The 55,019-nt window shown below is 71.9% G+C and carries 53 protein-coding genes, 2 pseudogenes and 1 riboswitch (2 of these 56 running past the window's edge); of the genes and pseudogenes, 31 read left to right on the top strand and 24 right to left on the bottom strand.

The annotated features are described in order from the left end of the window. Both AB0G17_RS11425 and AB0G17_RS11420 read left to right on the top strand, forming a co-directional pair. Positions 1 to 240 carry the 3' portion of a PadR family transcriptional regulator gene (locus AB0G17_RS11425; protein ID WP_361379252.1) on the top strand. Its footprint begins 342 nt before the window's first position, so the window shows 240 of its 582 coding nt (coding positions 343-582); its start codon lies beyond the left edge, outside the window; it ends in the stop codon at positions 238 to 240. A gap of 74 nt (positions 241 to 314) precedes the next feature. Beyond that, the gene (locus AB0G17_RS11420) at positions 315 to 2,033 is read left to right on the top strand and encodes an acyl-CoA dehydrogenase family protein (protein ID WP_361379249.1); all 1,719 of its coding nucleotides are present in this window, start codon (positions 315 to 317) and stop codon (positions 2,031 to 2,033) included. A gap of 99 nt (positions 2,034 to 2,132) precedes the next feature. Here AB0G17_RS11420 and AB0G17_RS11415 read toward each other — a convergent pair whose 3' ends face one another. Then, a complete protein-coding gene (locus AB0G17_RS11415; RefSeq protein WP_361379246.1) occupies positions 2,133 to 2,579 on the bottom strand; it encodes a MarR family winged helix-turn-helix transcriptional regulator in 447 nt (148 codons plus the stop codon). Between the two features lie 107 nt (positions 2,580 to 2,686). Here AB0G17_RS11415 and AB0G17_RS11410 point away from each other — a divergent pair, with 107 nt between their 5' ends. Both AB0G17_RS11410 and phzG read left to right on the top strand, forming a co-directional pair. Beyond that, positions 2,687 to 3,079, top strand: a complete 393-nt coding sequence (locus AB0G17_RS11410) for a nuclear transport factor 2 family protein (RefSeq protein WP_361379243.1) — start codon at positions 2,687 to 2,689, stop codon at positions 3,077 to 3,079. A 94-nt stretch (positions 3,080 to 3,173) separates the two neighbouring features. Further along, positions 3,174 to 3,875 (top strand): phenazine biosynthesis FMN-dependent oxidase PhzG, encoded by a 702-nt coding sequence (gene phzG, locus AB0G17_RS11405; RefSeq protein WP_361379240.1) that lies wholly within the window; start codon positions 3,174 to 3,176, stop codon positions 3,873 to 3,875. 87 nt (positions 3,876 to 3,962) lie between these two features. Here phzG and AB0G17_RS11400 read toward each other — a convergent pair whose 3' ends face one another. The 5 genes from AB0G17_RS11400 to AB0G17_RS11380 form a co-directional block, all read right to left on the bottom strand. Further along, the gene (locus AB0G17_RS11400) at positions 3,963 to 5,084 is read right to left on the bottom strand and encodes a methyltransferase (protein ID WP_361379237.1); all 1,122 of its coding nucleotides are present in this window, start codon (positions 5,082 to 5,084) and stop codon (positions 3,963 to 3,965) included. 157 nt (positions 5,085 to 5,241) lie between these two features. Then, positions 5,242 to 6,207: a phosphotransferase gene (locus AB0G17_RS11395; protein ID WP_361379234.1), complete on the bottom strand. Its 966-nt coding sequence runs from the start codon at positions 6,205 to 6,207 to the stop codon at positions 5,242 to 5,244. A 123-nt stretch (positions 6,208 to 6,330) separates the two neighbouring features. After that, positions 6,331 to 8,499, bottom strand: coding sequence for an RNA polymerase recycling motor ATPase HelR (gene helR / locus AB0G17_RS11390; RefSeq protein WP_361379818.1), 2,169 nt, complete (start codon positions 8,497 to 8,499; stop codon positions 6,331 to 6,333). 194 nt (positions 8,500 to 8,693) lie between these two features. Next, on the bottom strand, positions 8,694 to 9,518 hold the full coding sequence (locus tag AB0G17_RS11385; RefSeq protein WP_361379231.1) for a methyltransferase domain-containing protein: 825 nt from the start codon (positions 9,516 to 9,518) through the stop codon (positions 8,694 to 8,696). Between the two features lie 52 nt (positions 9,519 to 9,570). Further along, the gene (locus AB0G17_RS11380; RefSeq protein WP_361379228.1) at positions 9,571 to 10,485 is read right to left on the bottom strand and encodes a LysR family transcriptional regulator; all 915 of its coding nucleotides are present in this window, start codon (positions 10,483 to 10,485) and stop codon (positions 9,571 to 9,573) included. Positions 10,486 to 10,591: 106 nt separating this feature from the next. Here AB0G17_RS11380 and AB0G17_RS11375 point away from each other — a divergent pair, with 106 nt between their 5' ends. Then, complete coding sequence (locus AB0G17_RS11375; RefSeq protein WP_361379225.1) at positions 10,592 to 11,437, top strand: oxidoreductase; 846 nt, start codon at positions 10,592 to 10,594, stop codon at positions 11,435 to 11,437. A gap of 42 nt (positions 11,438 to 11,479) precedes the next feature. Here AB0G17_RS11375 and AB0G17_RS11370 read toward each other — a convergent pair whose 3' ends face one another. Beyond that, positions 11,480 to 12,022 (bottom strand): GNAT family N-acetyltransferase, encoded by a 543-nt coding sequence (locus AB0G17_RS11370; protein ID WP_361379222.1) that lies wholly within the window; start codon positions 12,020 to 12,022, stop codon positions 11,480 to 11,482. Between the two features lie 128 nt (positions 12,023 to 12,150). Continuing rightward, positions 12,151 to 12,621: a flavin reductase family protein gene (locus AB0G17_RS11365; protein ID WP_361379219.1), complete on the bottom strand. Its 471-nt coding sequence runs from the start codon at positions 12,619 to 12,621 to the stop codon at positions 12,151 to 12,153. Positions 12,622 to 12,832: 211 nt separating this feature from the next. On the opposite strand from AB0G17_RS11365, the gene AB0G17_RS11360 reads away from it, so the two are divergent. Together AB0G17_RS11360 and AB0G17_RS11355 are read left to right on the top strand one after the other, a co-directional pair. Next, positions 12,833 to 13,066: a hypothetical protein gene (locus tag AB0G17_RS11360; protein WP_361379216.1), complete on the top strand. Its 234-nt coding sequence runs from the start codon at positions 12,833 to 12,835 to the stop codon at positions 13,064 to 13,066. Between the two features lie 231 nt (positions 13,067 to 13,297). Then, complete coding sequence (locus AB0G17_RS11355) at positions 13,298 to 15,115, top strand: ABC transporter ATP-binding protein (protein WP_361379213.1); 1,818 nt, start codon at positions 13,298 to 13,300, stop codon at positions 15,113 to 15,115. A 114-nt stretch (positions 15,116 to 15,229) separates the two neighbouring features. Here the strand turns inward: AB0G17_RS11355 and AB0G17_RS11350 are convergent, their stop codons facing one another. From AB0G17_RS11350 to AB0G17_RS11335, 4 genes are all read right to left on the bottom strand, one after another. Beyond that, positions 15,230 to 15,604 (bottom strand): hypothetical protein, encoded by a 375-nt coding sequence (locus tag AB0G17_RS11350; protein WP_361379210.1) that lies wholly within the window; start codon positions 15,602 to 15,604, stop codon positions 15,230 to 15,232. A gap of 74 nt (positions 15,605 to 15,678) precedes the next feature. Continuing rightward, a complete protein-coding gene (locus tag AB0G17_RS11345) occupies positions 15,679 to 16,068 on the bottom strand; it encodes a roadblock/LC7 domain-containing protein (protein WP_361379207.1) in 390 nt (129 codons plus the stop codon). Between the two features lie 38 nt (positions 16,069 to 16,106). Then, positions 16,107 to 16,901, bottom strand: a complete 795-nt coding sequence (locus AB0G17_RS11340) for a transcriptional regulator (protein WP_361379204.1) — start codon at positions 16,899 to 16,901, stop codon at positions 16,107 to 16,109. Then, positions 16,898 to 17,317: a hypothetical protein gene (locus AB0G17_RS11335; RefSeq protein ID WP_361379201.1), complete on the bottom strand. Its 420-nt coding sequence runs from the start codon at positions 17,315 to 17,317 to the stop codon at positions 16,898 to 16,900. Before AB0G17_RS11335 ends, AB0G17_RS11340 begins: the two co-directional genes overlap by 4 nt. Positions 17,318 to 17,587: 270 nt before the next feature. On the opposite strand from AB0G17_RS11335, the gene AB0G17_RS11330 reads away from it, so the two are divergent. Continuing rightward, positions 17,588 to 18,166 carry a GNAT family protein gene (locus AB0G17_RS11330; protein ID WP_361379198.1) on the top strand — a complete coding sequence of 193 codons (579 nt, stop codon included), beginning with the start codon at positions 17,588 to 17,590 and terminating at the stop codon, positions 18,164 to 18,166. Between the two features lie 85 nt (positions 18,167 to 18,251). Here the strand turns inward: AB0G17_RS11330 and AB0G17_RS11325 are convergent, their stop codons facing one another. Further along, positions 18,252 to 19,340 carry an amidohydrolase family protein gene (locus tag AB0G17_RS11325; RefSeq protein WP_361379195.1) on the bottom strand — a complete coding sequence of 363 codons (1,089 nt, stop codon included), beginning with the start codon at positions 19,338 to 19,340 and terminating at the stop codon, positions 18,252 to 18,254. Positions 19,341 to 19,664: 324 nt separating this feature from the next. Between AB0G17_RS11325 and AB0G17_RS11320 the strand changes: the two genes are divergently transcribed. From AB0G17_RS11320 to AB0G17_RS11305, 4 genes and pseudogenes are all read left to right on the top strand, one after another. Next, on the top strand, positions 19,665 to 19,871 hold the full coding sequence (locus tag AB0G17_RS11320; RefSeq protein ID WP_361379192.1) for a DUF5988 family protein: 207 nt from the start codon (positions 19,665 to 19,667) through the stop codon (positions 19,869 to 19,871). 104 nt (positions 19,872 to 19,975) lie between these two features. Then, a riboswitch (cobalamin riboswitch) is annotated at positions 19,976 to 20,108 on the top strand. Between the two features lie 109 nt (positions 20,109 to 20,217). Then, positions 20,218 to 21,273 carry an iron ABC transporter permease gene (locus AB0G17_RS11315; protein WP_361379189.1) on the top strand — a complete coding sequence of 352 codons (1,056 nt, stop codon included), beginning with the start codon at positions 20,218 to 20,220 and terminating at the stop codon, positions 21,271 to 21,273. A 2-nt stretch (positions 21,274 to 21,275) separates the two neighbouring features. After that, entirely contained in the window at positions 21,276 to 22,043 is a 768-nt protein-coding gene (locus tag AB0G17_RS11310) for an ABC transporter ATP-binding protein (RefSeq protein WP_361379186.1), read from the top strand. Positions 22,044 to 22,051: 8 nt separating this feature from the next. Continuing rightward, positions 22,052 to 23,041 (top strand): annotated as a pseudogene (locus AB0G17_RS11305) (ABC transporter substrate-binding protein); the annotation flags it as partial. A 565-nt stretch (positions 23,042 to 23,606) separates the two neighbouring features. On the opposite strand, the gene AB0G17_RS11300 reads toward AB0G17_RS11305, so the two are convergent. Continuing rightward, positions 23,607 to 23,828 (bottom strand): hypothetical protein, encoded by a 222-nt coding sequence (locus AB0G17_RS11300; protein WP_361379183.1) that lies wholly within the window; start codon positions 23,826 to 23,828, stop codon positions 23,607 to 23,609. Between the two features lie 958 nt (positions 23,829 to 24,786). On the opposite strand from AB0G17_RS11300, the gene AB0G17_RS11295 reads away from it, so the two are divergent. Then, positions 24,787 to 27,288: a SpoIIE family protein phosphatase gene (locus AB0G17_RS11295; RefSeq protein ID WP_361379180.1), complete on the top strand. Its 2,502-nt coding sequence runs from the start codon at positions 24,787 to 24,789 to the stop codon at positions 27,286 to 27,288. Positions 27,289 to 27,348: 60 nt separating this feature from the next. Further along, entirely contained in the window at positions 27,349 to 28,407 is a 1,059-nt protein-coding gene (locus AB0G17_RS11290; RefSeq protein ID WP_361379177.1) for an SDR family NAD(P)-dependent oxidoreductase, read from the top strand. Between the two features lie 71 nt (positions 28,408 to 28,478). Here AB0G17_RS11290 and AB0G17_RS11285 read toward each other — a convergent pair whose 3' ends face one another. Then, complete coding sequence (locus AB0G17_RS11285) at positions 28,479 to 29,663, bottom strand: alcohol dehydrogenase catalytic domain-containing protein (RefSeq protein WP_361379174.1); 1,185 nt, start codon at positions 29,661 to 29,663, stop codon at positions 28,479 to 28,481. Between the two features lie 233 nt (positions 29,664 to 29,896). Here AB0G17_RS11285 and AB0G17_RS11280 point away from each other — a divergent pair, with 233 nt between their 5' ends. Together AB0G17_RS11280 and AB0G17_RS11275 are read left to right on the top strand one after the other, a co-directional pair. Next, positions 29,897 to 30,328, top strand: a complete 432-nt coding sequence (locus tag AB0G17_RS11280) for a DUF2795 domain-containing protein (protein WP_361379171.1) — start codon at positions 29,897 to 29,899, stop codon at positions 30,326 to 30,328. 258 nt (positions 30,329 to 30,586) lie between these two features. After that, complete coding sequence (locus AB0G17_RS11275; protein WP_361379168.1) at positions 30,587 to 30,931, top strand: hypothetical protein; 345 nt, start codon at positions 30,587 to 30,589, stop codon at positions 30,929 to 30,931. Positions 30,932 to 31,003: 72 nt separating this feature from the next. Here AB0G17_RS11275 and AB0G17_RS11270 read toward each other — a convergent pair. Next, positions 31,004 to 31,132 (bottom strand): annotated as a pseudogene (locus AB0G17_RS11270) (MBL fold metallo-hydrolase); the annotation flags it as partial. Positions 31,133 to 31,378: 246 nt separating this feature from the next. On the opposite strand from AB0G17_RS11270, the gene AB0G17_RS11265 reads away from it, so the two are divergent. The 3 genes from AB0G17_RS11265 to AB0G17_RS11255 all read left to right on the top strand — a co-directional run bounded on the left by AB0G17_RS11265 (position 31,379) and on the right by AB0G17_RS11255 (position 33,194). Next, positions 31,379 to 31,729: a hypothetical protein gene (locus AB0G17_RS11265; protein WP_361379165.1), complete on the top strand. Its 351-nt coding sequence runs from the start codon at positions 31,379 to 31,381 to the stop codon at positions 31,727 to 31,729. Between the two features lie 134 nt (positions 31,730 to 31,863). Further along, a complete protein-coding gene (locus AB0G17_RS11260; protein WP_361379162.1) occupies positions 31,864 to 32,517 on the top strand; it encodes a phosphoribosyltransferase family protein in 654 nt (217 codons plus the stop codon). A gap of 41 nt (positions 32,518 to 32,558) precedes the next feature. Continuing rightward, on the top strand, positions 32,559 to 33,194 hold the full coding sequence (locus tag AB0G17_RS11255) for a DNA polymerase ligase N-terminal domain-containing protein (RefSeq protein ID WP_361379159.1): 636 nt from the start codon (positions 32,559 to 32,561) through the stop codon (positions 33,192 to 33,194). Here the strand turns inward: AB0G17_RS11255 and AB0G17_RS11250 are convergent, their stop codons facing one another. Continuing rightward, positions 33,195 to 34,103, bottom strand: a complete 909-nt coding sequence (locus tag AB0G17_RS11250) for a DUF72 domain-containing protein (RefSeq protein WP_361379156.1) — start codon at positions 34,101 to 34,103, stop codon at positions 33,195 to 33,197. A gap of 245 nt (positions 34,104 to 34,348) precedes the next feature. On the opposite strand from AB0G17_RS11250, the gene AB0G17_RS11245 reads away from it, so the two are divergent. After that, complete coding sequence (locus AB0G17_RS11245; protein WP_361379153.1) at positions 34,349 to 34,609, top strand: hypothetical protein; 261 nt, start codon at positions 34,349 to 34,351, stop codon at positions 34,607 to 34,609. A 117-nt stretch (positions 34,610 to 34,726) separates the two neighbouring features. Here the strand turns inward: AB0G17_RS11245 and AB0G17_RS11240 are convergent, their stop codons facing one another. Continuing rightward, entirely contained in the window at positions 34,727 to 35,707 is a 981-nt protein-coding gene (locus tag AB0G17_RS11240) for a Rieske (2Fe-2S) protein (RefSeq protein WP_361379150.1), read from the bottom strand. Between the two features lie 93 nt (positions 35,708 to 35,800). Further along, entirely contained in the window at positions 35,801 to 36,256 is a 456-nt protein-coding gene (locus tag AB0G17_RS11235) for an Lrp/AsnC family transcriptional regulator (RefSeq protein WP_361379147.1), read from the bottom strand. A 107-nt stretch (positions 36,257 to 36,363) separates the two neighbouring features. Here AB0G17_RS11235 and AB0G17_RS11230 point away from each other — a divergent pair, with 107 nt between their 5' ends. Continuing rightward, positions 36,364 to 37,323 carry an SMP-30/gluconolactonase/LRE family protein gene (locus tag AB0G17_RS11230; protein WP_361379144.1) on the top strand — a complete coding sequence of 320 codons (960 nt, stop codon included), beginning with the start codon at positions 36,364 to 36,366 and terminating at the stop codon, positions 37,321 to 37,323. Between the two features lie 141 nt (positions 37,324 to 37,464). Here AB0G17_RS11230 and AB0G17_RS11225 read toward each other — a convergent pair whose 3' ends face one another. Continuing rightward, positions 37,465 to 38,049, bottom strand: a complete 585-nt coding sequence (locus AB0G17_RS11225) for a TerD family protein (RefSeq protein ID WP_361379141.1) — start codon at positions 38,047 to 38,049, stop codon at positions 37,465 to 37,467. Between the two features lie 135 nt (positions 38,050 to 38,184). Beyond that, positions 38,185 to 38,592: a DUF1992 domain-containing protein gene (locus tag AB0G17_RS11220; protein WP_361379138.1), complete on the bottom strand. Its 408-nt coding sequence runs from the start codon at positions 38,590 to 38,592 to the stop codon at positions 38,185 to 38,187. A gap of 223 nt (positions 38,593 to 38,815) precedes the next feature. On the opposite strand from AB0G17_RS11220, the gene AB0G17_RS11215 reads away from it, so the two are divergent. After that, positions 38,816 to 39,976 carry a winged helix DNA-binding domain-containing protein gene (locus AB0G17_RS11215; protein ID WP_361379135.1) on the top strand — a complete coding sequence of 387 codons (1,161 nt, stop codon included), beginning with the start codon at positions 38,816 to 38,818 and terminating at the stop codon, positions 39,974 to 39,976. Positions 39,977 to 40,193: 217 nt separating this feature from the next. Beyond that, positions 40,194 to 40,553 (top strand): peptidase inhibitor family I36 protein, encoded by a 360-nt coding sequence (locus AB0G17_RS11210; RefSeq protein WP_361379132.1) that lies wholly within the window; start codon positions 40,194 to 40,196, stop codon positions 40,551 to 40,553. Here the strand turns inward: AB0G17_RS11210 and AB0G17_RS11205 are convergent. Further along, positions 40,502 to 43,408: an AAA family ATPase gene (locus tag AB0G17_RS11205; RefSeq protein WP_361379129.1), complete on the bottom strand. Its 2,907-nt coding sequence runs from the start codon at positions 43,406 to 43,408 to the stop codon at positions 40,502 to 40,504. The genes AB0G17_RS11210 and AB0G17_RS11205 overlap by 52 nt on opposite strands. Positions 43,409 to 43,698: 290 nt before the next feature. Between AB0G17_RS11205 and AB0G17_RS11200 the strand changes: the two genes are divergently transcribed. The 3 genes from AB0G17_RS11200 (at position 43,699) to AB0G17_RS11190 (ending at position 47,295) form a co-directional block, all read left to right on the top strand. Next, positions 43,699 to 44,349 (top strand): response regulator transcription factor, encoded by a 651-nt coding sequence (locus AB0G17_RS11200; protein WP_361379126.1) that lies wholly within the window; start codon positions 43,699 to 43,701, stop codon positions 44,347 to 44,349. A gap of 238 nt (positions 44,350 to 44,587) precedes the next feature. After that, positions 44,588 to 45,256 (top strand): DUF4255 domain-containing protein, encoded by a 669-nt coding sequence (locus tag AB0G17_RS11195; RefSeq protein WP_361379123.1) that lies wholly within the window; start codon positions 44,588 to 44,590, stop codon positions 45,254 to 45,256. Positions 45,257 to 45,285: 29 nt separating this feature from the next. Further along, positions 45,286 to 47,295 (top strand): ATP-binding protein, encoded by a 2,010-nt coding sequence (locus AB0G17_RS11190; RefSeq protein ID WP_361379815.1) that lies wholly within the window; start codon positions 45,286 to 45,288, stop codon positions 47,293 to 47,295. Between the two features lies 1 nt (position 47,296). Here the strand turns inward: AB0G17_RS11190 and AB0G17_RS11185 are convergent, their stop codons facing one another. Beyond that, positions 47,297 to 48,706: an RICIN domain-containing protein gene (locus AB0G17_RS11185; RefSeq protein WP_361379120.1), complete on the bottom strand. Its 1,410-nt coding sequence runs from the start codon at positions 48,704 to 48,706 to the stop codon at positions 47,297 to 47,299. A 482-nt stretch (positions 48,707 to 49,188) separates the two neighbouring features. Between AB0G17_RS11185 and AB0G17_RS11180 the strand changes: the two genes are divergently transcribed. From AB0G17_RS11180 to AB0G17_RS11165, 4 genes are all read left to right on the top strand, one after another. After that, positions 49,189 to 50,802 carry a phage tail sheath subtilisin-like domain-containing protein gene (locus AB0G17_RS11180; protein ID WP_361379117.1) on the top strand — a complete coding sequence of 538 codons (1,614 nt, stop codon included), beginning with the start codon at positions 49,189 to 49,191 and terminating at the stop codon, positions 50,800 to 50,802. Between the two features lie 80 nt (positions 50,803 to 50,882). Beyond that, positions 50,883 to 51,329, top strand: coding sequence for a phage tail protein (locus AB0G17_RS11175; RefSeq protein WP_361379113.1), 447 nt, complete (start codon positions 50,883 to 50,885; stop codon positions 51,327 to 51,329). Then, positions 51,329 to 51,835: a hypothetical protein gene (locus AB0G17_RS11170; protein ID WP_361379110.1), complete on the top strand. Its 507-nt coding sequence runs from the start codon at positions 51,329 to 51,331 to the stop codon at positions 51,833 to 51,835. Before AB0G17_RS11175 ends, AB0G17_RS11170 begins: the two co-directional genes overlap by 1 nt. After that, positions 51,832 to 51,990 (top strand): DUF6760 family protein, encoded by a 159-nt coding sequence (locus AB0G17_RS11165; RefSeq protein WP_361379107.1) that lies wholly within the window; start codon positions 51,832 to 51,834, stop codon positions 51,988 to 51,990. The genes AB0G17_RS11170 and AB0G17_RS11165 overlap by 4 nt, the downstream gene beginning before the upstream one ends. Positions 51,991 to 53,747: 1,757 nt before the next feature. On the opposite strand, the gene AB0G17_RS11160 is transcribed toward AB0G17_RS11165, so the two are convergent. Then, positions 53,748 to 54,479: a hypothetical protein gene (locus tag AB0G17_RS11160; RefSeq protein ID WP_361379104.1), complete on the bottom strand. Its 732-nt coding sequence runs from the start codon at positions 54,477 to 54,479 to the stop codon at positions 53,748 to 53,750. Positions 54,480 to 55,008: 529 nt separating this feature from the next. On the opposite strand from AB0G17_RS11160, the gene AB0G17_RS11155 reads away from it, so the two are divergent. Continuing rightward, positions 55,009 to 55,019, top strand: the 5' end (the start) of a protein-coding gene (locus AB0G17_RS11155) for a hypothetical protein (RefSeq protein WP_361379102.1). The gene runs 574 nt beyond the window's last position; the window shows 11 of its 585 coding nt (coding positions 1-11); its start codon is at positions 55,009 to 55,011; its stop codon lies beyond the right edge, outside the window.

Genomic DNA, 55,019 nt, shown 5'->3' with positions numbered 1-55,019 from the left:
GTCGAGCGGCATCGCCAGGTGCACAGCGACCGGCTCGCCCACTACCTCGCCGGCGAGCTGCGCGACTTCACCGGGCCGTGCGCCCCCGCGCCGCTCGACACCGGCCAGGAGCTCCAGCACGTCGTGCTGCGGGGCGGCATCGCGTACGAGCGGATGACGATCGCCTGGCTCGACGACGTCCTCGCCACCATCCAGCGGCTGACCACCGGCTCACCGACCACCGATGACCAGTGCCAGTGATCGATGACGGATGACCGATGACCGCTGATTTTCGTTCCCGACTCCTCCCGACCCCTTTCGAAAGGCGACCCCTCATGGCCGACGCCCTCCTGTTCAACCCGCGTACCTACGACCCGGCGCACTTCGACCCCGAGACCCGCAGGCTGCTGCGCGCCACCGTCGACTGGTTCGAGGCGCGCGGCAAGCGCAAGCTGATCGAGGACTACCGCTCCCGCGCCTGGCTGGCGGACTTCCTGGCGTTCTCCGCCAAGGAAGGCCTCTTCGCGACCTTCCTCACCCCGGCCTCGGACGCCGGCAACGAGGACCAGCGGTGGGACACCGCCCGGATCGCGGCCCTCAACGAGATCTTCGGGTTCTACGGCCTCGACTACTGGTACGCCTGGCAGGTCACCATCCTCGGCCTCGGCCCCGTCTGGCAGAGCGACAACGCCGCCGCCCGAGCCCGTGCCGCCGAACTCCTCACCCAGGGCGAGGTGTTCGCGTTCGGCCTGTCCGAGAAGACGCACGGCGCCGACATCTACTCCACCGACATGCTCCTGGAGCCCGACGGAAACGGCGGCTTCCGGGCCACCGGTTCCAAGTACTACATCGGCAACGGCAACGCCGCCGGACTCGTCTCCGTCTTCGGCCGGCGCACCGACATCGAGGGCCCGGACGGCTACGTCTTCTTCGCGGCCGACAGCCGCCACCCCGCGTACCACCTCGTCAAGAACGTCGTGGACTCCTCCAAGTACGTCAGTGAGTTCCGTCTGGAGGACTACCCGGTCGGCCCGGACGACGTCCTGCACACCGGCCGTGCCGCCTTCGACGCCGCCCTCAACACCGTCAACGTCGGCAAGTTCAACCTGTGCACCGCCTCGATCGGCATCTGCGAGCACGCGATGTACGAGGCCGTCACCCACGCGCACAACCGCATCCTCTACGGCCGCCCCGTCACCGCCTTCCCGCACGTGCGCCGCGAGCTGACCGACGCGTACGTCCGTCTCGTCGGCATGAAGCTGTTCAGCGACCGTGCCGTCGACTACTTCCGCTCGGCCGGGCCCGACGACCGCCGCTACCTCCTCTTCAACCCGATGACGAAGATGAAGGTGACCACCGAGGGCGAGAAGGTCATCGACCTCATGTGGGACGTCATCGCCGCCAAGGGCTTCGAGAAGGACAACTACTTCGCCCAGGCGGCGATCGAGATCCGTGGACTGCCCAAGCTTGAGGGCACGGTCCACGTCAACCTGGCGCTGATCCTCAAGTTCATGCGCAACCACCTGCTGGCCCCGGCCGAGTACGCGCCCGTCCCCACCCGCCTCGACGCGGCCGACGACGCGTTCCTCTTCCAGCAGGGCCCGGCCCGCGGGCTGGGCTCGGTCCGCTTCCACGACTGGCGCGCGGCCTACGACGCGTACGCCTCGCTGCCCAACGTCGCCCGCTTCCGCGAGCAGGCCGACGCGCTGTGCGCGTTCGTCACGACCGCCGCCCCCGACGAGGAGCAGAGCCGCGACCTCGACCTCCTGCTCGCCGTCGGCCAGCTGTTCGCACTCGTCGTGCACGGCCAGCTGATCCTGGAGCAGGCCCGCCTGACCGGCCTGGACGAGGACGTGCTGGACGAGCTGTTCGCCGTTCTCGTACGGGACTTCTCCGCGCACGCGGTGGAGCTGCACGGCAAGGACTCCGCCACCGAGCAGCAGCAGACCTGGGCGCTCGGCGCGGTGCGGCGTCCGGTCGTGGACGAGGGCCGCTCGGCGCGGGTCTGGGAGCGCGTCGAGGCGCTGTCCGGCGCCTACGAGATGGCACAGTGACGTACTGACCCCCCCTGCACCCCGCATGGCCCACCGGCGTGTCCGCCGCGGTGGGCCATGCGCGTTTCCGGGGTGGCCATGGCAGAAGGGCCACCCCGCTCACTGGACGAACGGCCCCTCCGCCGTGAAGCGGCGCAGCTGGCGGGCGAACGCCTCGGCCTCGCCCGGCGGCCAGGAGGCCAGGCTCGCCGTGATGTGGGCGGCCAGGCGCTTACGGAGCTCCGTCACCGCGAGCCGTCCCTCCTCGGTGAGGACGAGCAGGTGTGCCCGCCGGTCGTGGGGGTCGGGCTCGCGCCGGACGAGTCCTGCGGCCTCCAGCCGGGAGGCGCGGCGGGTGACGCCGGAGCGATCGATTCCGACGTCGGGAGCCAGGTCCGCCGCGCTGCGCGGCCCGGTCCGTGCCAGTGCGCTGAGCACCGGGTACGTCACCTCGTCCACCGCCTCGCCCATGCCGGTCGTGAGCTGCTTGTGCAGCTGTGCGCGTGTGGTGCGGCGCAGCAGAATGCCCAGCGCGTCCGCGATCTCATGCCCTACTTCGTTGTCCACCCCCAAAGAATAGCGTGCGCGGCGCACGCGGTTGGTGTTACGGTGTCAGTGTTGCGTGCGCGACGCACGCACAACGTCCTTGTGTGGCCCGTAGGAAAGGAACCACCATGAACCGCACCGGCATCAGCGCCGCCCTGAACGACCTGCTCCTCAACCGCGACATCACCGTCGAGGAGGCGGCCGACCGGCACTTCACCCCGCAGTACCGCCAGCGCACCGACGGGGAGTGGGCCGACCGCGCCGAGTTCATCGAGCACATCTCCCATCTGCGCACCGTCGTCGCCGACGGCCGCGTCACGGTGCACGAGGAGCTGTACGACGGCGCCAAGTACGCCGACCGGCACACCGTCGACATCACGAAGACGGACGGCTCGACGGTGAGCATGGAGGTGTACGTGTTCGCGGACCTCGCGCCCGACGGGCGTTTCCAGCGCATCGAGGAGACCACCTTGATGCTGCGGGGCTCCGACGCCGACCGCGACCTCGGCAGCGCCCGCTGAGATCCCGCTCGGGGCGGGGGTGCGGCCGGAACGGGCCGGGTCGACGGAGCCGGGGTCGCGGGACATGATGTTTCGACGATCGAAAGGATTCCTCATGTCTGACCTTTCCCCGTCGACCGCGACCCCCGCCATCACCCCCAACGGCCGTGCGGGCGCCCCTCGTTCAGAGACCCTCACCGGCAGTATCCAGGTGGACTTCCCTGAGTTCCGCACGCCGCCCCCCGGCCCGATGGGGCTGCTGTCCTCATGGCTGGAGCGCAGCATCGCGCACGGCGTGCGCGAGCCGCGCGCGCTGGCCCTGGCCACCGCCGACACCCAGGGACGTACGTCCTCCCGGATCGTGGTGCTCAGCTCGATGACGGACACCGGAATCGTCTTCCTCACCCACGCCGACAGCCAGAAGGGCCGGGAACTGGCCGGGAATCCCTGGGCGTCCGGCGTCCTTTACTGGAGGGAGACGAGTCAGCAGATCACGCTGGCGGGTCCGGTGGGCCGCCTCTCCGACGCCGAGGCGGACAGTATGTGGTTCGCGCGCCCCGTCTTCACGCACGCCATGAGCACCGCATCCCGGCAGAGCAGTCCGCTGGACGACCTCGACCGCGTAGCGCAACTGCGCTCCAGGGCACGTGAGTTGGGCGAACCGCAGCAGCCGTTACCGCGCCCCGTCACCTTCACGGCCTACCACCTCGTGCCCGACGTCGTGGAGTTCTGGGCCACCGGCACCGACCGGCTGCACGAGAGGCTGCGGTACGACCGCACCGAGAGCGGCTGGGAGGTCAGCAGGCTCCAGCCGTGAGGGCCCGCGCGCGCCCGTGACTTCGGGGCCGGGCCGGGGAGCCTCACACGGCATGCTCCGGCCCGGCTCCTCACGTCGGGCGGTGCCTCAGTCGGCCACGACCGCCTCGATGACGGACGCGTGCGGCGAGGGTTCCAGTACGCGTACGACCGTGAATCCCGCCGTGGCGAGCAGCGCCTCGTACTCCGCGCGGGTGCGGCCCTTCCCGTTCAGGACCGTCATCATCAGCACATCGATGGTCTTGCCCGGGTGCGGGTCGTTGCCCGCCGGGATCATCGCGTTGATGACCAGCAGCCGGGCACGCGCCGGCATGGCCTCGCGACACGTCCGCAGGATGCGTACGCACTCGTCGTCCGGCCAGCTGGCCAGCACGTGCTTGAGCAGGTAGACGTCGGCGCCGGACGGCACGGAGGCGAAGAAGTCCCCGGCCTGGGCCTTCCAGCGTCCGGTCAGCTCCGGCGTGTCGAGGACGTGCCCGGCCACCACGGTCTCCAGGTCGACCAGGGTGCCCGTCATGTGCGGGTTGCGCCGCAGGACCGCGCGCAGCAGCCCGCCGCGCCCACCGCCCACATCGACCGCGCTCGTGGCCCCGGAGAAGTCGACGGCCTCGACGACGTCGTTGCTGAGCGTCTCGGAGAACGCCGCCATGCTGGAGTTGAAGGCCCTGCCGAGCTCCGGGACGTCGGCGATGTGGTCGTAGAAGGGGACGCCGTACACGTTCTCGAAGGCGGTGCCGCCGGTGCGGACCGCCTCGTGGAGCTGGGCCGCCGACTGCCAGAAGACGGGCTCGCCACGCACCATGATGTAGTCGCGCAGCGAGCGCTCCACGTCCGTGCGCAGCGGCTGCGCGAGCGGTGTGAGGTGGAAGCGACCCTCCTCGTCCTCGCGGAAGACACCCTTGGTGGCGAGGAACCGCAGGAGCCGGTAGAGGTGCGCGCCGTCGACTCCGGCGGCCTTGGCGAGCTCCTCGGCGCCGCGCGGTCCGTCCGCCAGGTGGTCGGCGATGCCGAAGCGCGCGGCGGTGTGCAGGGCCGCCGAGTACAGGTATCCCAGGGAGAGTTCGAGTAACTCGCCCGTCACCTGGTCAGGTGCGCCGTCCGCTGCGCCGTCCGGTGCGGCGGCGGAGCCGAGGGGCGGTCCGGCCTCCGTGCCGTGCGGGGTGCCGGACGTCTGCGGAGTTCCTGTGGCTTCGGGGTGAGCGCCTGCCATCGGTGAGGTCCCCTCTCTCATCCCCTGTGCGGCACAAGGGTGCATGGAATATACGTACGACACAGCAGCGGCGCTCCAGCCTACGTCCGGCACTCGCCTTTCGCTTGAGTGCCGGGGGAGTCGCGTCGGGTCGTTGTCGAGGGTGTGTCGCCGGGCGCTACGGGAGCCGCGAGCCCAGGCGGGCCCTGAGCCACTCGATCGCGGCGGCGCCCTGCGCGGCCTGGAAGGCGCGCAGCGTGGGCAGTCCGGGCGGCGCGCCGCGCAGCGACTGGCGTACGAAGTACCCGGCCAGCGCGGCGAGGGTGGCGGTCACACCCTCGGGCTCGGCGTCCCGTCCCACTGGGTGCGCGGTGAACACCGCGTCCGGCTCGGGGCCTCCCTGGGAACGCACACAGGGCAGCATCAGCAGCAGGTCGAACCAGGGCGCGGCTCGTACCGCGTGCGGCCAGTCGACGAAGACCACGCGACCGTCGGCGGTCAGCAGGAGGTTGTCGGCGCGCAGGTCTCCGTGCGCCAGGGTGTCGCCCGAGGCGAACTGGCCCCAGGGCGCGGCGAGATCGGCCAGCGCGGCCAGGTTCCGGCGGACCCAGGGATCGAGCCGGTCCCGGCAGCTTCCGTCCTCGTCAAGGAGCTGCTCCCACCCCCGGAAGGACTCGGCCTCGCTCTCCGCGACGGCCGGGACGTCGAGGGGCGCGGGGGTCAGGGTGTGCGCGAGCTCGCCCACCGCGTCCAGGACGCGCGACAACTCGTCCGCCTGCCACGGCACCTGGGGCTGACGGCCGTCGACGTCCTCGAAGGCGAGTGCCACCCAGGTCGCGTCGTCGTGGGCGGCCAGCAGCCGTGGTGCGGGAACATCGAGCGGCAGGGCGGCGGAGACGCGGGCCTCGGCGCGGTGGAGCACCGGGCTACCGGTGTTGACCTCGGCGCTCACCGCCTTCACGAAAGCACGCCGCCCGTCCGCCAGCCGCACGCGCGCGGCGACCCCGGGCGAGAATCCACCGCGCTGGGTCACCGCTTCGGTGACCGGTGCGCCCAGGCGCGCCTCCAGCCCGCAGCGGACGTGCTCGGGGACCTGGCCCCAGTCGGTGCGGACTCCGGTGGCGGACGGCGCGGTGATGTTCATGCGGCCATGGTCAACGACGCGGGACGGGGAAGCGAGAGTTTTTCCGCGCCGCCGCCCTCGTACGTGGGTGGGCGGCGCACCCCCCCGCCGCACTTCTGCTGCATGGCGGGGGGAGCGGTGCCGTCAGGCGCTCGTGAGGATGACGAGCTGCCGGGTCGCGCGGGTCATCGCGACATAGCGGTCCACGGCTCCTTCGATGCCGTGGCCGTACGTCTGCGGATCGATGAGGACGACCAGGTCGAACTCAAGACCCTTCGACAGCGTCGGCGTCAGCGACCGCACGCGGGGCCTCTCCCGGAACGCCGGATCGCCGATGACGCAGGCCACCCCCTCGTCATGGTCCGCGAGCCAGCCGTCCAGGACCGCCTCCAGCTCCGTCACCGATCCGTGGACGACGGGGATGCCGCTGCTGCGGATCGAGATCGGCACGTTGGCGTCCGGGAGCGCGGCCCGGATGACCGGCGCGGCCTCCGCCATGACCTCCTCCGGCGTCCGGTAGTTGACGCTCAAGGAAGCCACCTCGATCCGGTCGAGTCCGATCCGCTCCAGCCGGTCCCGCCACGACTCCGTGAACCCGTGCCGGGCCTGGGCGCGGTCGCCCACGATGGTGAAGCTCCGCGACGGGCAGCGCAGCAGCAGCATCTGCCACTCGGCGTCGGTCAGCTCCTGGGCCTCGTCCACAATGATGTGGGCGAACGGGCCGGCCAGCAGGTCCGGTTCGGCGGCCGGCAGGGCGCTCTCGTCGATCAGGGTGTCCTGCAAATCCCGGCCGTGCAGCATCCCCAACGCGCCCTCGCTCTCGTCGATCTCGACGTTCTGCAGCAGGCTGTCCATGACGTCGGCCCGGCGTGCGCGTTCGGTGGCGGCGGCCGCCTCATGCCGGCGCTTGCGCGCGGACGCCTCCGGGTCGCCGAGCCGCTGCCGTGCGGCGTCCAGGAGCGGCAGGTCGGACACCGTCCAGGCGTGGGCTTCGGCGCGCTGGAGCTTGCGTACGTCGTCAGGGCTGAGCCAGGGAGCGCACTTGCGCAGGTAGGCGGGCACCGACCACAGGTCGCCCACGAGGTCGGCCGCCCCCAGCATCGGCCACGCGCGGTTCAGGGTCCCGATCAGCTCCCGGTTCTGCAGCAGCGACCTGCGGAGCAACTGGGGCGCGACCTCTTCGTCGTCCTCGTACTCGTCCGCGTGCTTGTCCATCAGGATCGTGAGCAGCTCCTCACGGATCTGCTCGCGCGCCTCGTTGTGCGGAGTGCCGGGCTCCACGGCCGCGAACGCCGCCGCCCAGTCGTCGGCGCTCAGCCAGACGTCGGACCAGTGGGTGGAGACCGTCATCCCCTCGGTGGGCGGCTCCTCGTAGATGCCGACGGCCGGCTCGATCGCCTTCACCATGTCGGCGGACGACTTCAGCCGGGCCACGTCCGGGTCGGTCTCGGTCGCCGCCGCGGCTCCCTCGGCGACGAGGTCCCGCACGATGCAGGTCCGCACGCCCTCCTCACCGAGGCTGGGCAGGACGTCGGCCACGTAGTCCAGGTAGGGCCGGTGCGGGCCGACGAAGAGCACGCCGCCGCGGCGGTGACCGAGGCGGGGGTCGGAGTAGAGCAGGTGGGCGGCGCGGTGCAGGGCGACGACGGTCTTGCCCGTACCGGGACCGCCGTCGACGACGAGCGCGCCACGGGATCCCGCCCGGATGATGGCGTCCTGATCGGACTGGATGGTGGAGAGCACGTCACGCATCCGGGCCGACCGGTTGCCGCCCAGGCTGGCGATGAACGCGGACTGGTCGTCGAGCGCGGCGCGCCCCTCCAGCCCCTCGGCGGTGAACACCTCGTCCCAGTAGTCGTTGATCCGGCCGCGCGTCCAGCGGTACCTGCGGCGGCTGGTCAGACCCATCGGGTTGGCGTGGGTCGCCGCGAAGAACGGCTCGGCCGCGGGGGAGCGCCAGTCGACGAGCAGTCGGCGGCCGGTGCTGTCGGTGAGACCGAGGCGGCCGATGTACACCGGCTCGGCGTCGTCCTCACGGACGAAGTGCCCCAGGCACAGGTCCAGGCCGAAGCGGCGCAAGGTGCGCAGGCGCCCGGTCAGCCGATGGATCTCCAGGTCCCGGTCCATGGCCTCGCGGCCGATGCCGCCGGGCGCCCTGCGCGCCTCCTCCAGGCGGTCGGAGAGTTCGGCGATCGTCTGCGCGAGGCTCTCCGCGATCGCCGCGAAGTGCTGCTCGTCGCCGTCGATCAGCGCCGGGTCGGCCTTGAGTGCGAGGCGCTCGGGAAGGTCGAAAGCGCTGGTGGTCAGGTAAATGGTGAATCCCCCTCTGTGCTTCGAGCTCTGACTTCGTACGTCACGCTCTGAGCTCGGTGCGCGATTCTGCCCCACCTCCGGGGCCTTGCGGCAAGCCCCCCAGTGCGCTATAAGTTGAGAGTGGCAAGGAGTGAGTACAACTCCTTGCTTTTTTTGTTTTCGGCGGCCCGCACAAGCAGGGGGGCGGGGGCAGGTTACGGACGGCGTCCCCACGCGGAGACCATCGGGGCGGTGGCCAGGTCGAGGCGTCCGGCGGCGACGTTCGCCAGGTGACGGTCGATCTCCTCGTCGGTGGCAAGCCCCTGTCCGGTCAGATGGTGGCGGATCTGCCGCACCGTCGCGTCCTCCAGTACGGCACACGCCGGCGAGGTGATCGGGAAGTACGCGTCGGCCCGTACGTCGTCCAGACCGGCCTCACGCAGCACCCTGGGCAGGGTCCGCCCGTACGCGAGGTCCGCACCGCGCGCCGCCATCAGCGTGCGGAAACCGGACCGCAGCCGGTTGGCGAGCCGCTGTTCGGGACCCGACTCGGCCGGGCACAGCAGCGGCTGCAGCGTGGGGTCGGCGTCCTCCAGGAGCAGCCAGCCGCCGGGGCGCAGCGCCTGGACCATCCGGCGCAGAGCCTCGGCGCGGTCGTGGACGTGTGTCAGGACCAGCCGGGCGTGTACGAGGTCGAAGTCGCCGGGCGGCGGCGGATCGGCGGCCACGTCGTGGGACAGCACCTCGATCACACCGCCGGCGATGCCACGGGTCCAGGACACGTCGATGTCGGTGGCGGTCACCGCGCCGGTCGGGCCGACTCGCTCGGCCAGCCCGAGGGGCACGGAGGCCCCGCCGGCGCCCACCTCCCAGCACCGCATACCGGCCCCGATCCCGAGCCGGTCCACGTGCCGGAACGTCACCGGGTCGAACAACTCGGCCAGAGCACCGAAGCGGACACCCGCCTCCGACTGTTGGTTGTCCAGCAGGTAGCCGCGGCCGGGGTCGGTGTCGTACTCAGCCCTGTCGTACTCAGCCATCCGGCGATTGTGGCAGACGGGGCCCAGGCCGTACGGAACGCTCGGTGCCGAATCAACAGGCCGTGGCGCCGACCTCCCGTGCGGCGGCCAGGTAGGTGAGGACGAGCGGCCGTTGGTCGTCGTGGCGGGCGGCCACCGCCAGCCGGGACGGAGAGATGCCCCGCACGGGCACGGCGACCACTTCGTCCCGGGCGATCAACGGGGCGTTGCCGGCGGCCAGCAGGACCACGCCCTGGCCTTCGGCGACCGCCTCGTGGGTCTCCTCGGCGCTGGCCACCACGGCGCCGATCCGCGGCGGCCGACCGTCGCGGGCATCCAGCGCGAGCCAGTAGTCCCGCACCGTCCCGGCCTGCGGGGGGAGAGCGAGGAAGGGCTCGTCCAGCAGGTCGGCGAAGTCCACCATCCCCTCGGGGTCGGACGCGGCGCGCGCTGCCAGCGGGTGCCCGTCCGGCAGTGCGACCAGCCGGGGCTCGCGGGCCACCACCGCATGCCGGTAGCGGTCTCCGTCCGGCAGCGGCAGCCAGACGAAGGCGACGTCGCTGGACCCGTCCGCCAACCCCGCACTGGGATCGGCCCAGTTGACCTGGCGCAGGACCGGCCGTACGTCAGGATGCCGGGAGAGCAGACGGGCCCGCAGAGCCGGCAGCAGCCCGCGTCCCGGGCTGGTGGACATGCCGATCACCAGGGCGGCCCGCTCGGCGTTCTTCGCCTCTTCCACCGCCGTCCGCGCGGTCTCCCAGACGGCCAGCACCTCGCGGGCGTGCGGCAGCAGGGTTTCCCCCACCGCCGTCAACCGCACGGTGCGCCGGTCGCGTTGAAACAGTCGCGCGCCGAGCTGCTTCTCCAGCATCCGTATCTGCTTGCTCAGCGCGGGCTGGGAGACGAACAGCTTCTCGGCCGCCCGGGTGAAGCTCAGTTCCTCGGCGACCGAGGCGAAGTAGCGCAGATCGCGCCCGTGCACATCCATAACTCATGGCTATCACAAAGGGCCTTGGACGCGTCCGTCGTTCCCGGCGAAGGATGGGTCCTGCCGACGGGGAGGCCCCGAACGGCGGTTGACGAGGGAGCGGAAGATGAGCGAGAGCGCCAAGGTATGGCTGGTCACCGGTGCGAGCAGTGGTTTCGGGCGGGCCATCACCGAGGCAGCGGTCGCCGCCGGTGACACCGTGATTGGCACGGCTCGGCGGACCGAGGCGCTGGACGACCTGGTCGCGGCATACCCCGACCGCGTGGAGGCGATCAGCCTGGACGTCACCGACGGCGAGCGGACCGACGCGGTGGCCGCCGACGTCCTGGCGCGTTACGGCCGGGTGGACGTACTGGTGAACAACGCCGGCCGCACCCAGGTCGGGGCGTTCGAGGAGACCACCGACCGCGAGCTGCGCGACCTGTTTGAGCTGCATGTGTTCGGGCCGGCCCGGCTCACCCGGGCGCTGCTGCCGCAGATGAGGGAGCGGGGCAGTGGATCGGTCGTGAACATCAGCAGCTTCGGCGGGCAGCTGTCCTTCGCCGGATTCTCCGCCTACAGCGCGACCAAGGCGGCGCTGGAGCAGCTGTCGGAGGCCTTGGCCGACGAGGTGACACCGTTCGGCGTCAAGGTGCTGATCGTCGAGCCCGGTGCGTTCCGCACCAACCTGTTCGGCACGGGCGCGGCGTACTTCTCCGAGGAGAACCCGGCGTACGCGGAGAAGGTCGGCGTGACCCGGCGGATGGTGCAGGGCGGCAACGGCGAGCAGCCCGGCGACCCGGCGAAGGCCGCCGCGGCCATCCTGCTGGCCCTGGCCGCCGAGAAGCCCCCGCTCCGCCTGGCCCTCGGCGGCGACGCGGTCGACTTCCTGACCGCCCACCTGGACTCCGTGCGGGCCGAACTGGCCGAGTGGGAGAAGGTTTCCCGGGGGACGGACTTCGATACGGAATGAGCCGGCCGGGGATCGTACTGGCGGCCGCTGGACATGAGTCGATCAGAGCGGTGTCAGGATCATCAGGACTTCGTCGCGGTCGTCCCCGGGCGCGAGGCGAAGGGCGCCCGGCCAGCGGCCGATCTCCTTCCAGCCGAGGCGACCGTAGAAGTCCTCCAGCCCGACACCGCCGCGTGCGGCCAGGTGGAGTTGCTCAAGTCCCATCTCATCGCGGGCTATCCCACGAACGTGGTTCATCAGAGAACCGCCAATGCCAAGACCCCGCAGGCTCGTCCGTGTCTGGACATGGTGGAGCGTCCCCCAGTGGGCGGTGAGCGCGAAAGGATCACGTCGGACATTCAGCCACCCGACGAGGTCGCCACCCATCGATGCGACCACAAGGCGGCTCCTCTCAGGGGCAAGGCCCGCCACGAGGGAGTCGACCGCGGGGGCGGCCTGGGTCGCATCGATGGGCGGGAAGGGGAACCCCGCTGCCCCACCCGCGTTCGTCACCTCGATCCAGCAGTCGATGAGCGTTTGCCGCAGCTGCGCGGTGACGGCGTCGGGCGTGGTGACCTGTCGCAGGTCGAGGGTTCCACTGTTCATACGGGGATTTTCGCACCGGGCACTGACAGTGCCGGTTCGGTTTGTCGCCACTGGTGAGACGCCTGACCGCGTCCGTGTCGGCGGACGCAGGGCCGACGGTGAATCCGCAGGTCGCAGCCGTTCGTTTCCTACGCGGGATGCCCGGCGGTGATGTCGAGCGTCTGGTGCAGGGACAATGGTTTGCCGTCGTTCGCCTGGGCGGCCAAGGGCTCCAGGAGGAATCCGACGTGGTCGCCTCCGTCGAACCGCTCCAGGATCCTCCCCGTGAACCAGCCCACGGCATCGGTCAACAGCGGTGTCCCGTCCGGGCCTTCGGTCCACGCGAGGCCCTCGAACTTGTCCACTTCCGCCCCGCACTGGGCACCGAACCGTACGGCCAGCCCGTGGTCCTGTGGCAGCAGATGCACCGCCAGGACCGAGGCCTGCTCGGCCACCAGGTAGGTGTGGTTGGCTGTGGAGATCCACACGACGAACCGCGCGGGCTGCAAGGAGCACTGCCCGGCGAACCCGACCAGGCACCCGGCCCGCTGTCCGCCCGCCGACGCGGTCACCACGTAGACGGGAGAGTCCACCAGAGCGGTGAAGTCGTCGAAACTCACCTGAAGCCTCCTCGAATCCGACTGTCGCACGAGGATACGGGTGCGGGGCTGTCCGGAACCGGCGCCGGTCACCGCCGCCCGTGTCGGAATCGCCCGGGCACGGCGGCGACCCACCTACATCTCGTCACTCCGACAAGCACACCGGCGCGCCCTGCCGCGCCCCGCCCGCCCCGGCAAGCAGAATGGCCCCACACCAAACGCGGAGGTTGTCATGCCGGGATTCCTCGACCGGGCCAAGGAGCAGGCCCAGTCAGCCCTCAACCAGGGGAAGCAGAAGGTGGACGAGGTCCAACAGCAACGACTGGGAAACGACCTGCTGAAGCAGCTCGGTGCGGCCTACTACGCGGAGCGGCGCGGATCAGGCACCCCCGAGTCGACGCAGCAGGCGCTCAGCGCCCTGGAAACCCACATCGCCGCGCATGGGGACGGCTTCCTGCGCGGATAGCGGACAGGGGGGAGCGGTACGGGTTCCGGTTCCGGTGCGGGAACCCGTACCGAGACGGATCCACGAACCGAGAACCCCGCACCCGCGCACACACCTGACCGCCGGGGATCGGCGCGGATCCCCCGAGGTTCCGTCGCCCCGTGGCCGGCCGGACGAAAACGTGTGGACCGCGCGGGGGTCGGCGCGGGACACTCGTGTGCTCAACTGCCGGTTCGAGACACGGGGGTTGGGATGGAATCACCTGAATCGCGCGAGGGCTTACCGGGCAAGGGCTCGGTGCTCCTCGCACTGCGCTATTACGGACGCGAACTGGCCCGGCTTCGGTGGCTGACCGTGCCGGCGATGCTGCTGCCCGCGCTCGGCAACACCGGCATCCAGTACGTCGCACCACTCATCGTCGCCAAGCTCGTCGGCCGGATCGCCGGGGACGGCGGTACCGTCGGCATCGACCCGATGCTGCCCTATGTGCTCGGCTTCGCCGGGGTCCTGCTGCTCGCGGAGGCGTTGTGGCGCATCGGGATGCACTGCCTGAACCGCCTCGTTGCCCGCGGGATCGAGCAACTGTACGTGATTGGTATGGACGAGCTGTTCGCCAAGGACGCCGCCTTCTTCCACGACAACTTCGCCGGGTCGCTGACCAAACGGGTCCTGAGCTTCGCCACCCGTTTCGAGGAGTGCGTCGACACGCTGACCTTCAACGTGGTGGGCAGCTTCGTGCCGCTGGCGTTCGCGTCGGTGGTGCTGTGGCAGTACGACCCGCTGCTCGTGGTCGGGCTCCTGGTGCTGCTCGTGGTCACGGCGGTGTGCGTGGCGCCCCTGATCCGGCGCCGACAGGCGCTGGTCGCCCAGCGCGAGCAGGCGATCGCCCGGGTCTCGGGGCATGTCGCCGACAGCCTGATGAACATGGATACGGTCCGCTCGTTCGCCGCCGAGGAACGCGAGGCCGCCGAGCACCGATCCCGCGTCGCGGAGTCGCGGCGGCTCACCCTGCGCTCGTGGGACTACGGCAACCTGCGCATCGACACGCTGGTCGCACCCATGTCCGTACTGACCAATGTGCTGGGACTGGTGCTCGCCATCGGGCTCGGCGGGGGAGAGCACGGCGTCGAAGCGGTCATCGTCGCCTTCACCTATTACGCCAGCGCGACGCGGATCATGTTCGAGTTCAACCAGATCTACCGCCGTCTGGAAAGCTCGATGACGGAGGCCTCGCAGTTCACCGAGCTGCTCCTCGAACCGCCGACCGTGCTCGACCCGGCAGCCCCGGAACCGCTGCCGGCGCGGCCGGGCGAGGTGTGCTTCGAAGGAGTGACCTTCGCCCACGCGGGCGCGCAGCCACTCTTCGAGGGCCTCGACCTGGCGGTTCCCGACGGGACGAAGATCGGTCTCGTCGGCCGGTCCGGCGGAGGCAAGACCACGCTGACCCGGCTGCTGCTGCGAATGACGGACATCGACGGCGGCCGGATCCTGATCGGGGGGCGGGACATCAGCAGGCTGCGGCAGGGCGAACTGCGCGGCCTGATCGCCTACGTACCGCAGGATCCGGCGATGTTCCACCGGACGCTGCGCGACAACATCGCGTTCGCCCGGCCGGCCGCCACCAACGAGGAGATCCGCCGCGCGGCCGAGGCGGCGCACGTCACGGAGTTCGCCGACGCGCTGCCCGACGGCTTCGACACCATGGTGGGCGAGCGCGGGGTGAAGCTGTCCGGCGGCCAGCGCCAGCGTGTCGCCCTCGCCAGGGCGATCCTGCGCGACGCGCCGATCCTGCTGCTCGACGAGGCGACCAGCGCGCTGGACTCCGAGAGCGAGATCCTCGTCCAGGACGCCCTGTGGCGGCTGATGGACGGGCGGACCGCGCTCGTGGTGGCGCACCGGCTGAGCACGGTCGCCACCATGGACCAGCTGGTCGTCCTCGACCGCGGCCGCATCGTCGAACAGGGCACGCACCACAGGCTGCTCGCCGCGGGCGGCGCCTATGCGAAGCTCTGGCAGCACCAGTCGGGCGGCTTCCTCGACGACACCCCCGCGGGGGCGGACCGGCGCTGAACCGGATCGGTGAGGTGGCCGTCCGGGGGATCAGGAGGAGTTCGCCCGGACGGGGCGCCGGAACGTGCCGGGTCCGGCCCGGCACGTCCTGAGCGCTCCTACGGGAAGGGCGCCTCACACCTCCAGCGCGTCCTCCACCCGACGCAGCTGATGACGGGCCATCGCCAGGTTCGCGCGGCTCTTGTCGAGGGCCAGGTAGAGGAACAGGCCGGTGTGACCGCGGCTCCTCAGGAGGCGGATCAGGTGGTACTGGCCGCCCAGGGTGATGAGGATGTCCTCGATCTCGTCCTTGAGGCCCAGCAGTTCCATGGTCCGCACCTTCGCGCGGACCACGTCGGTGTTCCCGGCGGCGGCCACCGACAGGTCCAGGTCCTTGCCGCCGCCCAGCGTGCCGAGGGCCATGCCGCTGCTGTAGTCGACGAGTGCCACGCCGATCGTGCCCTCGATGGAGGTCATCGCTTCCTTGAGCGCGGTTTCGGTGTTGCCCATGGGGTTCACACGTCCTTTCCGGTGGGTGTTCTGTGTCGAGCTCCGGGGCCGGGCGGCCCGGGATCCGGTGCTGGTCATGAGGTCTCCAGCCGTTCGAGAGCGCCGTCCACGAGTTCGCCGATCCGGGCTCCAGCCCGGCGGGCTTCCAGATGCAGACGGCCGACGTTGGTGCGCGGCGGCGCGAGCAGGGTGAGCACGGCGGCGGAGCCCGCCGCGTAGGTGGCGGCGTAGCCGTCCTCGCCCTGTACGAGGAGTTCGCGGAAGGCGCCGCGGCCGGTGGTGTGCGTGAGCCGCTGGGCGACGCCGAGGGCGGCGGCCGTCAGGGCGGCGACGGACTCGGCCTCGTCAACGGCGTCCTGGGCGAGGACGAGGCCGTCGACGCTGGCGGTCAGGGCACCGGTGATCTGTGGCAGGCGCGTTCGCAGTCGGCGCAGCTCCGCGACGATCTCCGCTTCGGCCGTCATCAGCTGTCTCCTTTCGGCGCGCTGGCGCAGGGCGCGGATCACGGCATGGCCTCCAGGGCGTCCCGCACCCTGCGGAGCAGCGCTTCGTCAGAGGGATGCGCCGCCTCCGCGGACGCGCGTACGACCCACTCGGGCACGGTCTCCCCGGGGGCGGGCGCCAGGGGTGTCTCGACCGCGCCGACCGCCGCGAGCCTGCGCACGTCGACGATGGTGTGGAAGGCGGGCCGCCCCAGCAGACGGGCTATGGCGCCCGGGGTGCGGACGCCGTCCACGGCCGCGAGCAGGGTGCGCTGGCGTACGGTGACCGGCAGACCCGGCCGGTCCGGTACCCGTACGACGGGCGCGGTGTCGACCTCGGGGTGGGGCCAGATCCGGTCGAGCAGTTCCCTGCGGCGCCCGGCCTCCCGGGCCAGCGCGTGGGCGGTGACGGGTCGTACGGGGCCGATCCAGTGCACGGCACCGTATCTGAACCGGGTCGGGCCCTTGCCGGGTGCGAGCGCGAAGAACGCCGCGTCATGGAGCGCGCCGAGATGGCACAACTCCAGCTCCCCGCAGGCGACTTGTCCGCTCTCGACGAGGAAGCGCCCCACCGCGCCGCGCGCGCCTGCCTGGTCCACGGCCCGCTGCCAGCCCTCGGGCCGCACGCGGCCGCTCGCCGTGAGCAGCACCTCCAGCCCGGGCGCGGCGGGGCTCTCCGCATGGACCACCTGCCCGTCCACGAGATAGAGGGTGCCCGTGTCGCGCAGCAGCGCGCCGGTGGCCCGCTCGGCCACGAGCCGTACCAGCATGGGCGAGACGAGAGCCGACTCGCGGGCGTCGTCGGTGAGCGTCATCCGAGGACCAGCCGTTGTGCCAGGTCGCGCAGGCGCAGCCGGGCCATGGCGAGGTTGCCCTGCTCGCGGTCGAGCCACAGGTACAGGAAGAGGCTGCTGTCGAAGGTCGTCTCGACGAATCGCAGGAGGTGGTAGCCGGTGCGGGAGGTGACGAGCACGTCCTCGACCGGCAGCGCCCCTGCGGGATCCGCCTCATCCCCTTCATCCACCGCTTCCATCTCGGCCGCTGCGAAGGCGGGGTGTTCGGCCGCCGTCCGGGCGAATTCGGCGGCCTCCGCGGCCGTCGTCTCGTGGTCGCCGCAGGGCGAGTCGCCGATGGTTCCCAGGGCCAGCCCGCTGGTCCAGTCGACCACCGCGGCGCCCCGCACGCCGGGCAACCCCATGGTTTCCAGCAGACACTCATCGATTCCAAGCACGCGCGACTTCCTCCCTGGTGCCGCCGTGGACGGGCTCCGCGTCTGGTGCTCGACGCGGCTGAGGTGACGAGAGGTTACGCAGCGTGTCGCCCACTGGGGGAAGTTCTGGCATTTTCCAGCGGAACATGCGCGGCGTTGGCTAGGGTGCGCCGACCCCACGGGGAGGCGTGGGCGACGGCTCGGGCGACCGCGAGGGCGCGCGGGTGGGCCGCGACGATGCGCACCCGGCGTGACCTGTACTGCCCGCGTTGCGGCGTGATCGAATAGGGGATGACATCGTTCTGGACCGGCGGCCGGATACGCCTGCGCGGTATCGAGCCCGACGACTGGGCCGCGTTCATGCGCTTCGCCGAGGACGAGGAGCGGTTGGGTGACCTGCTGAACCCGCCCCGCTCCGCCGAGAGTTTCCGTGACTGGGCCAGGGAACAGGCTGCTGCCAAGTCCGATGGCGACTGTTTCGGGCTGGCGATCGAAGCCGTCGAGACCGGCGACACGGTGGGTGCTGTCGGCTCACACCAGGCGGACCCGCGTGCGGGGTGGTTCGAGTACGGCGTCACCATCGGCGCCGATCACCGGGGCAAGGGATATGCGGCGGAAGCGGTGGTGATGCTGCTGCGCTTCATGTTCGCCGAGCGGCGCTATCACAAGTGCGCAGCGCGGATCTTCGCCCACAACGAGGCATCGCTGGCGCTACACCGGCGGCTCGGTTTCGTCGAGGAGGGTCGCCTCCGCGATCACGTGTTCCTGGCCGGCCGACACCGTGATCTCGTCATGATGGGGATGCTCGCCGAGGAGTTCGCCCAGCTGCACTCGATGAGCGAGCCCGATGGCTCGGGGGGCCGCCGGTGACTGAAGCGCCGCAGTCGGTGGAGCTCGCCGACTGCGGCGCTCAGACGTGGTGGCAGTAGGGGGCGTTCGCCCCGGGGTATGTCCGTCACGTTGCCCTGCATACCTGCGGCGCGCTCTCGTGGAGGCTGAGCAGCCGGTAGTAGTTCTCTCCGAGGGCGATGTCACGGAAGGCCCGGTCGTTCAAAGCCTTGTTGATCCGGCTGGTGACTTCGAGTTCTTGCTCGTAGACGTGGTAGTCCTTGTCGCGCGAGGCCACGAAGTCGGTGCCGGGAATGGCCCTGGTCGGATACCGGTCGAAGAACGTGGCGTACTTCTGCCGTACTCCCGGCTTGCTGAAGTAGTTGTCTTCCAGGACCCGCCAGCTGAGGTCCAGTGTGAGGCGGGGGTACTTGTCCAGGAGTCTCTTCATGATCCCGATGTGCCGGTCGGGATCCATGGTGGTGAGCTCCTTGGAGAGCCCCATGTGTGCCCACACGATCTTGTTCGCCGGATACCGGTGAAGCGTCTCCTCCATCAGATGGAGATACTTGGTCTGCTCCGCGTTGTTCCCGAGGTCCGAGTGGATGGTGATCGGGATCCCGCGGTTCCGTAGCACCTTCATGAACGGTGCCCAGTTCTTGATGTTCTCGCTCGTCGCGGCGGTGTGGTGGTTGGGGAACAGCGCCTGCTTGACGAGGTTCACCTCTCCCGCCCACCGGAAAACCCCTGGGAACTCCTTGTCGTACAGCGCGATGCCCGGCGGGATGGTCTCCGGGTGATTCAGATCCATAAAGGTCATGGAGACGGCGAGTTCGGGGTCCTTGGGCTTCGCCGCCACGTAATTCTCGGCGTTGGCGAAGTCGTTCTTCATGCTGGGCGCGACGGATGTGCCGGGGCAGTCCAGGTAGTACGTGCAGGGGGAGTTCACCGGCAGCATCTGCCCGATGCCGTACATGCTGGCGTGCCGGACACCGCTCTTGTGCAGGTAGCCGGTGAGTTCGTCGAACCCGATCGCCGGGCCACCGAACGGGCGGAAGTGCAGATGACTGTCGACCTGAGAGGTGTAGGGCTCTCTCGCGCGGTCAAAACACGCCGTCCCGGCCACCGCCGAGCCCGCCCCGGTCGACGAGGCGGCGACGGCCACCGCTGTCAGTACCGCACCGGCCATGCCGAGGCGCCTGGTGATGTGTGACATGCCGATGATGACCTCCGGTTGACTCGGTCTTCTGTCGCGGCCCTGGGCTATGGCGGCCAATTCGGCGCGTGCCGCAAGGGCATGGGGAATGTGCCCATGGAATGGTCCTGGCAGGCTTGCCGAAATGGCCGGGCCTCGGGGCGAAGGTGTTCGACTTGTCACCCGGACGCCAGTGCGCTCCGACAGGGGGAGGGTGACAACTCGCCCGTTACTCGACGCCGGGCATTCGTCCAGCGGAGGGATTTGGGAGTTCGGGGCCGTGGTTCCGTGTACGACCGGGGAAGAAGTCACTCCGCCGTGCAATGACCCGCAAAGGAGCTGGCTGTGTCGAATGCTGCGAGGGCTGTGCTTGAGGGCGGCCCGGATGACCTGCCGGACCGCATCGTGACGATCACCGAGCCGGACGCCGAGGTGAAGGTGCCGTTCAGGGGCGGCTACGAACACTTCGAGGCCACCCAGCGGCACCAGGACACCGCCGAGGGATCACTGCGGGTCTACCAGTGGATCTACCGCACCGCGATTGCCGAGTAGCCGGCGGCCACCGGGCGTCCTCGCTCGGGATTCGTCACCCCACGGCTCGTGGGCAGGAGTACGGGGACGGGCAAGGGCGGTAGGCCCGGGCGGCCCTGGAGAGCGGTTTGTTAGGCTCGCCTTGCCTCCCGTGGGGGAAGTCCGGTGAGAGTCCGGCGCTGACCCGCAACGGTGTGCGCGGCGACCCTGGGGTCCGTCGCGCGAGCCCGATCGCCCGCGAGGGGTCCAGCGATCCGTTGACTGCTCGCCGTGGACTGCGAGAGGGGGCCGCGCGGCCGGTGCGGCCGTACGGGCTGTCTCCTGCTCTGTCTTCAGCAGGCGGCCCATGCGAAGGACGGCCCCGCCCGTGCACCGAAGGACTGCCCCCGGCCGGATACCCGTGCTGCCGCTCAGCCTGGCGCTGGGACTGGTGCTCCTGCTGTCACTCATGTGCGGCGTGGGACTTGGCGCCGCCGGGGTCGGCTGGGGGCACGTGCCGCGCTTTCTGTGGGCCGGGCTCACCGGCGGAACCGTGCACGCGCGTGACGCGGCCGCGTACACCATCGTCTGGGAGATCCGGCTGCCCCGGGTCCTGCTCGGCGCCGTCGTCGGGGCCGGGCTCGCGGCGGTCGGTGTCGCCGTGCAGGCGATGGTCCGCAACGCGCTGGCCGACCCGTTCGTCCTGGGCATCTCCTCGGGTGCGGCGGTGGGCGCCAACGCCGTCATCCTGCTGGGGGCGTTCGCGGGGCTGGGGGTGTGGGCGCTGTCGGTGTCGGCGTTCGCCTCGGCGCTTGCGGCCATGGCGCTGGTGTACGCCGTGGCCCGCTCACCCCGCGGGCTCACCCCACTGCGGCTGATCCTGACGGGGACGGCACTGGCGTACGGCTTCGAGGCCCTCACCACGGTCATGGTGTTCGGTGCGGCCCGGGGCGAGGCGGCCCGGTCGGCGATGATGTGGCTGCTGGGCAGTCTGGGCGGCGCGACCTGGGCGCAGGTCCCCATCGCCGCGGTGACCGTGGCGGGCGGATGGACGTGGCTGCGGTGGCGCGCCGAAGCGCTCAACGCCCTCGCCATGGGCGACGAGACCGCGGCCGCCCTCGGCGTCCAACCGGCCCGGCTGCGCAGGGAGTTGTTCCTGGTCACGGCCGCCGTCACGGGAGCCGTCGTCGCGGTCAGCGGGGCCATCGGGTTCGTCGGACTGATGGTGCCGCACGTCGTCAGGATGCTGGTCGGCGCCGACCACCGGCGGGTGCTCGCCGTGGCGCCGCTCGCCGGAGCGGTGCTGCTGGTGTGGGCGGACGTGCTGTCGCGGCTACTGCTGGCCCCGGCCGAGCTGCCGGTCGGCGTGATCACCGCGGTGGTCGGGGTTCCCGCGTTCCTGCTGCTGATGCGGCGCGGCGGCTACGCGTTCGGGGGGAGCTGAGGATGCGGCTCGACATCGACGAGGTGACGATCGAGGCCGCCGGGGCCCGGCTGGTCGAGGACGTCCGGCTCGCCGTGGACACCGGGGCGTTCGTCGGACTCGTCGGGCCCAACGGCAGCGGGAAGTCGACCCTGCTGCGCAGTGTGTACCGGGCGCTGCGCCCGGCCCGGGGAACCATACGGCTGGACGGCGAGGCTCTGCACGCCATGCGCCCCCGGGCCGCCGCCCGCGTCCTGGCCGCGCTGCCGCAGGAGTCGTCCGCCGACTTCGACTTCACGGTGGCCGAGGTGGTCGCCATGGGGCGGCTGCCGCACCGCGACCGTACGGCCGCATCGGACCGGGAGATCTGCGCACGGGCGATGACGCGGACGGGCGTCGCCCATCTCGCCGACCGGGGCTTCCTGAGCCTGTCCGGCGGCGAGAAACAGCGGGCCCTCATCGCCCGCGCACTCGCCCAGCAACCCCAGGTGCTGGTCCTCGACGAACCCACCAACCACCTCGACATCGCCCACCAGTTGGACGTCCTCACGCTGGTCCGCGACAGCGGCCTGACCGTGCTGGCCGCCCTGCACGACCTCAACCTCGCCGCCGCACACTGCGATGTCCTGTACGTCATCGACGGCGGCCGGATCGCGGCCAGCGGTCCGCCGCACGAGGTCCTTGAACCCGCACTGCTGGCGTCGGTGTTCGGCGTGCGCGCGCACCGCGTACGCCATCCAGGAACCGGCGCCCTCCAGCTCCTGTTCGACCTGCTCCCGCCCACCACCTGAGGATCCCCATGCGCAAGCTGCTCGCCACCGCCCTCTGCCTGGCCGTGGCCGCCACCGGTTGTGGTGCCACGGTCGAGTCGTCCGGGTCCGGGGACGCCAAGTCATCGCCGGTCACCCTCACCAACTGCGGCCGCCAGGTGACGTACGACAAGGTCCCCGAACGCGTCGTCACCAATGACGTCGGTATCACCGAGCTGATGTTCGCCCTCGGCCTGGAGGACCGCATGGCTGGTTTCGCCATGCCCGACGACAAGGGGGACATCGGCGGTCTGCCCTGGAAGGGCGGCTACGACAAGGTGACATGGCTGTCCAAGGACCAGCTCACCAAGGAGAACGTCCTCGACGCCCGCGCCGATCTGGTCTTCGCCGGCTGGAACTACGGATTCCGTGAGGACGGAGGCTTCACCCCCGACGCGCTCAAGAAGCTCGGCGTCGCCTCGTACGTCCTCACCGAGTCCTGCCACAACGGCCGCACGTCGTCCTCGCGCGGCATCATGCCGCCACTGGACGCCCTCTACGCCGACCTCACCAACCTCGGCAGGTTGTTCGGCGTCGAGAAGCGGGCCGCCGCGCTGATCCAGGACTTCAAGAAGCAGATCGCCGACGTGCGGGCGAAGGCGCCCAACGGAGCCGACCGTCCGTCGGTCTTCCTCTACGACAGCGGCCGGGACACGCCCTTCACCTCCGGCCGCTATGCCGCACCGGAGCAGATCATCACCGAGGCCGGAGGCGTCAACGTCATGCACGACGTGGCGGACTCCTGGACCACCGTCGGCTGGGAGAGCGTCGTCGAGCGCGACCCGGACACCATCGTCATCTGCGACTACGGAGATGTGAGCGCCGAGGAGAAGAAGAAGTTCCTCCTGTCCTATGCCCCGCTGCGCAACGTCTCCGCCGTCAAGCACCGGCGCATCTTCGTCCTCGACTACGCCGACCTGGTCGAGAGCCCGCGCAACCCGTCGGCGATCGCCAGGCTGGGAGCGTATCTGCGGACGCTGCCAGGCGATCGATTGGTGAGCCCGTCAGTCGTGCGCGTCAGTCCTGCTCGTCAGTCGTGCGGGTCACTCCTGCTCGTCCTACTCGGCCGCGGCGATCCAGTGCTCCAACTGCTCCACGGTGGTGGAGGGATCCGCGACGAGTACGGCGAGCTCGTCGTCGGGAGAGTTGAGCGTGGCGACGGCGGGGCACCGGTGGCAGGCGTCCACCCCCGCCTGGTTCCACCACTTGCAGCGCGGACGGAGATGGCACCGTGGCACGGCTGCCGCCACGCCGGACGACGGCAGGGTCTGGATGCGCTGGATCAGACCGCAGTCGTCGCCGACCCGGTTGGCACAGCCGGACACGCAGTGCGAGGCGAACCGGAGTATCCGGTGGGGCGCGATGCCCTCGGGGATGGCGGGCAGGACCTGCGATGCCGGCACCGGCTCGTCCAGATAGACGACCTGGTCGTTCTCCCCCGATCTGACGCCCAGAACAACGGATTCCGGACGGCCGCTTTCCCCACTGGGACACCAAGCGACGCGCTCTTCCCCCGGCTGGTCCACGGTGCGTACCTCCGCCCTGTCAGGAGTACGAGGCTTCGGTGCCTGCGGGGCTGTTGATCACACCCAGGATGGGCCCGCCCGTGGTCGTGCCGCTCTCCTGCTCGGCGGCGACCGCCTTGTCGATGTGCGCGGCGAGGTGCTGTGCGTCGATGCGTCCGGCCGCGTGGGCGGTGCCGCCCGCCGCGAGGAGCCCGGTGACAAGCGCCGCCGTGGCGGCCGCCGCCCGAAGGTTCTGGTTCATGGTGTCCCTTCTTGACGTTGTCGTCCCAACTGACAAAGGCGACCGTATGTATCAACTCCCTTTCGTGGAAGTCGTTTTGGGGCGTAGTTTTTTTCGTCGGAACGCGCATGCCGGGTCTGCGGCGAGCTGCGGCGGACCTGCGGCCGACGCCCCGTCCTGGTCTACGCACGCCCTCGCGGCCCTCGCGCCACGGGACAGCCGCGACCACAGCCCGTGACCAGGAGGACCCCGGCACGGACGTGCTTCGGTGCGCGGGGAGGGAGAAGATTGAAGGAGGGCGACGCTGCGGGCGAGGCGCACCCGCTGCCGGTCACCTCGCGATCCACCAGCCGTGAAAACGGACATACATACAGACATACGTGCATATATATGTGCAGGCGCACACGCAGACGTGCATACGGACGTGCATCATGACGAATCCGAAAGCCGGTCCACCCACCCATCCGTTCCCCCCGGACCCGGGCAACCCGCATCCGGCGCCGCCCACGCACCCCTGGCCGGGAGATCCCCGGGCTCCGCGGCCCGCACCGAAACCGGCGCCGGACGATGAACCGGCACCCGAACCACCGCGGCCGCCGCCCATTGAGGACAGCCTGGTGCCCGCTCCCGACGCGGCAGCCGCGATGGGCACTCCGCCCAACGACCCGGTGCCGCCCAGTCCCACTCCGGCACCCGGCCCGGGCCCGGGGCCGTCCCCCGGGCCGGTCCCCGGTCCCGTACCGGCCCCCGGCGGCCCGGATCCGGTGCCTCCGGCGCCACCGCAACCCGAGCCCGATCCCCAGCCGCCGCCGGCACCGCGCCCCGAGCCGCACCCTCAGCCGGGGCCGGTACCCGGGCCCGTACCGGCACCGGAACCCGTGACCTGAGGGATTGGACAAAAAACGTTTCTCTGCGGGCTGAGGATCAAGAGCTGGAGAAACCGGCGCCGGGACCGGGGCCCGGATGACATGCTCGGGGTATGAACAGCGACTCGGTGCTGCCCGGCGAGGCTGCCGCACCCGACGTGGAGGCTCTGGCGCGCGTGGTGGCCAGGCTGCGTTCGGAGATCGCCGAGATGGCGGAAGCGGCCGCGACGACGGCCGTTCTGGAGCGGGCCAAGGGCGTACTCATGGGGCAGGCGGGGCTGTCGGCCGACGCGGCGTACGAGGAGCTCCTGCGGCGCGCCGACGAGCGCGGGCGGACCCTGATCGAGGAGTGCTGGATCACGTTGGGCGGGACCGGCGCGGAGCCCGGGCCGCCGGCCGCCGGCACCACACCGGGCGGGACCGGCCCGGGGCCCGGCACCTCGGCCGCCGAGGAGCCGTGCGAGCAGAGCGGGGAGAGCGGGGAGAGCGGGGAGAGCGAGGGAGCGTACGCGTCGGCCCCGGGCCCCCGCCGCTCGCCCGCCGCGGCGAGTGGGGACCTACCACGACCGCCTCTGGCCCGGCTGGCGCACGGCCTCTCCGATGCGGGCCACCCCGACGACGTGGCGGAGCTTCTGCTCACCGTCCTGGCCGACGCCACGGGTGTGGACGGTGTGATGATCTATCGCGTCGCTGACGGGGGCAGCCTGGAGCTGGTCGGCAGCGCCGGTATCGACAAGGGACTGGCCGGACAGTGGCGCCACATCCCGCCGCTGGGCCGGGTCGCCCCCCTGGAGGCGATCGCGGGCCGGGAGGCGGTGTGGCTGGAGGACCCGGAGCGGGACGCGGCGTCGTACCAGCTCATCGGCGACCCGCCGGAGCGTTGGGCGTCGCGCGCCTGGATCCCCGTACCGGGGGACGGGGCCACGACCGTCGTCGTCGGCTGCCTGAGGACCGGCGAAGGGCCCTTCGCCCCACGAACACGTTCCCTGCTGCAAGAGGCCGTGCGCCTCTGCGCGGAGCCCCTGCACGGGGCGGAAGGCGCCCTGGCCGGTGCGGTGGACGAGGAAGTGGAGGCCGTCCAGACGATCCTCGACGCGCTCTCCTCGGCCGCGATCCTCCTGACGCCCCTCTACTCCGAGAGCGGGGAGATCGAGGACTACCGCATCGACGCGGCGGCCCCGGCGTCGGTGGACGTGGCGGGGCGCAGCGGCAAGGAACTCGTCGGCAGGCGCGTCCTGGAGACCTATCCGACCGTGGTGGGCACCGCCCTCTGGGAGGGCTACCAGGACGCGCTGATCACGGGAACGCTCTACGAGGGCGAGCCGTTCGTCTACCGCGAGGTGACCGCCGGAGTTCCCCAGGAGTCCCTCTACTCCGTACGGGCGTGCAGGCTGGGCCGACGGCTCGTCGTGTCCTGGGTGCGGCACGACAGCAGCGCCCGCGAGACGCGCAGGCTCGCCGACATGCAGCGGCTGGGGAACCTCGGGTGGGCGGAGTGGAACGTCGTCACGGGCACCATGACCTGGTCCGACCAGGTGTACGCCATCTTCGGCCGCGACCCCTCGCAGGGCCCGACGGCGCTGGAGGACCTGCCCCACGGCCTCGTGTCCGAGGACGTGCCGACGATGACGGCGGCGGTGCGGCGGCTCCTCGACGGAGCGGGGGCGGTGGACCAGCCCTTCCGCCTCACCACCGCGGACGGGGTACGACACCTGCGGTTCGTCGCTGAGGCCCAGACGGACGCGGACGGCGCCGCTGTCGAGGTGTACGGGTTCTTCCAGGACCTCACCGTGCAGCGCGGCGCCGAACTCGCCCTGCGCGAGAGTGAACGCGCGGCGCTCGTGCAGCGTGGCATCCTCCAGGCCGAACGGGCGCTCGCCGCCCGCCTCCAGCACGCCCTGCTCCCCATCCCCGAGCAGTCGCTGCGGTTCGCCGGGGTCGATGTCGACGTGGCCTACGTGCCGTCCGAAAGCGGTGTCAGCGTCGGAGGGGACTGGTACAGCGCGATCGAGCTCCCGGACAAGAGCGCGCTCTTCGTCGTCGGGGACGTCGCGGGACACGGTCTGGACGCCGTCGCCACGATGGCCCAGCTCCGCTTCACGGCCAAGGGCATGGCCATCACCGGCTCCCCCCTCCCGGACGTGCTGGCCAGGCTCAACGCCCTTCTGCTCCACATGGCGTCCGGGGTAGGCGGAGCCACCGCGACGATGATCATGGCGCGCTACCAGCCGTGGGACCACCGCCTGACCTGGGTACGGGCCGGGCACCTTCCGCCGCTGCTCGTCCGGCGCGGCGAGGCCCGGTTCCTGCCGCTGCCCAGGGGCCCTCTCCTCGGCGCCGTCGCCGGGTCCACGTATGAGCAGAGCAGTCTCGACCTGGAGCCCGGCGACCACCTCCTGCTCTACACCGACGGGCTCGTCGAGGAACCCGGCGAGGACATCGACCAGGGGCTCGCCCGCCTCGCCGCCGGCGCGACGCGGTTGCTGGGTGAGGGGCCCGCCGACACCCTGGCCCACGTCCTGGCCGCGCGCCGTGAGGGCCGCCGGGACGACATCTGCGTCCTGGACGTCCACCTCGCCCCGCAGGCCCCGTCCCCGCCTGCCGAGCGGGGGTAGGGGGCGTACCGTCTGGGACGGGGTACCCGAAGGTGCGAGGAGCAACGGGAGGTGTGACCCATGGCGGGAAAAGCATCCAGGAACGCATCCCAGAACACGTCGAAAACCGCGTCCGAGAACGCGTCCAAGAACAGCCTCAGCGGGCATTCCGCACTGGTCACCGGCGGCTCGCGCGGACTCGGTCTGCTGATCGCGGCCCGGCTGGCCCACCGCGGCTGCCGGGTCACGATCCTCGCGCGCGACGCCGAGGAGCTTCAGCGCGCGGCGCAGTGGATCGAAGACCGCACCGGGGCCGCCGTGGGGACCGAGGTGTGTGACGTACGGGAGGCCGCGGCGGTCGCGGAGACGGTTGGCCGGGTGTCCGCCGAACAGCACGGCCTGGACGTGGTCGTCGCCAATGCGGGCGTCATCCAGGTGGCGCCCGTGACGGCGCTCGACGCCCCTGTCTTCCAGGACGCCATGTCGACCATCTTCGGCGGCGCCGTACACGTGTCCCTGGCCGCTCTGCCTCACCTGCGGGAGAGCCCCGACGGCGGCCGCCTGGCCGTCATCGGATCGGTGGGCGCACTGCTGTCCGTCCCGCATCTGCTGCCGTATTCCTGCGCCAAGGCGGCCGTGGGCGCGCTGGGAGAGGGGCTGCGGAGCGAGCTGGCCGGTACGGGCGTGTCCGTGACCACGGTGCATCCCGGTCTGATGCGGACCGGTTCGCACGGGCAGGCCGAATTCGGCGGACAGGCCTCCCGTGAGTTCGGGTGGTTCTCCGCCATCGCGGGCACTCCCGTCGTCTCGATGGACGCCGAGCGAGCGGCCGAGCGGATCGTCCGGGCGATGGAGCGCCGGCGCACCCGGTTGGTCCTGACTCCGGCAGCGCACGCCGCTTCCCTGGCCCACGGTGTGGCCCCCACCCTGGTGGTCCGCCTCTCGGGACTCGCCAACCGGCTCCTGCCCGACGCGCCGGACACGGGCGAGGAGGCCGGGATGCGGCAGGGACACAGCCTCCAAGGCGCCCCGCGCAAGGCCTGGGCCGAGCGGATCCGCAGGTGGGGGAGTGCCCTCAACGACCGGGCCGCCCGCCGCTACAACGAGGTGGTCCCAGGGCCGCCCACCAGCTCCTCCTAGGGCCTGTCGTCCCGGGCGCCGGTGGGCGGCCGCCGGGGGCCGGGAAACCCGATGGCGCCCCCGGAGCCGTGTCAGGGCTTCAACAGTGTCTTGACCATGCCGTCTTCCTTCGCCTGGAACATGGCGTACGCCTTCGGCCCCTCCTCCAGCGACATGGCGTGTGTCTTGAAGGTGTCGACGCCCAGCGGATCGTCGTCCGTCAGCAGGGGAAGGATGTCGTCGACCCACCGCCAGACGTTCGCCTGCCCCATGCGCAGCTGGATCTGTTTGTCGAACATCGTCAGCAGGGGCATCGGGCTCGCCGCCCCGCCGTAGACCCCGGACACGGACACGGTGCCGCCCCGGCGGACGAGTTCGATACCGGTGTGCAGCGCCGCGAGCCGGTCGATGCCCGCCCGCTCCATCAGCGGCTGGGCGACCGTGTCGGGCAGCAGCGTGGTGATCCACTGCGCTGCCTTGGCGAAGGGCGCGCCGTGTGCCTCCATGCCGACGGCGTCGATCACGGCGTCGGTGCCCCGTCCCTCGGTGAGGTCACGGACGGCCTCCAGCACCTCCTCGCCTCCTCGGCGCGCGTCCAGGCAGGTCACGCCGTGTGCGTGCGACCGCGACAGGCGCTCGGGCACGAGATCGACACCGATGACGGTGCTCGCCCCGCGGTGCTGGGCGATGCGGGTGGCCATGTCTCCGATGGGCCCGAGGCCCAGTACGGCGACCGTGCCGCCCTCGGGGACGTCCGCGTACGCCACTGCCTGCCACGCGGTGGGCAGGACGTCGGAGAGGTAGACGAACCGGTCGTCGGGCGGGCCGTCGGGGACCTTGATGGGCAGTTTGTTGCCGAACGGGACGCGCAGCAGCTCCGCCTGCCCTCCCGGTACCTGCCCGTACAACTTCGTGTAACCGAAGAGCGACGCCCCCGTGCCGCGCTCACGCACCTGCGTGGTCTCGCACTGGGAGTGCAGCCCCTGGTCGCACATGAAACAGTCGCGGCAGCAGACGTTGAAGGGGATGACGACCCGGTCTCCCGGGCTGAACTGCGTCACCTGCGGTCCGACTTCCTCGACGACACCCATCGCCTCGTGGCCCAGGATGTCGCCCGGGTCCAGATACGGGCCGAAGAGTTCGTACAGGTGCAGGTCGGACCCGCAGATACCGGTGGAGGTGACCCGTACGACGATGTCGTCGGGCTTCTCGATCCGGGGATCGGGAACGGTTTCGACCCGGACGTCCCGCCTGCCCTGCCAAGTAAGTGCGCGCATGACGTGCTGCTCCTGCCTTCGAGGTGGTGCGCGGCTGCTCGCGGCCCCGCCCCCGGGTGCCGCGGGCTTGGCACCGGAGGTCGGGTGCCCGTGGTGGGCGAGGAGTAACGGCCGGCCGGGGTTTGTCCGGTCCCGGCCGGTGCCTCTCCCGGGGCGGGTGTGTCGCCTGGGGCCCGCGGGGTACGCGAGGGTCGACCCGGCGCGGACGCGCAGGCGTCCGGGACCGAGTGACCATGCACGTACACGACCCGTGGGAGGACGAGATGGCCCAGCACGGGAGGGACAAGACCGGCGCGATCCGGGACGACGAGGCGAAGAAGCGCCTCCAGGGGGAACTGAGGGCGAACCGCTCGACGCGGGTGGAGGAACCGTACGAGCTCCAGCCCTCGGGGGAGGACCAGCCCGCCGTGGAGCGGTCGCCGAACGGCTCGCTCGGCGGGGCGACACCGCCCGGAATGAGCCCACAGTCGGTGGCTCTCAGGACCGAACTCGCCCGGCACCTGGAGCGGCGTATCTACCCGGCCGACCGGGAGTTGGTGCTGAAGACCCTGCGGCGTCACCGAGCACCCGACGCGCTGGTCGAAAGGGTGTCGCGGTTGCCGGAGGGTGGGCTGTACGGCGATGCGCGGGCGGTCGCCAGCGCGCTCGAACACATGGGTGCCTGAGGCACACCTGTCGGTGTTCCGACCTCGATCCCCGCATGGACGGGGCAGCGGCGCTGTGCAGCGAGACTGCACAGCGCCGCAGGTCATCGCGGTGTTTGCGCCGGGATACACCCCGGGAATCCTTCTCCGCCAAGATTGACTGGCCGATACGTCACCCGAACAGCGCGTCCGACTGGCGGTTGCGGAGGGCGGCCTGACAGAGTGCGCGTCAGACCAGCATGCCTCCAGTCAACGAGAGAAGAAGGAGGAGGGTAAGCCATGCAGGCAGCCCGCCTATTGGCTTCTATCGGCATCGCCACGGTATCCGTGGCCGGTCTCACCGTCGGCGCCGCGTCCCCTGCGGCCGCATCGCCGCACACCACCTGCCAGATGGGCAAAGGTGATTCCTTCACCACGGTCGGCATCAACTGCAACCGGCAACTTCCGTCCGACAAGGCCACCACGGTGACCCTGCTGGATGACGGCGGCCGCCAGACCTGGCGGTGCCTGAACGATCCGCCGGTCTACTTCTTCGTCAGCCCCGCGACCAACTTCGCCCGTCAGCTCGGGGTGGCAGAAGAGGGAAACACCTACGTCGGCACCTCCTGTGAACGGCTGCGCTAGACGCCGCTTCTCCGACTCATCGCGGTGACGTTCCCTACGTGGACAGCGCCCTGCCGAAGGGCAGCCCCCGGGTCAGGCGTCCACGGGCCGCCAAGCCGGGCCGTCGCCACCCCGCTGGACCTGCCCGAACACCACGTCGGCGAAGTGGACCCCGAAACCGATAGTGCCGGGCTCCGCCAGTTCGGCGACGAGGCGGCGCCGGGTGGTCGGCGTGTGTGAACACCGGCCGGTCACCGCCGGGGGCGTGTGGCCGGCCCAGCCGAGGTGGTCGGCGTGGAGGTGGGTGAAGGCCACCGCCATGGCCTGCTGCAGCAGGCCATCACCTCTCGGTGAGCCACCTGGCGCCTGACGTTTGCCGCGCCCGAGCGATGTCTGAGGGGTGGCAGATCGGGTAGTCGCCAGAGTGAGACGAGATCTCCGTGGTGGGCATCTGGCAGGTGAGTCGTCATGGACGGGATGGGTCTCTCGCCGCAGGAGCGGTTGCTCCTGACTGAGATCGAACAAGAGCTGTCTCAGGACGGTGTGCTGGAACGCAGGCTGCGCACGATGCGGCGCGGCTTCGGCCCGCGGCTGAATCTCCGGGCCTGGACGGGCGGCCATCGGCCGGCCCTGGTGGCATGGCTGCTCTGCGCCGCCTCGATGGGTCTGTTCGTGCCGGCCGTCGCGTCCTCGTCCACCGGTCTGATCTGGGCTTTCGCGGCGGTATGGGTCCTCACGCTGATCTGCGTCATCCGTCTTGTCTGCCGCTGGTGCAGCCGTATGGCGTCGACGCACAGCGACCGACAGGAAGACGCGTGACGCCTGGAAGGTGGGCGCCACCCACGAGAGGTGAGCGTCTGGGTGCGTCGGGTGACCCCTGGATCGGAGGAAGAGGTTCCTCAAGGTTCCTCCGCGAGGTGACGCGCCGCAGGGAGAGGTGAGGAGCGATGGACATGCCGTTCCGGAACCGGCAGGACGCCGGGCGGCAGCTCGCCGCCCGAGTGACAGCGCTGCGGGAGACCCAGCGCTGGCCCGACCCCGTCGTGCTGGCCCTGCCCCGTGGCGGCATCCCCGTCGCGGCCGAGGTCGCCCGTGCCCTGGACGCGCCGCTGGACGTGCTCGTCGCACGCAAGATCGGCGCGCCGGGCCAACCGGAGGTGGGAATCGGCGCCATCGCGGGTGACGACCCGCCCCTGTTCGACCGGCGCGCCCTCCAGGTGCTCGGCATCACCGCCGAGGACCTCGCCCCCGACGTCGCACGGGAACGGACCGAGCTCCACCGCCGGGAAACCCTCTACCGGCGCGGCCGGGCCGCCCCCGCCGTGCGCGATCGCACGGTGATCCTGGTCGACGACGGACTGGCGACCGGAGTGACCGCGCGCTCCGCTCTGCGCCGGATCCGCGCCGAGCGCCCGGCCGCGGTGATCCTCGCCGTACCGGTGGGTTCCACGCAGGCCGTGGAGGAGTTGGCCGGCGACGCCGACCAGGTCGTCTGCCTCCGGCCCGACCGCTATCTGCACGCGATCGGCGCCTGGTACGACGACTTCCACCAGATCCCGGACCAGGAAGTGATCGACATCCTGGAACACCAGGCCGCGCCCCACTGACAGAACAGCGAAACCCCGGGCGGCGCGTGAGGAGGTTGCCCATGACAGCCAAGAAGCCGCTGGCGCGCTACCACCAACGGCGCGACTTCTCCAAGACCGCGGAGCCTGAAGGCCGCGACTCCCAGCCACCCGGCGAAGCGCCTTCGTTCGTCGTCCAGATCCATGACGCCCGCAGCATGCACTTCGACTTCCGGCTGGAAGCCGACGGGGTGCTCAAGTCCTTCGCCGTACCCAAAGGCCCGTCGAAGGACCCCCACGACAAGCGGTTCGCGACACCGACCGAGGACCACCCGCTGGACTACCGCGCCTTCGAAGGTGTCATCCCGCGGGGTGAGTACGGCGGCGGCACGGTGATCGTGTGGGACGAAGGCACCTACCGCAACCTCTCCTCCAGCCGCGACGGCGAGGAGATCCCCCTGACCCAGGCGCTGGAAGCGGGCCACGCCTCGTTCAGGCTGCACGGCCGCAAACTGCATGGTGACTACTCGCTCACCCGCTTCCGCACCGACGAGGACGGCGACCGCGAGGCGTGGCTGCTGGTCAAACACGCCGACGAACACGCTTCCGCCGGCGGGACGCCAAACCCCAGGCGGGCACGGTCGGCCCGTACCGGTCGTACGCTCGGGCAGGTGGAGGCGGAGGCCGCGGACGGGGAGGCCCGGTCGGACGTGCCCTGATCAGACCGCGGCAAGCAGTGCGGACATGGTCTCGGCCGCCCGTACGGCGGCGTCCGCGCAGCAGTTGTTGAACAGGACGTGTACGCGTGCGGTGTCGCGGGCGAGGGCGCGGATGCGCGGCACCCAGGGCTCCAGCTCGTCGGGCCCGTAACGGTGCCGGTAGCGGGCTTCCTTGGAGCCGGTGCCCCAGGACGGGCTGCGCCCGTGGAACCGTATGACGGACAGTTGGGACGAGGTGGCGTGGGCGGCGGGCGGCAGCCCCGGAGCGTCGACGGCCACCCAGGGGATGTCTCGTCGTGTCAAATGGGCCAGGGTGTTCGGCAGTTGGGTCTCACTGAACCAACCGGGGTTGCGGAACTCGACCGAGATCGGTACGCCCGCGTTCTCGCGGCACCGCTCGATCAGGTCGTACGCCCGGGGACCAGGCGCCAGCCAGGGCGGAAACTGGCACAGCACACTGGTCAGCCGCCCGGCGGCGTGCAGGGGCTCGACGCCCGAGCGGAACCGCCGCCACAACTCGTGGGTCGTGTCGTCGGGCAACTCGTCCGCCCGTATGAGGGTGTGGGGCGGGACGGGCGGCCGCAGCTCCGGCGGGAGCGCGCGGGCACGTACGGGGTGCCCGGTGAAGGGTGCGAACGCCTTCACGTCGAAGGTGAATCCCTCCGGAGTGCGCTCCACCCACAGGTGTGAGTTCCGTTCGCTCGGCAGCGCGTAGTACGTGGAATCGGTCTCCACCACGGAGAAGCGGGACGCGTAGTGGCGCAGCCGCCCCTCGGCGTCCCGGTGGCCGGGCGGATACCAGCCGGAGGAGACGAGTGCGGGGTCGGTCCAGGAGCAGGTTCCCACCAGGATCCCCGCCGGAGCGTCCGTCTGCCCGGCCGGCGGCTCGGTGGTGTGGGGAGATGACACCGGGTGAGGTCTCCTTCCAGCAGGTGGCCGGGGACGGTCGCTCGCAGTGCCCGATCTCCGACCTCGCTACGGGCGAGGCGGAACGGGCCGGGGGGAGCCGCCCGAATCGGGTGCCCCGTCCCTTCCGGCCGTAACGCGCCCGCTTCCGGCCGTCACGCGCCTCTGGCGGAGACCGCCATGCATCGCCCGCCCGCGCCCGGGTACCTGGCCACCGCACCGATCACCGACCGAAAGCGAGCAGCAACGTGAACGACCGCAGGCCCGAGGGCCCTGGAGACGGCGGAGAACCCACGCCCGAGCCGACACCGAGGGATCTGCCGGACCAGCAGGCAGGCGCCGCCGACGACCCGTGGGAGGCCGGAGGCGACGCCGCGCGGACCACGCCCGGCGAGCGGCCGGACCCGTCCGCCCCCGACACCGACGAGGCCGACGAGACCGACGCCGATCAGCACCGGGCGGGGGCCGGACGGCCGGGGCACCCGGTGCCCGACGAGTCGCCGGATTGAGCCGGATTGAGCCGGGTTGGGCCGGGGTGAGCCGGATCGGGCGTTCGCGCGAGCCGGGCCCCGGCTCAAGCCGCTTCGGCCGGCCCCCGGCTCAAGCCGCTTCGGCCGGCCCCCAGCTCAAGCCGTTTCGGGGGAGGGGCCGGCCGCGTCCGGCCCTTTCTCGCGCAGCCGTGCCTCGACGCGGCCGCTGATGACGCGGGTGTCGAAGGCGGGCTGGGGGGCGGTCGCGGGGCCACGCACGTTCCAGCCGTCCTTCAGACGGAAGGTGCTGCCGTGCCAGGGGCAGGTCACGCAGCCGTCGTCGATCGTGCCCTGGGACAGGGGCCCGCCCATATGGGTGCACGAGTCCGCCAGGACGTGCACTTTGCCGTCGCTCTCGCGCACGACCAGAACCGCCACGTCGTCGACGTGCCGCCGGACCGCTTGGCCGACGGGCAGGGCCGCGACGTCCCCGATCTCGTGCCACCCCGGCTCCACCAGATCCGGTACCGCCTCGGCGTGGTTGGCGCCGGACGCCTGCCGGAAGGCCAGGTGACCGCCGATCGCTCCGCCGAGGCCGATGGCCGTCAGACCGGCGAACCCGAGCGCCTTGCCCCGGAAGGCGCGGCCCCGTACGCGCGCGGTGAGCGACGCCGTGTACAGCCCGAGTCCGGCGATGTTGGCGGCGGCGTGCACCAGCCCGACGCGCCGCTGGCGGGACTGCAGCTCGGCCCAGTCGGCCCAGCCCGCGGCGGCGGCCGGAAGGGCGGCCGCGATCCCCACGCCGATCAGCGTGCCCGCGGCCCGCCGCTGCCCCGGCATCAGGTCGAGGACCGCCGCCGACAGCCAGGTGCCGATCGGCGCCTGGACCAGCACCGGATGCACGGGGTGGCCGAGCCAGCGCCCGTGCAGTACGTCCCGCGCACGTCCCAGCGGAACGGCCTGCACCGCGCTGCGCAGGCCGTCGGCCAGGCCGTCGAGCGCGGTGGCGCGCTCCAGCCGGTCCATCGCCCGCAGGACCCTGCCGGGGCCCTGCGTGGAAGGCAGCACGCGCCGCACCGCCTCCCGTACAGATCCGTTCGCGAGGACACCACCGTCGAGATGCGCCGTTTCAGTCATGGACAACAGGTAACCCTGTGCCGCCCGTGGAAACGACCTGAGAGCCGCCATCCGCTCGATGGGCCGTGCGGGTGGCGCGATGTCGTCCGCGGCTCACGCCTGGCCGGCGACGCCCTCCGGGGAGAGCGGCCGTTCGAAGAAGGTTTCGAGCACCACCGTGGCCTGGGTCCCGCTGACGCCGTCGATGGCGTAGATGCGGCGCAGGACGTCCTGGAGTTGCTCGGTGGTCGCCGTCCTGACCTTCACCAGCACCGAGGCGCTGCCGGCGATGACGTGCGCCTCCAGGACTTCGGGGAGCGCGGCGAAGTCCTCTGCCGAATCGCCCATCCACGAGGTGGAGTCGACCATGACGTAGGCCAGGACGACGCCGCCCACCGCGGCCGGGTCCACCTCGACGGTGGTGCGCCGGATGACGCCGCGCTCGCGCAGCTTGCGCACACGCTCATGGGCGGCACCGGCGGACAGGCCGACGGCCTGGCCCAGAGCGGCGTAGGACTGGGTGGCGTCCTGCTGGAGCTGTGCCAGCAAGGCGCGGTCGATGTGATCCACAACTCTCCATTCGGAATCCACTTGTGTTAACCATAGCTGATCCTGCAATCTGCACGATAGGCCGAATGAACTTCGGAATGTGACGTCTGTAGGAGAGGAAGTGCCGCATGACCAGCGAGCGCCCTGGGCTGTACGAGATGCTCGACGACCGGTTCCGCACCGGACGCTGCATGAACGGAGACGACGCGCTGGAGGTCCTGTACACCGGCTGCCGCTGGGCCGAGGGGCCGATCTACCTGCCCGCCTGGCGACAGGTGATCTGGAGCGACATCCCCAACGACCGGATGCTGCGGTGGGACGAGGAGACCGGTGCCGTCGGCGTCTTCCGCCGCTCCGCGGGCCACACCAACGGCAACACCCTCGACCGCGAAGGCCGGCTGATCACCTGTGAGCAGGGCAACCGCCGGGTGACCCGCACCGAACACGACGGCACCCTGACCGTGCTGGCGGACCGGTGGCAGGGCAAGCGGCTGAACAGCCCGAACGACGCGGCGGTCAAGTCCGACGGCTCGATCTGGTTCTCCGACCCGGACTTCGGCATCACCAGTGACTACGAGGGTTATCGCGCGGAGAGCGAGATCGGCGCCAACAACGTTTACCGCATCGACCCCGCCACCGGTGAAGTGCGGCTGGTCGCCGACTGCTTCGAGGCGCCGAACGGGCTGGTCTTCTCGCAGGACGAACGGCAGCTGTTCGTCTCCGACACCCGCGCGGGCCGCATCCGGGTCTTCGACGTACGCGACGACGGCACGCTCTCCGATGGCAAGGTCTTCGCCGAGGCGCAGGCCCGGAAGCAGGCTCGTTTCGACAACCTCCGCTTGGACGACGGCGGCAGGCTCTGGGCCGCCGCGATGGACGACGGGGTGCACTGCTACGACCCCGACGGCACCCTCATCGGGCGGCTCAACGTCCCCGAGACGGTCGCCAACATCTGCTGGGGCGGCGCCAAGCGCAACCGCCTCTTCATCGCCGCGCAGACCAGCCTCTACTCGGTGGTCATGGGCGTGACCGGCACCCACCCGGCGGGACCGGGACGCCGTCGCCGGCTGGACGCGGAGTCCCGGTGAACGCCCTTCGGCTGTCGCTGATGCGGTGCACCGGCGACAGCCAGAAGCGTGTGCGACATCCCGCGGCACCGGTCGTCGCCGGAACCGGCCGCCGCTGGGCCACGGGGTCGGGTGGACCGGCCACCGGGTCGGGGGGACGCGCTACTTGCTGATGGCGAAGCGCATCAGGGCGGGCTCGTCACCCTGCTTTATCTTCCCCGTCACGTTGATCACTTCGAGCTTCCAGCTGCCACCGACCCGTACGGCCTTGGCCACCGCACAGCCGTTGTCCTGCGTGAGCAGGCTCGGCCAGATGTCGGCGACCTGCTGGGAGCTGCCGCCGGTCGAGTCGTAGACCTTGAAGCTGATGTTGCGGGCCTTCTGGAAAGAACTGCCCTTCTTGAACGCGGCGGCGACGAACACGATCGACGTGATGTTGGCGGGGACGCGCGCGAACTCGACCGTGACGGTCTCGTCGTCGCCGTCCCCGTGCCCGGTCTGGTTGTCACCGCTGTGCACCAAGGAGCCGTTGCCCATGGGGTCGAGCGAGTCGAGACCCGCGAGGCGCACCGGGTCCGCGCCCTGCATCGCGATGGCGATCAGGTCGAGGTCGGTGCCCGTCTTGCGGCGGAGCAGGCCGACAACTCCGCCGCTGCTCCCGGCCGTGGGGTCCCAGGAAACCCCGATGGACAGGTGGGTGACTCCGTCCAGGTCGGCCGGACCGGCTTCCTTCGTAAGTGTGATCATGCGTGGCTCATCCTCTGGGTAAGGGACTACAACACCCAAAGTGTGCCCAACGCCCTGGTGGTTGCCTGTAGGCGGGTCCTGGACGGCGTCCTCGACACCCGGCACGCGCAGGGCCGTGTACCTGCGCCGTCGCCGTCACACTTCGCGGCGTGCCGCGCGCCACTTCCGTACGGCCTCGTCCACGTCGATCGGCTCCCGGCCCAGCAGGGGGCCCGGAGGTGGCTGCCTGAGCATGACGGCGATCTTCTCGTTGACCGGTTCCAAGAGAGCCCGTACGGCCCGCTCGTTCGGCGCCTGCGCGGCCGCCGCCAGCGCGTCCTCGATCTCCTTGCGCAGCGCCAGGGCCGGCGGCAGCATCGCCGTGATGCCCTCGCGGGCCATCTTCTGGCGGATCCACCACATCTCGTCGTAGGGCTGCTCGGTATCGGGCAGCGGCTTGCCGAAGCCCGGCAGTTCGGCGAACTCGCCGCGTTCCTGCGCCTCGCGGATCTGCCGGTCCACCCACGACTCGAAGCTGATCCCCGCCGGTTTGCGTTGTGTCACCAGGTCACTCTCCTACGTCATGCGGCGACGGCCCGGACCGCCGGCCGACGCGCTCCCGCCGGGAGCCGGAACAGAGGGCATACCCAAGCCTAGTCGGGGGTGGGCGCGAGGCGCCCTCGGTCCGTTCCAGGGCGCCCGCACCGCACCGCACCGCCCCATCCAGGCCGGCCGATGCGCGGGCCGGCCGCCGCCGCACTCCACGGGTGCCTGGGAGACTCACCGCATGGTGATCTCCGCCCGTGCCCTCAACCGTGCCACGCTCGCCCGGCAGTTGCTGCTCGGCCGTGAGCCGCTCGACGCCGAGGAGGCTCTGCGGCGCGTGGTCGCCCTCCAGGCGCAACAGCCCGCGTCGCCGTACATCGCGCTGTGGAACCGGCTGAGCGGCTTCGACCCGGCACAGCTCGACGCCGCGCTGGCCGACCGCCGCATCGTGAAGGCGACCCTCATGCGGCTCACCCTGCACGCGGTCCGCGCCGAGGACTACCGGAGCTTTCGCGAGGCCATGGAACCGACCCTGCGCTCCTCCCGGCTCGGCGACGCGCGCTTCCGCTCGTCCGGGCTCACCGCCGAGGACGCCGACGCACTGGTCGCGGCCCTCCTGAGGTACGCCAACCGGCCGCGCGGCAGCGCCGAGCTGGGGGAGTGGTTCGAGAAACGGCTCGGCCGGCCCCTGGAGGTCGGGGCCCAGCGGATGCTGCGGCAGTACGCGCCGCTGTGGCACGCGCCCACGGGCGGGCCCTGGGCGTACACCACCCGGCTCTCGTACGAGGCGGCGGGCGCGCCACGGCCCGCCCTGGGAAACGCCGAGGCGCCCGAGCGCGGTCTGCGCGCCCTGATCCTGCGCTACCTGGCCGGTTTCGGGCCGGCGTCGATCGCCGACATGGCGCAGTTCGCCATGGTCCACCGGCCCCGGGTCAGGGCGGCCGTGAAGACCCTCGCCGACGAAGCGGGCGGACTGGAGCAACTGGCGAGCCCCGACGGCACGGTGCTGTACGACATCCCCGGCGCGCTCAGGCCCGAGGAGGACACGCCCGCACCGCCCCGGCTGATGGCGATGTGGGACAGCGTCCTGCTCGCCTACGCCGACCGCAGCCGCGTGATCCCTTCCGAGTACCGCAAGCACGTGACGCGCGTGAACGGGGACGTGCTGCCCACCCTGTTGGTCGACGGCCGGGTCGCCGGCGTCTGGCGTGCCACTGACGGCGGCATCGAAGCCGGCGCCTTCCACCACCTGCCGGGACAGGTCTGGGAGGAGTTGGCGGGCGAGGCCCGGTCCCTCGTCGCCTTCCTCGCCGCGCGCGATCCCCGGGCCTACTCCCGCTACGACCACTGGTGGGCCAAGGGCATGCCCACCGCCGAGACCCGGCTGCTCCCGGGCGACTGACCCGGCGCGCGAACAGCGGCCGTGTGCGTTTCCTCGTTTCCCGTTGCAGGGGTCAACGGGAAACCGGTCGACGTGACCGTTGGGCGAGGACGAGGCTCGTCCCGTCGGGTCCGGCGCACGGCGCCGGACCCCGCGACGAGCCACATCCGCCGCCGGTCCGCCGGTCCGCCGGTTCACGGGCTCGCTCACCGCTCATCGGTTCATCGAGGAGACTTTCATGAAGCTGCGCTCTTGGTCCCTGGCCACCGCCCTTTCGCTGACGGCCGCGCTGATGCCGGTCTCGGACGCGCTGGCCGCCCCGGCCGCACCGGCGGCGCCGTCCTGTACGGGCGGCTCGATCTGCTTCTACACCGGATCCCGCTACGACGGCCGGAGCTGGGAGTGGGTCGCCAAGGACGGGTACCACGACATGCCCGCCGCCTTCCACGACAACGTCGGCTCGTTCGTGGCGAGCACCGACGGCTGCTTCATCAACTGGAGCCCGAAGGAGACCCGGGTGGTGCGCAACGGCGACAACCGGATCGACTACCGGAGCGACTTCGGCGGCCGGATCGACGGCGTCGGCAACAGCTGCTGAACCCGGTCCGTGTCCTGGGGCCGCTCCCGCTCCAGCGCGTCGCCCAGCTCCGTCCTGCGCCGGATCCGCAACTTCCGGTACGTACTGGTCAGATGGGTCTCCACGGTACGGCGCGCCAGATGCAGCAGATCGGCGATCTCGGTGTTGGTCAGGCCCTCGGCGGCCAGCTCGGCTATGCGGCGCTCGCTGCCGGTCAGCGCCCCGGGACCGGTGTGAGCGCCCACGGGGCTCCGGCCGCCGCTCTGGCGCAGGGCCTGCCCGGCCAGGGCGGCCATGCCCACGGCGCCCCTGCCCTCGGCCAGTTCGGCCGCCTCGCGCAGGCAGTCGCGGGCGTGGCCGCGTTCACCGGCGGCATGGAGCTGGCGGCCCTGTGCCAGCAGGGCCCGGATCAGCTCCATGCCGGCGTCGGCGGGCGCCCGCCGCAGCGTCTCCACGGCCTCCTCGGCCAGCTCGAGACCGCGCCGCCCTCCGGTGACGATGCCCAGCACGCGCAGGGCGCGGCCCACCGTGCGCGGGGTGTTCCACACCCGGGCCAGCCGCAGCTCCTCGGTCGCCAGGGTGAGCGCGTCCCGCCCGCCGCCCAGCGCCAGCCGGCACTGCGCCGCCGCGGTCCGCCACGGGGTGACGACGGGGCTGACCACGTCGCGGGCGGACTGGCGCCGCCCGCAGTCCAGGAAGTCGTGCAGCGCGCCCGCCGGGTCGCCCGCGGTGGCCCGCAGGGCACCTCGCGCGTAGAGGAATCGGTTCAGCTCGAAGTTCTCCGCCGAGTCACGCAGGTCGAACCCGGAGGCGAACCGCTGTGCCTCCTCGATGCGGCCGGTGTGGACGAGCGCCAGCAGAGCGGTGGCGTCCCGGTTGGACGGGCTGGAGCGGATATTCACGGGACTGCCCACCACCGTGTCGGCGCCGAAATGAGCCGCGAGAAGACCGGCGGCATCGCCACGGGCCGCGGCGATGTCGGCGCGCGTGTTGAGGAGCGCGTGCCGCATCGGATGCAGCAGCACGGCGCGCTGCGCGGCCAGCCCGTGTTCCACGAGCCGGTCCGCCTCGTCGAGTTCGTCGGCCCACTGCGCCACGGCGGCCGCCGTCCCCAGCAGGAAGGACTCGGCGAGCGGGTCGGCGGGCCGGGCCAGCAGGTCCCGTATCCGGGCCATCGCCTCGTGCGCCGAGATCAGCGCCGCCGTGGCGGCGTACCGTACGAGCAGGGCCTGTCCGGCGGTGCCCACCAGCTCCGGAGAGAGCTGCTCCGTCTCGCACAGCCACCGGTAGACCTGTTTCCTGGTCGCCGTATCCCCGTCGGACAGCAGGGCCGTCGCGGTCTGCAGCGTACGGGCCAGGTCCGGGTGGGCGGAGAGCTCTCCCTCCGTGCGGCGCAGGACCTCCAGGGCGGTACGGATCTCGCCGCGGTCCACCAGGGCGGTGCCCAGCGCGACAGCGGTACGCACCCGGTTGCGGGGCTCGGCCGCAAGGTGCTGCGCCTCGGCCAGGCGCGCGATCGCCGCCGGGGCGTCGGCCGACGCGTAGTGCAGGGAGCCCAGTTCGGTCAGCAGCCGCTGCCGAAGGCCGTCGGGGAGCGGCTCGTCCAGCGCGCGCCGCAGATAGCCGACGGCGTCGTCGGGCCGGGCGTCGTGCACGGCGACCGTCACCGCGTCCCGCAGGACGCGCAGCGCCCAGGGCAGACTGCCCGGAGGCACCCGCAGCAGGTGCCGGGCGATGGCCTCGGCCCGTTCGCCCCGGCGCAGCATCGCCTGCGCCGCCGCGCGGTGTGCCGCCTGCCGGTTCGCCTCCGGCCAGCCGGTGAGCACCGCGTCGCGCAGCAACGGATGCGCGTAGCACGGACGGCCGGTGGCGTCGGGGCGCAGCAGGCCGAGCCGGGTCATCGCGGCGAGCCAGCCGGCGATCCGGACAGGGTCGGCGCCGGTGGCCTCGGAGAGGAGGTGCACCGCGTCGCTCCCGGCCGCTTCCGCCGAACGTCCGGCCTGTTCCTGGCCGCTCGGGCCGTCCATTGCCCGCGGTGACCAGGCTTGCTCCAGTGCCGCCAGACAGCGCGCCACGTCGGCCGTGGCGGGACCGGCGCTCTCCAGCCACCAGGAGACGGCCGCTGGATAGGACCCGGGGTACAGAGCGGCGCACGTCTCGGGCAGGGGCGCAGGGCCTCCGATCGCGGGATCGTGGCGCGGGGCGCCGCCCAGGTCGTCGAGGAGGGCGTGCAGCAGCAGCGGACTGCCCGCGGCGGCGCGCACACAGCCCGCCGTCCACCGCGGTCCGGCCGCGGGAAAGACCTCCCGGACCAGGTCGGCCGCCGCGCCGTCGCCGAGCGGGGCGAGGGCGTGGGTGCGTACGAGCGAGGGGGACAGCGGCTGGGTGAGCCCGGCGGGTCCCGGCTCGATGTCGTACTGGCTGCGCTCGGTGGCCACTACCAGGACCGGTGACCGGTCGAGGTGCCGGGCCGCCTCGCGCAGCCAGCGGCGGGAGGAGTCGTCGGCCAGGTGGACGTCGTCCAGGGCCAGCAGCAGCGGGCCCTCGGCCGCGTGTGAGCGCAGCAGCCGCCACAGCCGGGCGTCGCCGGTGCGGTCGTCGGCGCCGGGCACGGTCTCCCTGAACTCCGCTGCCGGGTCCAGCAGATGGAGCGCCGTGGCGAAGGGCACCGCGGTGTCCTCGGACGAGCAGCGCACGCGCAGCACCCGCAGACCGCGTGCCGCCGCCTGTTCGGCGGCGGCCTCCAGGACGGCGGTGCGGCCCGTGCCCGAGGCGCCGCGCAGCACGACGAGGCCGCCGGTGCCCGCCCGCGCACGCTCGACCTCCGCCGCGATCAGCGCGTGGGCGCGGTCGCGTTCGCGGAGCGGTCCGCTCATCGGTGCCTCCTGAGGTGGATGGTCCTTCCATCGATAAGACGTGCGAACATCGGTGAAAGTGAGGGTGAGATGGCTCACGCGCGGGGGAGCGGTGTGCCGCAATATGCGCGGTGAGCCCGTGTTCACCCTGGGGCGGACCGCGGTCTCGTGGTGTTCCTCGTGGTGCTCCACGATTGCGTACGCCGCCGCGGGCGAAGAAGGGTGAAGGCAGCCACCCATTGCCGGACGAACCCGTACGGCACGCTCGTGAACAGGGGAGACGGTTGCTCAACTCACATGGGACCGCCACCGTGTCGGGCACAGGAGACGGCGGCAGCACCGTCCGTCGGCGCGTCCCGGTCGCGGTCGCCGCACCGGATCCGATCAGCCTTGAGGGAGCGGTCAGCCAGCTGCGCAGGCATCCGGAGATCGAGCTGCGCGAGCAGCCCGGTCCCGGCACGGTCGCCCTGCTCATCGAGAACACGCTCGACGAGGCGGCGCTCACCCGGCTGCGCCGGATCGTGCGCAGCGAGGGCGCGCGGGCCGTGGTCGTCGTCGACACGATCCGTGAGACGGAGCTGCTGGACGTCGTCGGATGCGGCATCGGTGCCATCGTCTGGCGCCACGAAGCGAGCGCCCATCGGCTCGTACAGGCGGTCCTGGCCGCCTCGCGCGGCGACGGAGACCTTCCCGCGGACCTCCTCGGCAGGCTCATCAGCCAAGTGGGCACCATGCACCGGGGCGCGGCCGGCCGCCCCGGCGTCCCCTCGCTGGGCCTCTTACCGCGCGAGGTGGACGTGCTGCGGCTGATCGCCGAGGGGCTCGACACCGCGGAGATCGCCAGCAAGCTGTCGTACTCCGAACGCACCGTCAAGAACGTGATCCACGCACTCACCACCCGGCTGCATCTGCGCAACCGCGCGCATGCCGTGGCGTACGCCCTGCGAGAGGGCTACATCTGACCGAGCGGGCCCGACGGGCTGAAGGGCCCGAAGAGGCCGCACGGCAAGAGGCCGCATGGCAACAGGTCGCATGGCCCGAACGGGCAAGCCACGGCGGGCTCTTCGGACCGTACGGGCAAGGATGTCTGCCCCGCCGTCGGTCCGGCCGTGCCTGCGGGCGGGGCGGTGTGCGGGGCACGATCGGTGACAGCAGGCGGCAGCGAGGGAGCCGGCGGACCGGCATGGCGGGAGCGCGAGCGTGATCCACGAGGTGGACGAGGTACTCAAAGGTCTCCTCGGCGGCGGAGCGCTGGCGGGCTCCGGCATCGAGGTGTCCTTCGAGGCTCCCACCCGGGACTGGGCGGCCCGGCGCAACGCCCCCGTGATCAACACCTACCTGTACGACATCCGCGAGGACGTGGACCGGCGCCAGCGCGGCCGCATGCCGGTGCGCGACGAGCGGGACATCGTGGTTCGCCGCCGCCGGCCACCGCGCTGGTTTCGGCTGTCGTACCTGGTGACGGCGTGGACCAAGACCCCGCAGGACGAACACCGGCTGCTGTCCGCGGCGCTGGCGACCCTGCTGCCGCGCGAGATCGTGCCGCCTGCCGAACTCCCCGGCTCCCTCGGGGCGCTGGGCCTGTCGGTTCCGGTGACAGTCGCCGGCGCCCAGACGGAGTCCCGTTCCCTCGCCGAGATCTGGTCCGCCCTGGGCGGCGAACTGAAACCGTCCCTCGATCTGGTGGTGACCGTGCCCTTCCCCTCCTTCCCGGAGTACGACGCCGGGCCAGTGGTCACCGAGGGCGCGACGGTCCGGCTGCGCGGCCCGGAGAGCGGTCCTCCACAGTCCTCCGAGCGCTCCCACCGGCCGCACCAGGTGGCCGCCGCCCGCGAGGCCGCGGCACCCGACCACCAGGATCCGCGGTGAACGCCCGGTACGCCGAGACACCGGCCCCGGTGCAGGACGAGCCGGTGCCCGAACCGTACGACGCCGCCCACGCCCTGCTCACCCGCCTCGCCCTCCTGCGGGAACGGGTGACCGCGCTGGTCGAGCACCGCACCGCCGCCGACCCCACCGCCGAGGACCCGCTGCGCGGCCTCTACGTGTCCGACGAGGCGGCGCACCACCTGTTGCACACCTGGGCGCCGACCCAGACCGACGCCACCTTGCCGGCCGTGCCCCTGATCGACAGCGGCTCCGGCCCCGCCGACCGCCTGGCCCGTCTGGCCGAGCGGATGCGGCTGACCGAGTGGGACACGGCCTTCCTGCTCATCGCCCTCGCCCCCGACGTCGACCGTACCTTCGAGCCGCTCTACGGCTACCTCAACGACGACGTCAGCCGGCGCCGCGCCACCGTCGGCCTCGCCCTCGATCTGTGCGGGCTGCCCGCGTCCTCGGCGGCGGCCCGCGCCCGCCTCCACGCGTCGGCGCCGCTGCGCGAGCTCGGCCTCCTGGAGGTCGACGAACCCGAACGCCCCTTCCTCAGCCGCTCGTTGCGCGTCCCCGACCGGCTGATCGGCCATCTCCTGGGCGACGACACCCCGGACGCCGCCCTCCTCGGCCGGCTGCACCCGATGCCGGACCCGCTGCCGGCCGCCCCCGGCACCGAGGGCTTCACGGACCGGCTGGCCGCCCGGCTGCGCACCGGCCCGCTCGTCGTCTATCTTCGCGAACGCCGGGAGGGCGACGGCCTGGCCGCTCTCGCCCCCGCCCTGCGCGCCGCGGGCCTCGACGCGCTGCGCTGTCCGGAACCCGCCGACCACGTCCCCGAGCTGCTGCGCGAGGCACGCCTGGCCGGTCGGGCCGTCGTCGTACCAGGTCTGCCCGACCACCCCGGCCCGCTGGTACGGGCGCTGACCGCGGCACCGGACGTGACCGTACTGCTGACGGACCCCCGCCCCTACGATCCGCACTGGTCCCCGCACGACCCGCTGGTCCTCGAAGCCCCGGGCCGCCGGGCCGGTGGAACGGCGGCCTGGCGGGCGGCGCTGGGCGCCGACGCCGACGGGTTCGACCTGGCCGCCACCGTCGCCCCGTACCGCCTGGGTGGCGACCGCGTCCAGCGTGCCGCGCAGGCCGCCCGCGCCCTCGCGGCCTTCGACGGCACACCGGTGACCGCCGCCCACGTCCGCCGCGCCGCCCGCCGCCAGTCGGCCTCGGGGCTGGAACGGCACGCCCGGCGGATCCGGCCCGACGTGGACTGGCGCGACCTCGTCCTGCCCGAAGGGCCCCTCACCCAGCTGCGCGAACTCGCCCTGCGCGCCCGCCACCGCGACCGCGTGCTCGGCGACTGGCGGCTCAGCGCGGGCGGTGGACGCGGCCGGGGCGTCCTCGGGCTGTTCGCGGGCGAGTCCGGCACCGGCAAGACGCTCTCGGCGGAGGTGGTCGCGGCCGACCTCGGCCTCGACCTCTACGTCGTCCAGCTGTCGTCGATCGTCGACAAATACGTCGGCGAGACGGAGAAGAACCTGGAGCGGATCTTCACGGAGGCCGACCGCACCGACGCCGTACTCCTCTTCGACGAGGCCGACGCCGTCTTCGGCAAGCGCTCCGAGGTGAAGGACGCGCACGACCGGTACGCCAACATGGAGAGCGCCTATCTGCTCCAGCGGCTGGAGTCCTTCGACGGGATCGCGCTCCTCACCACAAACCTGCGCGCCAACATCGACGAGGCGTTCACCCGGCGGCTTGACCTGGTGGTCGACTTCCCGTTCCCGGACGCCGAGCAGCGCCTGGCCCTGTGGCGGCACGGCCTGGCCCACGTCCCGTCCGCCGACGGGATCGACCCGGCGTCGCTGGCACGGGACTTCGAGATGGCCGGCGGGTCCATCCGCAGCGCGGTGGTCACCGCCGCGTACCTGGCCGCCGGGCGAGGCCACGAGGTCACCGCCGCCGACCTCCTGGAAGGCGCCCGCCGCGAATACCGCAAGGCGGGCCGCCTCGTGCCGGGGGAGGGCGGCTGGTGACTCAGCTCTTCGCCGGGTGGATGACCTGCCACTCCTGGTCGTCCGTGTTGCTGCAGTCGAAGAGCGTCAGCCTGGCGCCCACGCCGCCGTCGCTGTAACCCGCCACGTCCAGGCACTTGTTGTCACTGGCGAAGTTGCGGATCCAGTAGGCGCCGCTGTCCTGCTTCTGGATCCACCACAGCTGGTTGTCGGCGGTCGTGCCGTCGCAGGTGAACTCGGTGATCCCGGTACGGACGGGCTGGGCCCCGTAGTAGGGCAGGTCCATGCACAACTGGTCCTTGACGTTGCGGATCAGGAACAGCGGCTGCCCGCCCGGACCCCCCTTGGGATCCGTCACTTCGAGGTTCCAGTTCTGGTTGTCGCCCGTCTCATGGCAGGTGGCCTGCTGGACGGGGCCGTTGAGCTGCCCCTTGTCACGCCCGGGGAGTTCGGCGCACATCTTGGTGGTGGTGTTGCGCAGCAGGATGTTGGTGGCGGGCACCACGGGGGGATCGCCGGCCGGCTTCTTGGTCTCCTTGGGCGCCCCGCCGCCACCGCCTCCGTCGGACTTCCCGGCGGGCGGCTGCTCCTTGGCGGGCGGCTCGGCGGCGCTGGGGGAGGCCAGCGGCTTGGGGGCGGCGCTGGGCGCAAGCGTGTTGCCCGCCTGCTGGGTCTGCTCCGTGGCGCTGCTGCGCACCTGCGGCTTGTAGGCGATCCACAGCATGACGAAGGTGATCGCGAGGGCGGTGACGAGGCCGAGGCAGGTCGCCAGCCAGCGGGGCAGGAAGCCGCGTTGGACATAGGTGCCCTGCACCTGGGTGGGCTCGGCTCCGGAGCGGCGGACGGCCAGGGCGAACGGCCGTTCCTCCTTGGAGCCGAACCAGATGATCCGCCGGGGCCGGAGCGCGGCGTCCACGAACGCCGCACGCCCCGGCTCGATCTGCAGGGCGGCGGGCCGTATCTCGTACGACAGGTGCTCGCCGTTGTCGCTGCCGCTGATGGACGCGGTCACCTTGGTGTTGCCGAGATTGTCGACCGCGAGCCGTGGCCGCCCCCGGAACCTTCCCTTGACCGTCACCGGCACCAGCTCCGCCCGCACCTCGCTGAACGGCGTGATGGTGAGGATTCCCTCCGGCACGGTCACCGCCTGCGGATGCTCGGTCGGAGTAATCCGCACGGCGTACGGGTTCGGCCCGGCCGTCGCGTCCGGGGTCCGGGGTGGTGCGAACGTCAGCTCCACCGTTCCCGTGGTTCCCGGGTACAGCCGCAGCGTCTGCGGCTCCACCGTGGTCCAGGGCGCCGGGCCGCCCACGGGCTCGAAGCGGTACTCGTCCACCACGTCACCGGTGTTGCGCACCCGTAGGCGCACGCGGGTGGTGCTGCCGGGGTCGACGGTCGCGGACGCGGGTTCCAGGGAAGTCCAAAGGCTCACACGACGACGCTAGGGTGCGCCTTTCGCGGTGTCAGGAGCCGTTGGGACACGGCGAGGTGCCCGGAATCACCTGCCGGACTGCCCTCGCGGTCCCGGCACACCGAGGAGCACCGGACGTGCCGGTGACCCGGCCCCACGCTTCACGCCGGGCCGCATCAGGTGTGACCGTACGCCGGTCGGGTCTGCCCCGAAGGGTGCCTCAACGGCCCTGTCGCACCGGTGCGCGGCCGGGTACAACGGCTGACGGAGCGGCCCTGGCCGAATCGCGACGGCCTGGCACCGCCCTGCCCGGGCCTGCGAGTGCGGCCGTCCCCCCAACAACGAAGCAGCCAACTGACTTTCGGACCCCCGGCCCTGTCCTTCCGGGCATCGCCGGGGGCAACGTGGCTGCCCCCGCACCGGCACCTGAGGCCGTTTCGGTGAGGGTGCCGCGCGAGCGAGGGTGAGGGGAGTCCTGTCGCGTACCCCGAGGAGAGCAGAGCATGCCGTCCTATCTGTCGCCCGGCGTCTATGTCGAGGAGGTGGCCAGTGGGTCGCGTCCGATCGAGGGCGTGGGCACCTCGGTCGCGGCCTTCGTCGGGCTCGCCCCGACCGGGCCCCTCAACGAACCGACCCTGGTGACCAACTGGACTCAGTACGTCGCGGCCTTCGGCGACTTCTCCGACGGTTACTACCTCGCGCACTCCGTCTACGGGTTCTTCAACAACGGCGGTTCCGCCGCATACGTGGTCCGGGTCGGGGGCACGGCCGACGGCGCCGCCGGGAACGGCCGGGGCGCGGCGTCTCGGCCCGCCGCGGTGACGGGCACCTCCGCCCCGGCCGCCCTGGCCGCCGCCGAGCCCGCGCAGCTCGGCACGTTCGCCGTGACGGCCACCGCCGCCGGGGCGAACGGGCCGCTGACCGTCGAGGTCGCCGACCCCGAGGGTGAGGGCCCCGCCGAGCGGTTCCGGCTGATCGTCAAGGACGGCGGCAAGCAGGTCGAGGCCTTCGACGTGAGCGCCAAGAAGGGCAACCGCTCCTACGTCGTCACGCAGGTCAAGGAGCAGTCCAGGCTCATCACCGTGACGGAGGCGGCGCCCTCCGCGCAGCTGGCCCGGCCCGAGAACCAGACGGTGACCCTGCCCGCGCCGCCGCCCGCTCCCGCCCCCGCCGTGTCCCAGGACACCGGCCGGGACGAGGCCGCGCACCCCGGCCCGGCCCACTACCTCGGCGACTCCTCCGACCGCACCGGCTTCGGCGGCCTGGAGGCCATCGACGAGATCTCCATGGTCGCCGTGCCCGACCTGATGGCGGCCTACGAGCGCGGGGCGATCGACCTGGAGGCCGTCAAGGCCGTCCAGCTCGGCCTCATCGCCCACTGCGAGCTGATGGGGGACCGGGTCGCCATCATCGACCCGCCGCCCGGCCAGAACGCCCGCCAGATCCGCGTGTGGCGCCAGGAGACGGCCGGTTACGACTCCAAGTACGCGGCCCTGTACTACCCTTGGATCAAGTCCTTCGACCCGGCCTCCGGGCAGTCCCGCCTGATCCCGCCGAGCGGCCACGTCGCCGGCATCTGGGCCCGCAACGACTCCGAGCGCGGTGTGCACAAGGCCCCCGCCAACGAGGTGGTACGCGGCGCCGTCGACCTCGAACTTCAGATCACCCGGGGCGAGCAGGACCTGCTCAACCCCATCGGCGTCAACTGCATCCGGGCCTTCCCCGGCCGCGGCATCCGCATCTGGGGCGCCCGCACGCTCTCCTCCGACCCGGCGTGGCGCTACCTGAACATCCGCCGGTACTTCAACTACCTGGAGGAGTCGATCCTGATCGGCACCCAGTGGGTGGTGTTCGAGCCGAACGACCACAACCTCTGGGCCCGTATCCGCCGCAACGTCTCGGCGTTCCTGGTCAACGAGTGGCGCAACGGAGCGCTCTTCGGCCAGAGCCCCGCGGAGGCGTACTACGTCAAGTGCGACGAGGAGACGAACCCGCCGGAGTCGGTCGACCTCGGCCGGGTGGTGTGCGAGATCGGCATCGCGCCGGTCAAGCCCGCCGAGTTCGTGATCTTCCGGCTGGCCCAGTTCTCCAGCGGCAGCGGTGAGTTGGAGGAGTAGGCCGCACCGGCCGCAGCGCCGTCTCCGTAAACCCGTACGCCCCTCCCGGGCCCCTTGACCCTCAGAAGGACAGCGAACAGATGAGTCTCCAGCCGGGTGACGCCCTCACCTCACACAACTTCGGTCTCCAGATCGACGGCGTGATGGTCGAATACCTCGCCGAGGTCAGCGGCCTCACCCTCGAACAGGACGTCATCAGGTACCCGCAGAACAACGGCGCGACCGGAAAGAACGAGATAGCCCTGCTGCCGGGCACGCAGAAGGACGGGCAGTGCACCGTCGTGCGCGGCATGACCCAGTCGGCGTCGTTCACCCAGTGGATCAACGACTCCATCAACGGCCGGATGTCCACAGCCCGCAAGAACGCCTCCATCATCATGATGGACTTCGAGGACAACCCGGTGAAGCGCTACAACCTGCGCAACGCCTGGTGCAGCAAGATCGACACGAGCACGGTGAAGGCGGGCGAAGCCTCCGCGCTGACCGAGACCATCACCATCGTGTTCGAAGAACTGGTCATCGAGTAATGCGGCGTACGACTGCCACGGCAGCGAGCGCTGCCCCCCATACTGCGGCGGCGGGAGCGGACGACCCCCAGTCGGCTCCCGCCGTCGCACCCCCCGCCTCCGGGCAGGAACCGGCTGGGACGGCCACGAGGGACCAGTTGCGCACCGAGTTTGCCTTCGAATTGCCGCGCGGGTACGTCGACGAGTCGGGCACGGTACACCGGGACGGGGTGATGCGCCTGTCCACGGCACGGGACGAACTCGTCCCGCTGCGCGACGTGCGCGTCCAGGAGAACCCCGCGTACCTGTCGGTGGTGCTGCTCGGCCGGGTCATCACCCGGCTGGGCACGTTGACGACGGTGCACGACGGGATCGTGGAGAACATGTTCGCCTCCGACCTGGCGTTTCTGCAGGACTTCTACCGCCAGATCAACGCGGAGGGCCACACCAGGGCGGCCGTCCGGTGCCCGCACTGCTCGGAGCCCTTCGAAGTGGAACTCGGCGGGAGCCGCCTGGGGGAATCGTGACGTACGCGACCGACCGGCTGCACGAGGAAGTCGCGTACGTCGCCTACCACTTCCACTGGAGCCTGGAGGCGATCTTGGACCTGGAACACCACGACCGCCGCCGTTACACGGACCAGATCGCGTCCCTGGTGACGCGCGGCGCGGGGGAGAGCTGAGCGGTGGGATTCCTGGACCGGCTGCGGGCCGCCCGTCGGGACGAGCGCGGGGGAGGTGTCGGCGGGGACGGTGACGGCGAGGGTTCGAGTGCCGTCGCGGGTGTGGGCGTGGGCGTGGGTGCGGGTGGAGGTGCGGCCACGGGCTCCGGCCCGGATGCGGCCGGGAACACGCCGGACAACGCTCGGCCCCTGACGGTTGTCGCCGCCTGGCCGGACCTGCCGCCGATCCAGCGGGCGACGGGTGCTGTACGTACCGGGGTCGCGGACGCCGGGTTCGGCGGACGGCTGCCGACGTGGCAGAACCCGTCGTTCACGGGTGCGGTGTCCCCGGCCGTGCTGGACCCGGAAGCGGGCGGCCTGCTCTCGGGAGGGCTGACCGGCCCGGCGGGGCCTGTCGCTGGAGCCGAACTGCCATCGCGGACACGGCCGTTGGAACCGTCCGTCGGTGGACCGGCGCCGCAGCGGATGCCGGTCGCGCCGCTGCGGTCGATACCGGCGGCGAGCGCGTCGCCTGCGGCTCCTGTCGCGCATTCGGCGGCCGGGCCGGGCGCCACGTCCTTGCTGCCGCCCAAGGCCCCGGTCCCGCCGGTCCAGCGGGCGCGCTCCGTGCAGTCGGCATCGCCCACGGCGCCGGTGCCCGCACCGCCCCGGGCGGCCCGAGGGGTGCGCGTGACCCCCGTACCGTCCGTTCCCGCTCCGCCCCGGCCGCAGCCCACCCTGACCAAGGCGCCGCCGAGGTCGGCGGCCGTACAGCGCCGCGCCCTGCCCGCCACCGTCCGACCCGCTCCCGCCTCGTCACAGACAGGCGCACCCGCCGGGGGCACGGCGGCGGGCGCTCCCGAGGGCACGGCGGCGGGCGCGTCGGCGCGGCGTGACGTACGCCCGTACGCCGCGCCCTCGGCCTCGCCGCCGGAGGGAGAGGCGGTGGCGGGCTGCGCGGTGTCTCCGCAAGGGTCCGCGCCGGCCGCGCCGGTCTCTCGTGCCGATGCGGCAGGTACCGCCGACTCGCCCGGCGGCCGGACGATGCCCGTTCCTGGCGCGAGTGCCTCGGCGGGCGCCCCAGTGCAGCGCGCGGTGTCCCCGCGCGGGTCTGCGCCTGTCGCGCCGGTCTCTCGTACCGATGCGGCAGGTACCGCCGACTCGCCCGGCGGCCGGACGGCGCCCGTTCCTGGCGCGAGTGCCTCGGCCGGCACCCCGGTGCAGCGCGCGGTGTCCCCGCAGGGCCCTGCGCCTACCGCGCCCGGCAGCGGTACGAGCGCCGATGCGCCGGTGCGGCCGACCGCGCCGCAGTACGACGCCGCACCTGATGGTACGACGACCGGGACCCCGGTGCAGCGGGCGTTACCGGCACACGGCCCCGCGCGGACCGCCACCACGCCCGACGGCCGGAGGCCCGCTTCAACAGGCGGGCCCACGACCGGACTTGGCGGCGCCCGGCCGGGCCCCGCTCCTGATCGCGGCACGATCTCCGGGGCTGCGAGCGAGCGCGTGGTGCCCGCCGCTGATGCCGGGCCCGTCGGCGGCCAACGCGCGGTGCCCGACGACAGCCCTTCCCGGCCCGTCGGTCGATCGACGCACGCGCCCACCGACGCGGCGACCTACGCGGCGACGCGAGCAGCCGTCCCCTCGGAGCCCGCCCACAACGGCGGTATCGACACCGGCCCCCTGGCCGCCCCCGGCGCGCCGGTCCAGCGGGCGGTGCGGCCCCAGAGCCCCGCGCCGGAGTCCGGCGGCGGAGGCACCGCCCCCGGAGCCACCTATGGTGCGGCCCCTGGCGCGCCGGTCCAGCGGGCCGTGCGGCCCCAGAGCCCCGCGCCGGAGTCCGGCGGCGGAGGCACCGCCCCCGGAGCCACCTCTGGTGCGGCCCCCAGCGCGCCGGTCCAGCGGGCTGTGCGGTCCCAGAGCCCCGCGCCGGAGTCCGGCGGCGGAGGTGCCACTCCCGGCACCACCCCCGGCGCCATCCGACCGCCCGGCACCGGACGGTCGTCGTCGGCCGATCTCGCCATGCACCGGGACCGTTCCGCCCCCGCACCGATGCGTACCGCCGACAGCTCGCCCGCGACACAGGTGCCCGCGGCGGCCCCCTCGGCGAACCGGCCGCCCGCCGACGCGACCAGCGCGCAGCACACCGTCCAGCGGCAGGCAGCGGCCCCCGGCCGATCGGAGACAACGCAGCCCTCACTGAGCCCGGCTCGGACAGCATCGGGCTCATCGGCTCCCGGTACGGCTCCGGCCACCGGCGACGGTGTCCCACCGCGCACGGCGTCCACCCCGGTACAGCGCTCCACCGGGCGCCCGCCCGTCGTGCCCACAGGCCCCACCGCCTCCGCCGCCACTTCGGCCTCCGGCTCCCTCCCCACTCCGGCGACGGAGCAGCCCGCCGCCTCCCGACACCCCGCCAACCCCCCGTCCGTACGCCCGGTCCAGCGCAGCACTCCACCGCCCCGCGCGGGCCTTGGCGCGCCCGCCCCCTCGAAGCCCGCTGCCATCAGCCAGAGCCCGGCACCTCAAACCACCCCGTCCGCACACCAGGCGGCCCCCGCCCCGGAACCGGCCCCCACCACCCCAGCCCTGACCACCCCAGCCCCGACCAGCACCGCCCCCACACGGCGTTCCCCGCTCGGCGCCCCCCTCGCCACCGCGCCCACCCACACCGTGCCGCTCGCCGGTCGGCGCACGGCACCAGGCCCTGGCGTCAGCCGCACCAGCGGGCCTGCGGTGCCGCTCGCCGGACGGCGTACGGCCCCGGGCCCCGGCGTCACTCCCACCCAAAGCCCCACCAGCCCCGCCCACAGCCCCACCCCCGCACCGGTCCAGCCAGCCGCCACCCCGACCACCCCTGCGGCGCCGACCCCCGCGCCCGCACCATCCGCACCAAACGCGCTCCCTGTACCGACGGTGCCGCCGTTCCTCTCTCCCGCCCCCGCCCCCGCCCCGGCCCCGGCCCCCCTCTCCTCCCGCGGCTCCCTCCCCGCAGTCCAGCGCGCGCTCGACAGCCGTCCCGCGCACCCCAAGGCCGTGCCCCTGCT

It is taken from the genome of Streptomyces sp. NPDC023838 (assembly GCF_040639555.1).
Lineage (GTDB): Bacteria > Actinomycetota > Actinomycetes > Streptomycetales > Streptomycetaceae > Streptomyces.
This window is presented reverse-complemented; position numbering and strand designations above follow the sequence as displayed.

Excerpts from the sequence above, each read along its gene's own strand:
- AB0G17_RS11420 (WP_361379249.1), top strand. The coding sequence starts at position 315 with ATGGCCGACGCCCTCCTGTTCAACCCGCGTACCTACGACCCGGCGCAC.
- AB0G17_RS11410 (WP_361379243.1), top strand. The coding sequence starts at position 2,687 with ATGAACCGCACCGGCATCAGCGCCGCCCTGAACGACCTGCTCCTCAAC.
- phzG (WP_361379240.1), top strand. The coding sequence starts at position 3,174 with ATGTCTGACCTTTCCCCGTCGACCGCGACCCCCGCCATCACCCCCAAC.
- AB0G17_RS11400 (WP_361379237.1), bottom strand. The coding sequence starts at position 5,084 with ATGGCAGGCGCTCACCCCGAAGCCACAGGAACTCCGCAGACGTCCGGC.
- AB0G17_RS11395 (WP_361379234.1), bottom strand. The coding sequence starts at position 6,207 with ATGAACATCACCGCGCCGTCCGCCACCGGAGTCCGCACCGACTGGGGC.
- AB0G17_RS11385 (WP_361379231.1), bottom strand. The coding sequence starts at position 9,518 with ATGGCTGAGTACGACAGGGCTGAGTACGACACCGACCCCGGCCGCGGC.
- AB0G17_RS11380 (WP_361379228.1), bottom strand. The coding sequence starts at position 10,485 with ATGGATGTGCACGGGCGCGATCTGCGCTACTTCGCCTCGGTCGCCGAG.
- AB0G17_RS11375 (WP_361379225.1), top strand. The coding sequence starts at position 10,592 with ATGAGCGAGAGCGCCAAGGTATGGCTGGTCACCGGTGCGAGCAGTGGT.
- AB0G17_RS11370 (WP_361379222.1), bottom strand. The coding sequence starts at position 12,022 with ATGAACAGTGGAACCCTCGACCTGCGACAGGTCACCACGCCCGACGCC.
- AB0G17_RS11360 (WP_361379216.1), top strand. The coding sequence starts at position 12,833 with ATGCCGGGATTCCTCGACCGGGCCAAGGAGCAGGCCCAGTCAGCCCTC.
- AB0G17_RS11355 (WP_361379213.1), top strand. The coding sequence starts at position 13,298 with ATGGAATCACCTGAATCGCGCGAGGGCTTACCGGGCAAGGGCTCGGTG.
- AB0G17_RS11350 (WP_361379210.1), bottom strand. The coding sequence starts at position 15,604 with ATGGGCAACACCGAAACCGCGCTCAAGGAAGCGATGACCTCCATCGAG.
- AB0G17_RS11345 (WP_361379207.1), bottom strand. The coding sequence starts at position 16,068 with ATGACGGCCGAAGCGGAGATCGTCGCGGAGCTGCGCCGACTGCGAACG.
- AB0G17_RS11340 (WP_361379204.1), bottom strand. The coding sequence starts at position 16,901 with ATGACGCTCACCGACGACGCCCGCGAGTCGGCTCTCGTCTCGCCCATG.
- AB0G17_RS11330 (WP_361379198.1), top strand. The coding sequence starts at position 17,588 with ATGACATCGTTCTGGACCGGCGGCCGGATACGCCTGCGCGGTATCGAG.
- AB0G17_RS11325 (WP_361379195.1), bottom strand. The coding sequence starts at position 19,340 with ATGTCACACATCACCAGGCGCCTCGGCATGGCCGGTGCGGTACTGACA.
- AB0G17_RS11310 (WP_361379186.1), top strand. The coding sequence starts at position 21,276 with ATGCGGCTCGACATCGACGAGGTGACGATCGAGGCCGCCGGGGCCCGG.
- AB0G17_RS11300 (WP_361379183.1), bottom strand. The coding sequence starts at position 23,828 with ATGAACCAGAACCTTCGGGCGGCGGCCGCCACGGCGGCGCTTGTCACC.
- AB0G17_RS11295 (WP_361379180.1), top strand. The coding sequence starts at position 24,787 with ATGAACAGCGACTCGGTGCTGCCCGGCGAGGCTGCCGCACCCGACGTG.
- AB0G17_RS11290 (WP_361379177.1), top strand. The coding sequence starts at position 27,349 with ATGGCGGGAAAAGCATCCAGGAACGCATCCCAGAACACGTCGAAAACC.
- AB0G17_RS11285 (WP_361379174.1), bottom strand. The coding sequence starts at position 29,663 with ATGCGCGCACTTACTTGGCAGGGCAGGCGGGACGTCCGGGTCGAAACC.
- AB0G17_RS11280 (WP_361379171.1), top strand. The coding sequence starts at position 29,897 with ATGCACGTACACGACCCGTGGGAGGACGAGATGGCCCAGCACGGGAGG.
- AB0G17_RS11275 (WP_361379168.1), top strand. The coding sequence starts at position 30,587 with ATGCAGGCAGCCCGCCTATTGGCTTCTATCGGCATCGCCACGGTATCC.
- AB0G17_RS11265 (WP_361379165.1), top strand. The coding sequence starts at position 31,379 with ATGGACGGGATGGGTCTCTCGCCGCAGGAGCGGTTGCTCCTGACTGAG.
- AB0G17_RS11260 (WP_361379162.1), top strand. The coding sequence starts at position 31,864 with ATGCCGTTCCGGAACCGGCAGGACGCCGGGCGGCAGCTCGCCGCCCGA.
- AB0G17_RS11255 (WP_361379159.1), top strand. The coding sequence starts at position 32,559 with ATGACAGCCAAGAAGCCGCTGGCGCGCTACCACCAACGGCGCGACTTC.
- AB0G17_RS11240 (WP_361379150.1), bottom strand. The coding sequence starts at position 35,707 with ATGACTGAAACGGCGCATCTCGACGGTGGTGTCCTCGCGAACGGATCT.
- AB0G17_RS11230 (WP_361379144.1), top strand. The coding sequence starts at position 36,364 with ATGACCAGCGAGCGCCCTGGGCTGTACGAGATGCTCGACGACCGGTTC.
- AB0G17_RS11225 (WP_361379141.1), bottom strand. The coding sequence starts at position 38,049 with ATGATCACACTTACGAAGGAAGCCGGTCCGGCCGACCTGGACGGAGTC.
- AB0G17_RS11215 (WP_361379135.1), top strand. The coding sequence starts at position 38,816 with ATGGTGATCTCCGCCCGTGCCCTCAACCGTGCCACGCTCGCCCGGCAG.
- AB0G17_RS11210 (WP_361379132.1), top strand. The coding sequence starts at position 40,194 with ATGAAGCTGCGCTCTTGGTCCCTGGCCACCGCCCTTTCGCTGACGGCC.
- AB0G17_RS11205 (WP_361379129.1), bottom strand. The coding sequence starts at position 43,408 with ATGAGCGGACCGCTCCGCGAACGCGACCGCGCCCACGCGCTGATCGCG.
- AB0G17_RS11180 (WP_361379117.1), top strand. The coding sequence starts at position 49,189 with ATGCCGTCCTATCTGTCGCCCGGCGTCTATGTCGAGGAGGTGGCCAGT.
- AB0G17_RS11175 (WP_361379113.1), top strand. The coding sequence starts at position 50,883 with ATGAGTCTCCAGCCGGGTGACGCCCTCACCTCACACAACTTCGGTCTC.
- AB0G17_RS11170 (WP_361379110.1), top strand. The coding sequence starts at position 51,329 with ATGCGGCGTACGACTGCCACGGCAGCGAGCGCTGCCCCCCATACTGCG.
- AB0G17_RS11160 (WP_361379104.1), bottom strand. The coding sequence starts at position 54,479 with ATGGCAGCGGGCTTCGAGGGGGCGGGCGCGCCAAGGCCCGCGCGGGGC.